The 56651-nt window shown below is 61.6% G+C and carries 50 protein-coding genes and 1 pseudogene (2 of these 51 cut by a window edge); 25 read left to right on the top strand and 26 right to left on the bottom strand.

Annotated elements, in window-relative coordinates; all coding sequences use genetic code 11:
* The 4 genes from ROSMUC_RS19915 to yihA all read left to right on the top strand — a co-directional run.
* Nucleotides 1-1493, top strand: partial view of a putative bifunctional diguanylate cyclase/phosphodiesterase gene (locus ROSMUC_RS19915; RefSeq protein ID WP_037276609.1) — the 3' portion only. The gene continues 25 nt to the left of window position 1, outside the view; 1493 of the gene's 1518 nt are visible here — the last part of the coding sequence; its start codon lies beyond the left edge, outside the window; the stop codon is at nucleotides 1491-1493.
* 113 nt (nucleotides 1494-1606) lie between these two features.
* Complete coding sequence (gene yidC / locus ROSMUC_RS19910; protein ID WP_037276608.1) at nucleotides 1607-3442, top strand: membrane protein insertase YidC; 1836 nt, start codon at nucleotides 1607-1609, stop codon at nucleotides 3440-3442.
* Nucleotides 3439-4182, top strand: coding sequence for an MOSC domain-containing protein (locus tag ROSMUC_RS19905; RefSeq protein ID WP_037276607.1), 744 nt, complete (start codon nucleotides 3439-3441; stop codon nucleotides 4180-4182). The genes yidC and ROSMUC_RS19905 overlap by 4 nt, the downstream gene beginning before the upstream one ends.
* The gene (gene yihA / locus ROSMUC_RS19900) at nucleotides 4182-4832 is read left to right on the top strand and encodes a ribosome biogenesis GTP-binding protein YihA/YsxC (protein ID WP_037276606.1); all 651 of its coding nucleotides are present in this window, start codon (nucleotides 4182-4184) and stop codon (nucleotides 4830-4832) included. The genes ROSMUC_RS19905 and yihA overlap by 1 nt, the downstream gene beginning before the upstream one ends.
* A 133-nt stretch (nucleotides 4833-4965) precedes the next feature.
* On the opposite strand, the gene ccrA is transcribed toward yihA, so the two are convergent.
* Nucleotides 4966-6252 carry a crotonyl-CoA carboxylase/reductase gene (gene ccrA, locus ROSMUC_RS19895; protein WP_037276605.1) on the bottom strand — a complete coding sequence of 429 codons (1287 nt, stop codon included), beginning with the start codon at nucleotides 6250-6252 and terminating at the stop codon, nucleotides 4966-4968.
* 135 nt (nucleotides 6253-6387) lie between these two features.
* The gene (locus ROSMUC_RS19890; RefSeq protein ID WP_037276603.1) at nucleotides 6388-7761 is read right to left on the bottom strand and encodes a 1-acyl-sn-glycerol-3-phosphate acyltransferase; all 1374 of its coding nucleotides are present in this window, start codon (nucleotides 7759-7761) and stop codon (nucleotides 6388-6390) included.
* A gap of 143 nt (nucleotides 7762-7904) precedes the next feature.
* Here ROSMUC_RS19890 and ROSMUC_RS19885 point away from each other — a divergent pair.
* The 3 genes and pseudogenes from ROSMUC_RS19885 to ROSMUC_RS19875 all read left to right on the top strand — a co-directional run bounded on the left by ROSMUC_RS19885 (nucleotide 7905) and on the right by ROSMUC_RS19875 (nucleotide 11795).
* Nucleotides 7905-9873, top strand: a pseudogene (locus ROSMUC_RS19885) (methylmalonyl-CoA mutase family protein).
* On the top strand, nucleotides 9870-10316 hold the full coding sequence (locus tag ROSMUC_RS19880; protein WP_037276602.1) for a GNAT family N-acetyltransferase: 447 nt from the start codon (nucleotides 9870-9872) through the stop codon (nucleotides 10314-10316). Before ROSMUC_RS19885 ends, ROSMUC_RS19880 begins: the two are co-directional and overlap by 4 nt.
* 216 nt (nucleotides 10317-10532) lie before the next feature.
* On the top strand, nucleotides 10533-11795 hold the full coding sequence (locus tag ROSMUC_RS19875) for a sensor histidine kinase (protein ID WP_052115458.1): 1263 nt from the start codon (nucleotides 10533-10535) through the stop codon (nucleotides 11793-11795).
* A 409-nt stretch (nucleotides 11796-12204) separates the two neighbouring features.
* Here ROSMUC_RS19875 and mepA read toward each other — a convergent pair whose 3' ends face one another.
* Genes mepA through ROSMUC_RS19860 form a run of 3 tightly spaced genes read right to left on the bottom strand, consistent with a single transcriptional unit; the run spans nucleotide 12205 to nucleotide 15094 of the window.
* Nucleotides 12205-13128: a penicillin-insensitive murein endopeptidase gene (gene mepA / locus ROSMUC_RS19870; RefSeq protein ID WP_037276600.1), complete on the bottom strand. Its 924-nt coding sequence runs from the start codon at nucleotides 13126-13128 to the stop codon at nucleotides 12205-12207.
* Nucleotides 13107-14492, bottom strand: a complete 1386-nt coding sequence (locus ROSMUC_RS19865) for an MFS transporter (RefSeq protein WP_037276598.1) — start codon at nucleotides 14490-14492, stop codon at nucleotides 13107-13109. The genes mepA and ROSMUC_RS19865 overlap by 22 nt, the downstream gene beginning before the upstream one ends.
* Before the next feature lie 56 nt (nucleotides 14493-14548).
* On the bottom strand, nucleotides 14549-15094 hold the full coding sequence (locus tag ROSMUC_RS19860; protein WP_037276595.1) for an acyl-CoA thioesterase: 546 nt from the start codon (nucleotides 15092-15094) through the stop codon (nucleotides 14549-14551).
* Between the two features lie 128 nt (nucleotides 15095-15222).
* Between ROSMUC_RS19860 and ROSMUC_RS19855 the strand changes: the two genes are divergently transcribed.
* From ROSMUC_RS19855 to yaaA, 3 genes are all read left to right on the top strand, one after another.
* Nucleotides 15223-15510 (top strand): YggT family protein, encoded by a 288-nt coding sequence (locus tag ROSMUC_RS19855; RefSeq protein ID WP_037276593.1) that lies wholly within the window; start codon nucleotides 15223-15225, stop codon nucleotides 15508-15510.
* 79 nt (nucleotides 15511-15589) lie between these two features.
* Entirely contained in the window at nucleotides 15590-17626 is a 2037-nt protein-coding gene (gene recQ, locus ROSMUC_RS19850; protein WP_037276591.1) for a DNA helicase RecQ, read from the top strand.
* A gap of 32 nt (nucleotides 17627-17658) precedes the next feature.
* The gene (yaaA, locus tag ROSMUC_RS19845; RefSeq protein WP_037276589.1) at nucleotides 17659-18423 is read left to right on the top strand and encodes a peroxide stress protein YaaA; all 765 of its coding nucleotides are present in this window, start codon (nucleotides 17659-17661) and stop codon (nucleotides 18421-18423) included.
* On the opposite strand, the gene ROSMUC_RS19840 is transcribed toward yaaA, so the two are convergent.
* The 6 genes from ROSMUC_RS19840 to ROSMUC_RS19815 all read right to left on the bottom strand — a co-directional run bounded on the left by ROSMUC_RS19840 (nucleotide 18408) and on the right by ROSMUC_RS19815 (nucleotide 26626).
* Nucleotides 18408-20570, bottom strand: a complete 2163-nt coding sequence (locus tag ROSMUC_RS19840; protein ID WP_037276586.1) for a response regulator — start codon at nucleotides 20568-20570, stop codon at nucleotides 18408-18410. The two genes, yaaA and ROSMUC_RS19840, sit on opposite strands and share 16 nt — an antisense overlap.
* 86 nt (nucleotides 20571-20656) lie before the next feature.
* Nucleotides 20657-21832 carry an acetyl-CoA C-acyltransferase family protein gene (locus ROSMUC_RS19835; protein ID WP_037276585.1) on the bottom strand — a complete coding sequence of 392 codons (1176 nt, stop codon included), beginning with the start codon at nucleotides 21830-21832 and terminating at the stop codon, nucleotides 20657-20659.
* A gap of 96 nt (nucleotides 21833-21928) precedes the next feature.
* Nucleotides 21929-22642 carry a metallophosphoesterase family protein gene (locus ROSMUC_RS19830; protein ID WP_037276584.1) on the bottom strand — a complete coding sequence of 238 codons (714 nt, stop codon included), beginning with the start codon at nucleotides 22640-22642 and terminating at the stop codon, nucleotides 21929-21931.
* Nucleotides 22643-22693: 51 nt separating this feature from the next.
* Nucleotides 22694-23575, bottom strand: a complete 882-nt coding sequence (locus tag ROSMUC_RS19825; protein ID WP_037276579.1) for a LysR family transcriptional regulator — start codon at nucleotides 23573-23575, stop codon at nucleotides 22694-22696.
* 214 nt (nucleotides 23576-23789) lie between these two features.
* Nucleotides 23790-25385 (bottom strand): phosphoglycerate dehydrogenase, encoded by a 1596-nt coding sequence (serA, locus tag ROSMUC_RS19820; protein ID WP_037276577.1) that lies wholly within the window; start codon nucleotides 25383-25385, stop codon nucleotides 23790-23792.
* A gap of 86 nt (nucleotides 25386-25471) precedes the next feature.
* Complete coding sequence (locus tag ROSMUC_RS19815) at nucleotides 25472-26626, bottom strand: phosphoserine transaminase (protein ID WP_037276575.1); 1155 nt, start codon at nucleotides 26624-26626, stop codon at nucleotides 25472-25474.
* 158 nt (nucleotides 26627-26784) lie between these two features.
* On the opposite strand from ROSMUC_RS19815, the gene serB reads away from it, so the two are divergent.
* Entirely contained in the window at nucleotides 26785-27654 is an 870-nt protein-coding gene (serB, locus tag ROSMUC_RS19810) for a phosphoserine phosphatase SerB (protein ID WP_037276574.1), read from the top strand.
* Between the two features lie 15 nt (nucleotides 27655-27669).
* Here serB and ROSMUC_RS19805 read toward each other — a convergent pair whose 3' ends face one another.
* The gene (locus ROSMUC_RS19805) at nucleotides 27670-28479 is read right to left on the bottom strand and encodes a division plane positioning ATPase MipZ (RefSeq protein ID WP_037276889.1); all 810 of its coding nucleotides are present in this window, start codon (nucleotides 28477-28479) and stop codon (nucleotides 27670-27672) included.
* Between the two features lie 155 nt (nucleotides 28480-28634).
* Here ROSMUC_RS19805 and ROSMUC_RS19800 point away from each other — a divergent pair, with 155 nt between their 5' ends.
* Both ROSMUC_RS19800 and ROSMUC_RS19795 read left to right on the top strand, forming a co-directional pair.
* Nucleotides 28635-30164, top strand: a complete 1530-nt coding sequence (locus ROSMUC_RS19800; RefSeq protein WP_037276572.1) for an AAA family ATPase — start codon at nucleotides 28635-28637, stop codon at nucleotides 30162-30164.
* Nucleotides 30161-30880, top strand: coding sequence for an SDR family oxidoreductase (locus tag ROSMUC_RS19795; RefSeq protein ID WP_037276570.1), 720 nt, complete (start codon nucleotides 30161-30163; stop codon nucleotides 30878-30880). Before ROSMUC_RS19800 ends, ROSMUC_RS19795 begins: the two co-directional genes overlap by 4 nt.
* Before the next feature lie 4 nt (nucleotides 30881-30884).
* Here ROSMUC_RS19795 and ROSMUC_RS19790 read toward each other — a convergent pair whose 3' ends face one another.
* The 9 genes from ROSMUC_RS19790 to greA all read right to left on the bottom strand — a co-directional run bounded on the left by ROSMUC_RS19790 (nucleotide 30885) and on the right by greA (nucleotide 37210).
* Complete coding sequence (locus ROSMUC_RS19790; RefSeq protein ID WP_037276569.1) at nucleotides 30885-31661, bottom strand: transglutaminase-like domain-containing protein; 777 nt, start codon at nucleotides 31659-31661, stop codon at nucleotides 30885-30887.
* A 63-nt stretch (nucleotides 31662-31724) separates the two neighbouring features.
* A complete protein-coding gene (locus tag ROSMUC_RS19785; RefSeq protein ID WP_206018491.1) occupies nucleotides 31725-32483 on the bottom strand; it encodes a TIGR02186 family protein in 759 nt (252 codons plus the stop codon).
* The gene (locus ROSMUC_RS19780; RefSeq protein ID WP_037276565.1) at nucleotides 32483-33397 is read right to left on the bottom strand and encodes a sulfite exporter TauE/SafE family protein; all 915 of its coding nucleotides are present in this window, start codon (nucleotides 33395-33397) and stop codon (nucleotides 32483-32485) included. The genes ROSMUC_RS19785 and ROSMUC_RS19780 overlap by 1 nt, the downstream gene beginning before the upstream one ends.
* A 108-nt stretch (nucleotides 33398-33505) precedes the next feature.
* On the bottom strand, nucleotides 33506-33922 hold the full coding sequence (locus tag ROSMUC_RS19775) for a GNAT family N-acetyltransferase (RefSeq protein WP_037276562.1): 417 nt from the start codon (nucleotides 33920-33922) through the stop codon (nucleotides 33506-33508).
* Nucleotides 33912-34490, bottom strand: a complete 579-nt coding sequence (gene tsaB, locus ROSMUC_RS19770) for a tRNA (adenosine(37)-N6)-threonylcarbamoyltransferase complex dimerization subunit type 1 TsaB (protein ID WP_037276561.1) — start codon at nucleotides 34488-34490, stop codon at nucleotides 33912-33914. Before tsaB ends, ROSMUC_RS19775 begins: the two co-directional genes overlap by 11 nt.
* Entirely contained in the window at nucleotides 34480-35043 is a 564-nt protein-coding gene (locus ROSMUC_RS19765) for a NifU family protein (protein ID WP_037276559.1), read from the bottom strand. The genes tsaB and ROSMUC_RS19765 overlap by 11 nt, the downstream gene beginning before the upstream one ends.
* 89 nt (nucleotides 35044-35132) lie before the next feature.
* Nucleotides 35133-35588, bottom strand: a complete 456-nt coding sequence (locus ROSMUC_RS19760) for a universal stress protein (protein ID WP_037276558.1) — start codon at nucleotides 35586-35588, stop codon at nucleotides 35133-35135.
* Between the two features lie 120 nt (nucleotides 35589-35708).
* Nucleotides 35709-36725, bottom strand: coding sequence for a hypothetical protein (locus tag ROSMUC_RS19755; protein ID WP_037276556.1), 1017 nt, complete (start codon nucleotides 36723-36725; stop codon nucleotides 35709-35711).
* A 14-nt stretch (nucleotides 36726-36739) separates the two neighbouring features.
* Complete coding sequence (gene greA / locus ROSMUC_RS19750) at nucleotides 36740-37210, bottom strand: transcription elongation factor GreA (RefSeq protein ID WP_008281312.1); 471 nt, start codon at nucleotides 37208-37210, stop codon at nucleotides 36740-36742.
* Between the two features lie 278 nt (nucleotides 37211-37488).
* Here greA and ROSMUC_RS19745 point away from each other — a divergent pair, with 278 nt between their 5' ends.
* The 3 genes from ROSMUC_RS19745 to ROSMUC_RS19735 are packed head-to-tail and all read left to right on the top strand — an operon-like array spanning nucleotide 37489 to nucleotide 41776.
* Complete coding sequence (locus ROSMUC_RS19745; RefSeq protein ID WP_037276555.1) at nucleotides 37489-39138, top strand: electron transfer flavoprotein-ubiquinone oxidoreductase; 1650 nt, start codon at nucleotides 37489-37491, stop codon at nucleotides 39136-39138.
* A 36-nt stretch (nucleotides 39139-39174) separates the two neighbouring features.
* Nucleotides 39175-40962 (top strand): tetratricopeptide repeat protein, encoded by a 1788-nt coding sequence (locus ROSMUC_RS19740; protein ID WP_037276886.1) that lies wholly within the window; start codon nucleotides 39175-39177, stop codon nucleotides 40960-40962.
* Nucleotides 40952-41776 (top strand): 4-(cytidine 5'-diphospho)-2-C-methyl-D-erythritol kinase, encoded by an 825-nt coding sequence (locus ROSMUC_RS19735; protein WP_037276553.1) that lies wholly within the window; start codon nucleotides 40952-40954, stop codon nucleotides 41774-41776. Before ROSMUC_RS19740 ends, ROSMUC_RS19735 begins: the two co-directional genes overlap by 11 nt.
* On the opposite strand, the gene ROSMUC_RS19730 is transcribed toward ROSMUC_RS19735, so the two are convergent.
* Nucleotides 41769-42770, bottom strand: a complete 1002-nt coding sequence (locus ROSMUC_RS19730; RefSeq protein WP_037276550.1) for a polyprenyl synthetase family protein — start codon at nucleotides 42768-42770, stop codon at nucleotides 41769-41771. The genes ROSMUC_RS19735 and ROSMUC_RS19730 overlap by 8 nt on opposite strands.
* A 56-nt stretch (nucleotides 42771-42826) precedes the next feature.
* Here ROSMUC_RS19730 and ROSMUC_RS19725 point away from each other — a divergent pair, with 56 nt between their 5' ends.
* The 3 genes from ROSMUC_RS19725 to ROSMUC_RS19715 all read left to right on the top strand — a co-directional run bounded on the left by ROSMUC_RS19725 (nucleotide 42827) and on the right by ROSMUC_RS19715 (nucleotide 44098).
* Complete coding sequence (locus ROSMUC_RS19725) at nucleotides 42827-43042, top strand: putative signal transducing protein (protein ID WP_037276548.1); 216 nt, start codon at nucleotides 42827-42829, stop codon at nucleotides 43040-43042.
* Nucleotides 43032-43805: a tRNA1(Val) (adenine(37)-N6)-methyltransferase gene (locus ROSMUC_RS19720; protein ID WP_037276885.1), complete on the top strand. Its 774-nt coding sequence runs from the start codon at nucleotides 43032-43034 to the stop codon at nucleotides 43803-43805. The genes ROSMUC_RS19725 and ROSMUC_RS19720 overlap by 11 nt, the downstream gene beginning before the upstream one ends.
* Nucleotides 43806-43927: 122 nt before the next feature.
* Nucleotides 43928-44098 carry a YdcH family protein gene (locus tag ROSMUC_RS19715; RefSeq protein ID WP_075571776.1) on the top strand — a complete coding sequence of 57 codons (171 nt, stop codon included), beginning with the start codon at nucleotides 43928-43930 and terminating at the stop codon, nucleotides 44096-44098.
* 78 nt (nucleotides 44099-44176) lie between these two features.
* Here ROSMUC_RS19715 and ROSMUC_RS19710 read toward each other — a convergent pair whose 3' ends face one another.
* Complete coding sequence (locus ROSMUC_RS19710) at nucleotides 44177-44785, bottom strand: alpha-ketoglutarate-dependent dioxygenase AlkB family protein (RefSeq protein WP_037276546.1); 609 nt, start codon at nucleotides 44783-44785, stop codon at nucleotides 44177-44179.
* Nucleotides 44786-44995: 210 nt separating this feature from the next.
* On the opposite strand from ROSMUC_RS19710, the gene dnaK reads away from it, so the two are divergent.
* From dnaK to radC, 3 genes are all read left to right on the top strand, one after another.
* Nucleotides 44996-46903: a molecular chaperone DnaK gene (dnaK, locus tag ROSMUC_RS19705; RefSeq protein WP_037276545.1), complete on the top strand. Its 1908-nt coding sequence runs from the start codon at nucleotides 44996-44998 to the stop codon at nucleotides 46901-46903.
* Nucleotides 46904-46981: 78 nt separating this feature from the next.
* Nucleotides 46982-48139 (top strand): molecular chaperone DnaJ, encoded by a 1158-nt coding sequence (gene dnaJ, locus ROSMUC_RS19700; protein ID WP_037276544.1) that lies wholly within the window; start codon nucleotides 46982-46984, stop codon nucleotides 48137-48139.
* Between the two features lie 87 nt (nucleotides 48140-48226).
* Entirely contained in the window at nucleotides 48227-48982 is a 756-nt protein-coding gene (gene radC, locus ROSMUC_RS19695; RefSeq protein WP_037276543.1) for a RadC family protein, read from the top strand.
* A 6-nt stretch (nucleotides 48983-48988) separates the two neighbouring features.
* Here the strand turns inward: radC and ROSMUC_RS19690 are convergent, their stop codons facing one another.
* The 3 genes from ROSMUC_RS19690 to secA all read right to left on the bottom strand — a co-directional run bounded on the left by ROSMUC_RS19690 (nucleotide 48989) and on the right by secA (nucleotide 54337).
* On the bottom strand, nucleotides 48989-50545 hold the full coding sequence (locus ROSMUC_RS19690; protein ID WP_037276542.1) for a substrate-binding domain-containing protein: 1557 nt from the start codon (nucleotides 50543-50545) through the stop codon (nucleotides 48989-48991).
* 25 nt (nucleotides 50546-50570) lie between these two features.
* Nucleotides 50571-51545: a hypothetical protein gene (locus tag ROSMUC_RS19685; RefSeq protein WP_037276539.1), complete on the bottom strand. Its 975-nt coding sequence runs from the start codon at nucleotides 51543-51545 to the stop codon at nucleotides 50571-50573.
* 95 nt (nucleotides 51546-51640) lie between these two features.
* Nucleotides 51641-54337, bottom strand: coding sequence for a preprotein translocase subunit SecA (gene secA, locus ROSMUC_RS19680; protein WP_037276538.1), 2697 nt, complete (start codon nucleotides 54335-54337; stop codon nucleotides 51641-51643).
* 192 nt (nucleotides 54338-54529) lie between these two features.
* Here secA and ROSMUC_RS19675 point away from each other — a divergent pair, with 192 nt between their 5' ends.
* The 3 genes in view from ROSMUC_RS19675 to mutT are tightly spaced (at most 3 nt apart) and all read left to right on the top strand, a layout consistent with a single transcriptional unit that may run on beyond the window.
* Nucleotides 54530-55381 (top strand): peptidylprolyl isomerase, encoded by an 852-nt coding sequence (locus tag ROSMUC_RS19675; RefSeq protein WP_037276535.1) that lies wholly within the window; start codon nucleotides 54530-54532, stop codon nucleotides 55379-55381.
* A gap of 3 nt (nucleotides 55382-55384) precedes the next feature.
* Nucleotides 55385-56614: a bifunctional glutamate N-acetyltransferase/amino-acid acetyltransferase ArgJ gene (gene argJ, locus ROSMUC_RS19670; protein WP_037276533.1), complete on the top strand. Its 1230-nt coding sequence runs from the start codon at nucleotides 55385-55387 to the stop codon at nucleotides 56612-56614.
* Nucleotides 56611-56651 carry the beginning of an 8-oxo-dGTP diphosphatase MutT gene (mutT, locus tag ROSMUC_RS19665; protein ID WP_037276532.1) on the top strand. 358 nt of this gene lie beyond the right edge of the window, so 41 of the gene's 399 nt are visible here — the first part of the coding sequence; its start codon is at nucleotides 56611-56613; the stop codon falls past the right edge of the window. Before argJ ends, mutT begins: the two co-directional genes overlap by 4 nt.

The raw sequence follows: 56651 nt of genomic DNA, 5'->3' as shown, positions 1-56651 counted from the left end.
TAGCAGGGATCGCGGCACGGCTGCGCGCGGGCCATTGGCCACAATCGCTGGCGCTGATCGGCGCGGCGGGGCTGGCGACCCATTGGTTCGGGCTTGCGGCGCTGATCCTGGCATTGCCGCTGGCTTTTCTGGCGCTTGCCCTCTCGGATCGGCGCCAAACCCCGCCCCTGACGGATGAGGCGGCGCGCAGCGCGCCCATGCAACAGGCCATCGCCGATACCCTCGGCGCTGCGCGACAGGGGGGCGCACGCACCGCCTGCCTTCTCCTCCAGATCGACGATTTCGACAGGCTGACGGATCGTCACGGCCTCGCCACCGCCGACCGCGTGATCCTTCAGAGCCTTGAACGCCTCGCGCGCACGCTGCGGCCCGCGGACCAGCTTTTCGATCTCGGCGCGGGGCGGCTTGGGGTGCTCCTGGCCCCGATGCCGGGCCTCACACTCGGCCCGCTTCTGGCCCTAGCTGAACGGCTGCGCGCGGCGCTGGCTGATCCGATCCCGCTTGATGCGGCCACGCTGCATATCTCTGCCTCGCTTGGCCTCTGCCTTGATGCACAGGCCCCCGCGCGCACCGCCCCGGCGCTCTATGACGCCTGCCTTGCCGCCCTGCACGACGCGCAGCACCATGGCCCCTCGGCAATCCGCGCCTATGGCCGGGGCATGACCGCGCCCGCGCCCCTGCCCCGCGCCCTCGCAGAGGAGGTGACGACCGCCCTGCAAGACGGGCGACTCATCACATGGTTTCAGCCGCAGATCTGCACCGACACCGGCCAGATCACCGGGTTCGAGGCGCTCGCGCGGTGGCAGCATCCCACCGCAGGCCTCATCGCTCCGGCGGAATTCCTGCCGCTCCTTGCCGCCTCGGGCCGGATGGAGGTGCTGGGCGATGCCATGCTCGCCAATGCGCTGCGCGCCCTGCAAACCTGGGATCACCTCGGCCTCGACATTCCGCGCGTCGGCCTCAACCTCTCGCCCGAGGAGTTGCGCAATCCCACCCTGCCCGAGAAATTCGCGTGGGAACTGGATCGCTGCGACCTGCCTGCGCACCGGCTGGTGATCGAGGTGCTCGAAACCGTGGTCGCCACCTCTGCCGATGACGTCATCACCCGCAATATCGCGGCGCTGGCGCGCATGGGCTGCCCCATCGACCTTGACGATTACGGCACCGGGCACGCCTCGATTGCCACCATCCGCCGCTTTGCCGTGCAACGGCTCAAGATCGACCGCTCCTACGTCACCGCGATTGACCGCGACCCGGATCAACAGCGCATGGTGGGGGCAATCCTGTCGATGGCGGACCGCCTTGGCCTTGCCACCCTCGCCGAAGGGGTCGAGACGGCAGGCGAACATGCCATGCTCGCGCAACTGGGCTGCGCCCATGTGCAGGGCTTTGGTATCGCCCGCCCCATGCCGCTCGAGGCGACGCCGGACTGGATCGCGGCGCATCGCGCCAAACTCGGCCCCGTGCCCCGGATCGCCCGCGCCAAGGGCTGACCCCTGCGATGAATCCCCGCGCCAACGGCCAAAATCCCCGGAATCCGCTTGACCTTTGCCGCCGCACTCTGTTGAACCGCCCCTGACACGCAACACAGGGATGGCCATCGACGATGGATGATCAGAACAAGAACCTCATCTTGGCAACAGCACTCAGTTTCGTCGTGATTCTGGTGTGGTTCGTGATGTTCCCGCCACCCGAGCCCGCCCCGGTCGACCCCAACGCCGCCGTGCCCACGGCGACCGAGAGCCTGCCCACCCCCACCGCCCAAGGCAGCACCGAGGCAACCACTTCCACAACCGCGGTCCCTGCGACCGAGCCGGACGCCCCGCGCCTCACCATCGACACACCCAGCCTGAAAGGCACGATTTCCCTGCAGGGCGGCCGGATCGACGATCTCTTTCTCAAGAATTACCGCGAGACGATCGACCCCACCTCAGAGATCGTGCGCCTGCTCTCCCCCGTGGGCAGCGATACGCCCTATTACGCGCTCTATGGCTGGGCTCCCGGCGCGGGCCTGACCCCCGAACAGGTGCCCGGCGCGAATACGCTCTGGCAGATCGAGAGCGGCGACACGCTGACCACCACCACTCCCGTCACCCTCTCCTGGGATAATGGCGCGGGCCTCATCTTCCGCCGCGAACTCAGCGTGGACGAAGATTTCATGTTCTCCGTCCGCCAGTCGGTCGAAAACACCGGTGCCAATGCCGTCAGCCTTGCGCCCTACGGTATCCTTGCCCGTCATGGCCGCCCCGCCGACCTCAAGAAATTCTTCATTCTCCACGAGGGTCTCATCAGCATGGCCGATGGGACGCTTTCGGAAATCAAATATGACGATGTCGAGGAATATCCCTTCAACGCCCGCGAAGGTGCGCCCGCCGAAGTCACCCAAGTGACCGAGAATGGCTGGATCGGCTATACCGATCATTACTGGATGACCACCCTCATCCCAGCCGCTGGCAGCCCGTTCAAGGCCGTGGCCAAGTTCGATCCGCAGCGTGGTATCTACCAGACCGAGGCTGTGCAACCGACCCAGACGGTCGAGCCGGGCCAGACCGCCAGCGCCGAAACCCGCCTCTTTGCCGGGGCCAAGGAATGGGCGACGATCCGTCACTACCAGAATGAGGAAGGCGTCGACCGCTTTCTCGACTCGATCGACTGGGGCTGGTTCTTCTTCCTGACCAAACCGATCTTCGCGGCGCTGCACTGGCTGCACGGGGTGATCGGCAATATGGGTTGGGCCATCATCGCCCTCACCCTGCTGATCAAGGCACTCGTGCTGCCTCTGGCCTACAAATCCTATGTCTCCATGGCCAAGATGAAGGAACTCCAGCCCCAGATGGAGAAGATCAAGGAGGTCGCCGGCGACGACCGCCAGAAGCTCCAGAAAGAGATGATGGAGCTTTACAAGCGGGAAAAGGTCAATCCGGCGGCGGGCTGTCTGCCCATCCTGCTGCAAATCCCGATCTTCTTCTCGCTCTACAAGGTGATCTTCGTTACGCTGGAACTGCGTCACGCGCCCTGGATCGGCTGGATCAAGGATCTCTCGGCCCCCGACACCTCGTCGCTCTACAACCTCTGGGGCATCCTGCCTTGGGCCGCGCCCGAACCGGGCTCGATCCTCGCGCTGATCTTCATCGGCATCCTGCCGCTCTGCTTGGGCATCTCGATGTGGCTGCAACAAAAGCTCAACCCGTCGCCCACCGACCCCACGCAAAAGATGATCTTTGCCTGGATGCCTTGGGTCTTCATGTTCATGCTGGGCAGCTTTGCCTCGGGTCTCGTGCTCTACTGGATTGCAAACAACACGATCACCTTCTCCCAGCAATATCTGATCATGCGCAGCCACGGCCATAAACCGGACGTGTTCGGCAATATCGCGTCCAGCTTCAAACGCAAGAAGCCTGCGCCGGAGCCCGCGCCAAAACCAACGACCAAGAAAAAATGACCGCGATTCGCGCCCTCTGGCGGCACCCCATCAAAGGCCACGGGCGCGAAGCGCTGACCGCCGTCACCCTCACCGCCGGGCAGGCCATGCCCGGCGACCGTCTTTGGGCCGTCGCCCTCGAAATCGCCCGGCTGACGACCGGTGAATGGGGGCCTTGCGTCAACTTCTCGCGCGGGTCCAAGACCGGGGCGATCATGGCGATCAACGCGCGGTTCGATGAGGCATCCGAGACCGTCACCCTCAGCCACCCCGACCGCCCCGACCTGACCTTTCGGCCCGATCACGACGGGCAGGCGTTTCTTGATTGGGTGCGCCCCCTGATGCCCCCCGATGGCACGCAACCGACCCGCCTCTACCGGCTCGACGGGCGCGGCTTTACCGATACCGAGTACCCGTCGGTCAGCCTGCTCAACCTCGCCTCCAACGCCGATCTCGCGGACAAGATGGGGGCCGATGTCTCGCCCCTGCGCTGGCGCTGCAACATCCATCTCGACGGGCTTGCCCCCTGGGCAGAGTTCGATCTCATCGGCAAGACGCTGCGCCTTGGCACCGCAGAGCTGCTCGTGCGCGAACCGATCCGCCGCTGCCTTGCCACCACCGCGGATCCGGCCACGGGTGTGCGCGACCTCGACACGCTGGCCGCGCTCAACAAGAACTGGGACCATCAGGATTTCGGCATCTACGCCGAGGTGATCACCGGCGGCACCCTCGCCCTTGGCGACCAACTCGAGGTGCTGTGATGGAACTGCGCTTTTCCCTTGCCCCCGACCCCGATCACGAGACCTCCGAACAGGGGCGCAAGCTTTTCGCGGGGCCTGTGGACTTTGTCAAAGGCGTTGTCGCGATGTCCGGCCTGCCGCCCGCCGACCGGCTCGAAGTGTGCTTTGCCGGGCGCTCCAATGTCGGCAAATCCAGCCTGATCAACGCCCTCACCGGGCGCAAGGCGCTGGCGCGTGCCTCCAACACGCCGGGCCGCACGCAGGAAATCAACTTCTTCGCCCTGGGCGAGAGCCACTATCTCGTGGACCTGCCCGGCTATGGCTATGCCAATGCGCCGCTCGCCGTGGTGCAAAAATGGCAGGCGCTTCTGAAGCAGTACCTCTCGGGTCGCCAGACCCTGCGCCGCGCCTTCGTGCTGGTCGATGCCCGCCACGGGATCAAATCCGTGGACGAAGAGATCATGTCGCTGCTCGACGCCTCCGCCGTGACCTTTCAATGCGTGCTGACCAAGACGGACAAGATCAACGCCACCGATCGTGCGCGTGTGCTGGATCAGGTGCGCGCCAAACTCGCGCCCCATCCGGCCGCCTTCCCCGAGCTGATCCTCACCTCCAGCGAGAAGTCAGAGGGTCTGGCCACCCTGCGCGCCACCATCGCCACGCTGGAATAGGGCGCGGCACGAGGGCTGCGCGCCCCGGGCCTGACCCGGGGCCTCTCCCACTCTGCGTGCCATATCTGCAAAATGAAACAGCCCGCGAACCCCTCCTGATCCGCGAGCCGCTCCTCCCTCTGCCAGACGCGCCTTACCGGCCCGCGTCCAGCACATCCTCGACCGTGCGCAGCCCGGTGCGCGGCGCTTGCACCAGCACGGCCATATTGCCCGGCTTATGCTCATTGCGCAGCATCTTGACATGCGCCTGCGGAATCTCGTCCCAGGGGAACACCTCGGACATGCAGGGATCTAGCCGCCGCTCGACCATCAGCTTGTTGGCCGCCGCCGCCTGCTTGAGATGGGCAAAGTGGCTGCCCTGCAAACGCTTCTGGTGCATCCACATATAGCGCACGTCAAAGGTGCAGTTGAACCCGGAGGTCCCGGCGCAGATCACCACCATGCCGCCCTTCTTGCACACCAGCGACGAGACCGGGAATGTCGCCTCGCCCGGATGCTCGAACACCATGTCCACGTTGACGCCCTTGCCGGTGATGTCCCAGATCGCCTTGCCGAACTTGCGCGCCTCCTTGAGCCACTCGTTATATTCGGGCGAATTCACCTTGGGCAACTGACCCCAGCACTTGAAATCCTTGCGGTTGATGACGCCCTTCGCCCCCTGATCCAGCACGAATTGCCGCTTGCTCTCGTCCGAGATCACGCCAATCGCATTGGCGCCCGCCGTATTCGCCAACTGGATCGCATAAGAGCCCAGACCGCCCGACGCGCCCCATACCAGCACGTTCTGACCGGGTTTGAGATCATGCGGCGCGTGGCCGAACAGCATCCGATAGGCGGTGGCCAGCGTCAGCGTGTAGCAGGCACTTTCCTCCCAGGTCAGATGCTTGGGTCGCGGCATCAATTGCTGCGCCTGAACGCGGGTGAACTGCGCGAATGATCCGTCCCCGGTCTCATAGCCCCAGATGCGCTGCGTGGGCGAGAACATCGGATCGCCACCGTTGCAATCCTCGTCGTCGCCGTCGTCCTGATTGCAGTGGATCACCACCTCATCGCCGACCTTCCAGCGCTTGACCTTGTCGCCCACCTTCCACACGATCCCCGAGGCATCCGACCCGGCAATGTGATAGTCCTGCCCATGCACGTCAAAGGGGCTGATCGGCTGGCCCAAACCGGCCCAGACGCCATTGTAATTGACACCCGCCGCCATCACGAGGACCAGAACCTCCTGGCTGTCGATCTCCCATGTATCGACGACTTCCTTCTGAAAGGACACGTCCGGCTCGCCATGCCGCTCGCGGCGAATGGCCCAGGCGTACATCTTCTTGGGCACATAGCCCAAGGGCGGCATTTCCCCAACCTCATAGAGGTCCTTTTCGGGGGCGTCGTAGGGCGCAATGCCCGTCTTGGTATCCAGGGCCATGGTCAACCTCCTGTCTCAGAATGCCGCGATGCAGAATCGTCCGTCTTGACCCGAGATACAAACGGCCTCGCAATAATGCAATAGCATTTGATCGTTTTTTGTAATTTTATAACCGAGCGGATGCAGAAAATCCGCTCATACCCCGCTGCACCCGCGAAATAGATGGTCGATCGAGGCGGCATAATAGGCCACCACGGGCCGCTCCGCCTCGGTAATCACAAAGGCACCGTGCCGTTCCTCGATCATCCCGCGCTTGCGCAGCACCTGTATCCCGAACCGCGCCGCATAGCCCAGATCCTTGCGCGGCAGATGCACATGCGCGCGCGGCGCCTCTGCCAGCATCTCCGCCAGCGCCGCATCCAGCCCCTCGCGCGTCAGCGGCCCCTCGGCCCGGATCAGCGCGCGCGCCACCAAAGGCACCGGCAGCACCGGCACCTCGGCCCCGATCCGCGCCATCAGCGCCCGCGCCAGCCCCTCGACCCCCGCCGCCGGATGATCGCGCTCGAACTCCGCCAGCGACATCGGCGCGCCAAAACTCACCGCCGCATAGCCATGCCGGTGATAGCGCCGCCTCAGCCGCAGCCACACCTGCCGCAGCACGAACCCCGCCACAACGCTGATCCGCGCCGGAAACCGCCGCCCGCCCGCCTGCTCTGCGGCCACCAACAGCCGATCCTCGAACACCCGGTCATAATTGATCGCCACGGGTACGAACACCACATCGCGCCCTCCTGGGCGGCGCTCCTCCACCAGATACTTCAACAAACCCAGCTTGGGCGGCTGCAACCCGCCTGACAGGCTCAGCCCGCCTTCGGGAAACATCGCCTGCGTCACGCCGCCATCCGTGGCCATACCCACATAGCGCGCCAGCACCCGCCGATAGAGATCGCCGCGCGATTTGCGCCTTATGAAATAGGCCCCCATCGCCTTGATCAACCGGCTCAGCGGCCAGACCCGCGCCCATTCTCCCACCGCATAGCTCAGCGCCGACCGCTCCGCCGCAAGCCACGTCACCAGCACATAATCCATGTTGCTGCGATGGTTCATCACAAAGACCACTGTCGCCTCGCGGTCCACCGCCTCCAGCGCCGCCTCGTCGAAATGCCCCAACCGCACGCGATAGAGCGACCGGCTCAGCCATTTCGCCAGCTTGATCGCAATGCCGAAATAGGCCGTGGCGGAGAAACTCGGCACGATCTCGCGCGCATAGCGCTTGGCCTGCTCAAAGGCCACGTTCTCGGGGATGCCCTCGGCCTGCGCATGGGCGGCAATCGCGAGGCTCACCTCGGGATCATAGATCAACCGTTGGATCATGTCATAGCGCCGCGCCAGCTTGAACGGCTCGATGGGGCGCTGCAACCGCGTGTTCAGCCGCGCCACCGCCCGTTCCAGCCTGCGCCGCAGGAACCACCGCACCGACGGAAAGAGAAAATGACTGGCAAAGGTGACGGCCGCAAACCCCACCAACAACACCAACGCCCAGAGCGGCATCTCCACGGTCTGTCCCATGACCGCACCAAATCAGGGTTTTGGGTTTTCGTAAATGCCCCAACCCATATGCCGCAATGCAGCGAATTGACAGCGCAACCTTCTTGCCTATACCCTGCGTCGAAACGAAACAAAATTACGCCCCCTGATTCACGAGGCCCCGTATGTCGCAGCCGCAGAAAGACAAGCCTTGGTTGATCCGCACCTATGCGGGCCATTCCACCGCCGCGAAATCCAACGCGCTCTACCGCGCCAATCTCGCCAAGGGGCAAACCGGCCTCAGCGTGGCCTTCGACCTGCCCACGCAGACCGGCTATGACAGCGACCATATCCTGAGCAAAGGCGAGGTGGGCAAGGTGGGCGTGCCCATCTGCCATCTGGGCGACATGCGGACGCTCTTCGACCAGATCCCGCTCGACCAGATGAACACCTCGATGACCATCAACGCCACCGCCCCCTGGCTCCTGGCGCTCTATATCGCCGTGGCCGAGGAACAGGGCGCCGATGTGACCGCCCTTCAAGGCACGGTGCAGAATGACCTCATCAAGGAATATCTCAGCCGGGGCACCTATATCTGCCCGCCCGCGCCCAGCCTCAAGATGATCGGCGACGTGGCCGAATACTGCTACACGAATGTCCCCAAATGGAACCCGATGAACGTCTGTTCCTACCATCTGCAAGAGGCGGGGGCCACGCCCGAGCAGGAACTGGCCTTTGCCCTTGCCACGGCCATCGCGGTGCTCGACGAATTGCGCCCGCGCGTGCCCGCCGCCGATTTCCCGGCGCTCGCGTCGCGGATTTCCTTCTTCGTCAACGCGGGCATCCGCTTTGTCACCGAAATGTGCAAGATGCGCGCCTTCGTCGATCTCTGGGATGAAATCCTCGAACAGCGCTACGGCATCCAGGACGCCAAGTACCGCCGCTTCCGCTACGGCGTGCAGGTCAATTCGCTGGGCCTCACCGAACAGCAGCCGGAAAACAACGTCTACCGCATCCTGATCGAGATGCTGGCCGTCACCCTCTCGAAACGCGCGCGCGCCCGCGCGGTGCAGCTTCCGGCCTGGAACGAGGCGTTGGGCCTGCCGCGCCCTTGGGATCAGCAATGGTCGATGCGGATGCAACAGATCCTCGCCTATGAAACCGACCTCCTTGAATTCGACGACCTCTTCGATGGCAACCCCGCCGTGGATGCCAAGGTCGAGGCGCTCAAGGACGGCGCGCGGCACGAGCTTGCCAATCTCGATTCCATGGGCGGCGCGGTGTCCGCCATCGCCTATATGAAGTCCCGCCTGGTCGAGTCGAACGCCGACCGCCTTGGCCGGATCGAGCGCAACGACACCATCGTCGTCGGCGTCAACCGCTGGCAAGAAGGAGAGCCCTCGCCGCTACAAACCGAGGATGGCGGCATCATGGTGGTTGATCCGGCGGTCGAGGCCGAACAGATCGCCCGCCTCAAGGACTGGCGCGCCGCCCGCGACGAGGCCGCCGTCAAATCCACCCTCGCCGCCCTGCGCGCCGCCGCCGCCGAGGGGCGCAACGTGATGGAGCCCTCTATCGCCTGCGCCCGCGCCGGTGTCACCACCGGCGAATGGGCCGCACAGATGCGCGCGGTCTTTGGCGAATATCGCGGGCCCACGGGCGTGTCTGCCAACCCCTCGAACCGGACCGAAGGTCTGGATCACATCCGCGATGCCGTCAACGCGGTCTCGGACCGGCTTGGACGCCGCCTCAAATTCCTTGTCGGCAAACCCGGCCTTGACGGCCATTCCAACGGGGCCGAACAGATCGCCTGTCGCGCCCGCGATTGCGGCATGGACATCGGATACGAGGGCATCCGCCTCACCCCGGAACAGATCGTCAATGCCGCGCTCGAAGATCGCGCCCATGTCGTCGGCCTCTCGATCCTCTCCGGCAGCCATATGCCGCTGGTCGAGGATCTGATGGACCGCATGCGCGCGGCGGGGGCTTGGCGACGTGCCGGTGATCGTCGGCGGCATCATCCCCGAGGATGACGCCCGCCGCCTGCGCGAAATGGGCGTGGCGCGGGTCTATACCCCCAAGGATTTCGAGCTCAACACCATCATGATGGATATCGTCACCCTCGTTGATCCTCAGGCGGTCGCGGCGGAATGACCGCCGCCTTGGAGATTCGCCCGATTGTGCCCGATGATCGCCCCGCCTGGGGCGATCTCTGGCGGGCGTATCTCGATTTCTACGAAACCACCCTGCCGGAAACGGTCTATGACACCACCTTTGGCCGGTTGCTCTCGCCCGATCACCCGGATCAGAACGGGCTGATCGCGCTCCTTGATGGCCGCGCCGTGGGTCTGGTGCATTACATCTATCACGCCCATAACTGGCGCGTGGAACAGGTCTGCTATCTTCAGGATCTCTACGCCGCCCCCGAGGCCCGCGGCATCGGCATTGGCCGCGCCCTGATCGAGGCGGTCTATGCCTGCGCCGATGCCGATGGGCGCCCGGCGGTCTATTGGATGACGCAAGAGTTCAACACAACCGCGCGCCAACTTTACGATCGCATCGCCACAGTGACCCCGTTCATCAAATACAGCCGTTAGAGCGGCTTGCGCCCCATCGAAGACACACCCGTCCCGGGCTTGGCCCGGGACCTCGCCAAGGCCCCGGCTCGGGGGCCGGGGCGATGTGACCCTGATCGGACGCAACGTGCTTTGATCGCAGACGCGCACCCGTCCCGTAACCTTTGGGTGGCGTCGCAAGGGGCTTCTCGCCTATGCTCCTATGACGTGCCTTTCGTTTCATCCCCATAGGCCGCCATGACAGACACGGCTAAATACCGCCGCCAGATCGAAATCCTCCGACACGCGGACGCCACCTCCGTGACCGAGATTCTCACGCGCCACGCCATCGTCGTCGGAGGCGCTGTCCTGCTCTGGATCGGCACGGGGCAGGCGCTCATGCTGGCATGGGGCTTTGGCTATAGTCTCCTCAACGGGATTTACATTCTCTTCCTGCGCTCCCCAAAACTGCCCAAAGGGCGCGCGACCTATTGCGCGCTCTTTCTCGCCAGCATGATCATCTCAAGCTGGTATGCAGCCATGACCGTTTATCTAACCACGCTCGATGCCCGGGTGTTCGAATTTATCGGTATCTGCGGGCTGATCGGCCTTGGCCTCTACAATCTCAGCCGGCACACCGATCTGACTTATCTGGCGATGTGGGACACGCTCCTGATCACATTCTGCGTCATCGGCATCGTGCTGGCCTTTGTCGCAAAGACCGAGACCCAGAGCCATCAGATCGCCATCGTCTTTGCCGGGTTCGGCATCAATGCCTATTATATGATGACCTATCTGTCGATGATGCGCACCCGCGCCACCCTGCGCAGCGCCCAAGAGGCCGAGGTGCAATCGCAAAAAATGCGTGCGGTCGGTCAACTGACCAGCGGCATCGCCCATGACTTCAACAACATCCTGACCGTGATCCGCGGCAATCTCGATCTGGCTTCGGAATTGCCCGATCCGGCCGAGCGGGAAACCATGCTGGATGAGGCCCGCACCGGATGCGACCGCGCTGCCCATCTGGTGCGGCAACTGCTGGCCTTTTCGCGCAAATCCCAGATGATCCGCAGCAACATCGCCCTTGGCCCCTTTCTCGAGGAATTTGCCCTCTCGCTGCGCCGCCTGCTGCCTGAATCCGTGCGCGTCGTTCTTTCGGGCAACTTGCCCGATCTCACCCTGCACGCAGACCGTCAATTGCTGGAAACAGCCCTGTTGAATTGTGCTATCAATGCCCGCGATGCGATGCACCCCGAGGGGGGCGTTTTGCGGCTTTCGGCTCAGGACAATCCCGACGCACGCGAGGTGGCTTTCCTGATCGAGGATACCGGCCCCGGTGTGCCCCCCGCCATGATCGACCGCATAACAGAGCCGTTCTTTACCACCAAGCAGGTGGGCGAGGGCTCGGGTCTTGGCCTCTCGATGGTCAAGGGCTTTGCCGAGCAGTCAGGCGGACGGCTCGAATTGCGCAACCGGCCGTCGGGCGGCCTGCAAGTGGCGCTGATCTTGCCGCTGATTTGAGGCAAGGCCATGCCCCCGCAGATCCCCGCCCCGGACCTGATCCGGGGCTCTCTGCGGATTTAATCGTCACGAGGCCCCCAAAATGCCCCACGACCTTACAAAATCCCCTTACAAAGCTTACAGAACTTACACAGGCAAACCGCCCAATCAAAAGGGCCGTCCCATCTGGGAACGGCCCTCTAGAAGTCGCGGAGGTGGGCCGGTTAGGCGCACCAATTCAGGTCGTTTTCACCCAAGGGCTGCCTCAGGCGATCCCCTCCCGAACTGTTCCGACACCTCGCTCCAATCCCTCTATAGACACTGGACCACCTCCTTTCGCTTGTTGAACTTATCCACAGGTTGCCACAGATTTTGTGCTTGTCAAAACAAAATCATGTGGTGCCCGCAAAAATTTTCGCATCATGCTGATTTATTCAGCCTGCAACACCGCAACGCACTGGCCCGGCAAATCAGCCATGGTCAATTCGCGCTTGGGCTTGGGCGCGGGCGCATTGGGATCGGGCGGTGGCGGGTTCAGGATATTGCGCACCCACTCTTGCGCCTCGGCACAGCCATCCCCCGGCGGCATCGGCTCTTGTGGCACGCAACCCGTTGCTCCGCTTGGACAATTCAGCCTGACATGGAAATGGTAATGATGCCCATACCACGGCCGAACCTTGCGCAACCACTCTCGATCACCGCCCTGTTCATCCTTGCACATCTGCACCTTGGCCCCCGGGAAAATGAAAATCCGGGCTGTGCGCGGGTCTTTGGCGGCGGCCTTTACGATCTCGTGATGGGCGCGGGTCCATTGGCTGTTGGTATAGGCGCCATTCGCCTTCTGCATTGAAATAGAAGAGATATTTTCTCTCTGCGTCGCACTCAGATTCAGATTGTCCGCCGGTCTCAGCCATATATCGGCATCCAATCCCATCTGATGACTGGCATGCCCTGTCAGCATCGGACCGCCCCGCGGCTGGCTGATATCCCCGACGTAGAGCCCGCTCCACCCCGGCTGCTGCGCCGCGACGCGCGACAATTTCTGAACCAGATCAATGGTTTCCGGGTGTCCCCAATTGCGATTGCGGCTCAGGCGCATGGCCTGCCAGGTGGGTCCACTCTCGGGCAGGGCGACGCCGCCCGCCAGACAACCCTTGGCATAGCTGCCATAAGCCGCCGGGCTATGCTCTGACGCACCGCGCTGCGCACCGAAAAGTTGTTTGGCATGAACACCTTGCATCGCGGCGGGGATGCTCTGACTGGACAAGACACCGCTTGCCTCAGGCTCCGGTTTGGATTGCATACAGCCCGCAAGCCCTAGCAACAGCGCACTTATGACGACGATCCGACCCATGTTTCCCTGTCCCCTTCCGCCTTGACCCAGCGTAACAGAACAAGGCCGATCACAAAAAGCAAAATCACCGGCGAAACCCCGATGCGCGCCGACCCGCTCAGCGTGGTCACAAGGCCGATGAGCGCCGGTGCCATAAATGCCGTCGCCCGCCCAGATAGCCCATAAAGTCCAAAGTTTTCAGTGGGTAAAGCCGGATCAGTATGCCGCACCATCAGCGACCGACTGGCCGATTGCAACACCCCACCAAAGCCACCGATCAGCACGCCACACCCGAAAAAGATCATATCCGGCAGCTTAGACCCCTCCGCCAGCGGCATCCCAAAAATCTGGCTCCGATCCATGCCTACCACGATCACGCAGACCCCCATCAGCGCCCAGATCGCCACTTTGATCACCGGCTTGGGGCCAAACCGCTTGTCCGCCTTGCCGCCAATCCAGCTAAACACCGCGCCGGCAATCGCCCCGATGATCCCGAAAATGCCCACAGAGGTGATCGACCAGTTCAACACCAGGATCGCATAGGTGCCGCCAAAACCGTAAAGCCCGTTGAGCGCATCGCGGTAGAACATCGACGAGCCGAGATAGGTGCTCAGGCTCAGCCTGTGGCGTAAGCTCTTGATTGTCTTTCGCAATGTCCCAAGCGCTGTGGCCACACCTCCACCCGGTCCCCGTGGCCCCGTATCCCGCACCCAGAGAAAATAGGGCACCATAAACACCACGAACCACAGCGCCGTGAACGGCCCTACAGCCCGCGTCCCCTCGCGCTGCGTGGCATCCAGCCCGAGGATCGGATCAAACCCGATCAGGGTCTTGCCACTTGACTGCTCGACCAAGAGCGCCAGCACGATCATCAGCGACAGGACCCCCCCCAGATAGCCAAAGGCAAACCCGGACCCCGAGATGTCGCCCACCTCCTCCGACTCGCCGAGCGAGGGCAGTTGCGAATTGATGAAGATCAGCGCGTATTCCGCCCCGATGAAACCAAACCCAAAGGCAAAAAGCCCCCACCAGAGGTTCGATCCATCCGGCAGCATGCCCCAGATCGCCGTGGCACCCAGAACGTAAATCATTGAAAACACGATGATCCATGGCAAGCGCCGCCCGGTGGTATCGGCAAAGGCCCCCATGATCGGTGCCCCCAACCCGATGATCAACCCCGTCACCGTCAGGCACCAAGACCACATCGCCTGCGCCTGCGCATCCGCCGCCTCTTCGATCAGCCCGCTGCCCATGAAATACTCGGACGCAACAGAGGCGAAATAGGGCCCAAAGACAAAGGTCACAAGCAGCGTGTGATAGGGCTGGCTAGCCCAGTCAAAGAAATACCAGCCCCAGATCCGCTTGCGCTGCGATATGCCTGCCATGCCCCAACCCCTTTGGTTTCAAGGGGATATGACAACCCTTGCAGGGTTTGCGCAAGCTATTCCTGTGTGTCCGGCATGGGCGGCCAAGGACGTGTGGCATCCGCCGCGATCCAGGCTGCGGCCCAGTCCGGCAGATCGGGCGCGCGCATGTCCTGCCCCATTTCGGCAACGGCACGGTCCGGCGCGATGATCCCCTCGCGCCCCGTGATGGCCGCGCGGAGCAGGATGTGGTTGGCGCATTCGCCCGATGCTTTCCACATGGACTGCTCGACATAGACGAATTTATCATCCCAGGACAGCAGGCGAGACCGCATTTCGATCCGCTCGAACATGGTGATCCGGCGGCGATAACGCACGCTCGCCCCGGCAATCGCCAAACCCCAGCGATTGCGCTTGAGCGCGCCAATCAGCCCCACACGCCCCGCCAGTGGTATCCGTCCCAGATCAAAGATCGTCAGCGTCCGCCCATTGTTCAACTCTCGCCACAGGTCGATGTCCCAAGGCATGCAAATGTGGTGCGACACATGCGTCCCCGTCAGCGGCAGGCGCGGGGAATTGCGGTGCAGGTAGAATTGCCACATCAGGCGCAGAACGGGATACATGCTCGGTCTCCTTCGCGGGCGGCTTGGCATCCGCGCCGGGGCGCGTCAACCGCGACCGCGCGTCAGGCTTGCGCTTTGGCGCGCGCTTGCATAGGTCATAGGCGGCCAGACCCAGAGGATATCCGCCCATGCAATCGCTTTTCCAGATCCTAATGCTCATTCTCGACATCCTGTGGTTCTTCATCATCGCGCATGTGATCATGTCCTGGCTGATCAATTTCCAGGTTCTGAACCTGCGGCAGCAATTTGTGGCGCAGGTCTGGTATGGCCTCAATCGCCTGCTAGAGCCGATTTATGGCCGTGTACGCCGCATACTTCCGCCCATGTCCGGGATTGATCTGGCCCCACTGGTGGTTCTGGTGGCGGTTTATGCCCTGCGAATCGTGCTGATCAACAACGCCGCGGCGTTTTACTGATTTCCGGGGCTTGTTCACCTAATCTTAGTATGAAAAACCTCTTGTAAGAGCAGATATAGTCAAACCTTACAGGGGTCTCATGCCAAGCGCCGCCACGCTATTGCGCGATGTGTTCGGATTCGATGCCTTTCGTCCCGGGCAGGAAGAGATCATTCACACCGTCGCCACCGGCTGCAACACGCTGGCTATCATGCCCACAGGGGGCGGCAAATCCCTGTGCTTTCAAATCCCTGCGCTAATGCGCGAGGGTGTGACCGTGGTCATATCCCCCCTCATTGCCTTGATGCGCGATCAAGTCCGAGCGCTCAGGGCGGCGGGGGTCGAGGCGGGCGCGCTTACCTCTGGCAATACCGACGAAGAGACGGCCGAGGTTTGGCAGGCACTGGAGGCGGGTCGTTTGCGCCTTCTTTATATCGCGCCCGAACGACTTGCGGCGGGCTCTGCCCTTGGCATGCTGCGCCGCATCGGTGTAGGCCTCATCGCCGTGGACGAGGCCCATTGTGTGAGCCAATGGGGCCATGATTTCCGCCCCGATTACCTGCGCATCGGAGAACTCAGGCGCGCGCTCAACGTGCCGCTTGCGGCCTTTACCGCCACCGCCGATGCCGAAACCCGCGACGAGATCGTCGACAAGCTCTTTGACGGGCAGCCGCCGCAGACCTTCTTGCAAGGTTTTGACCGGCCCAATATCCACATGGCCTTTGCCGCAAAGGACAATCCGCGCGCACAGATCATGGAGTTTGCCGCCGCCCGCAAGGGGCAGTCGGGCATCGTCTATTGCGGCACCCGCGCCAAGACCGAAACCCTTGCGCGCGCGCTCTCTGACGCCGGCCATTCCGCCTGCGCCTATCACGGCGGGATGGAGGCCGAGGCGCGGCGTATCGTCGAAGGGCGGTTCAGCAGCGAGGATGGGCTTATCGTGGTGGCCACCGTCGCCTTTGGCATGGGCGTGGACAAGCCCGATATCCGCTGGGTCGCGCATGCCGACCTGCCCAAATCCATCGAAGGCTATTATCAGGAGATCGGCCGCGCCGGGCGCGATGGTGCCCCTGCCGAAACGCTCACGCTCTTTGGCCCCGACGACATCCGCCTGCGCCGCACCCAGATCGACGAAGGGCTTGCCCCGCCTGACCGGCGCATGGCCGATCATGGGCGGCTCAACGCGCTTCTGGGTCTGGCCGAGGCATTGGAATGCCGACGCGCCACGCTTCTGCGCTATTTCGGCGAGAGCGCCGCGCCTTGTGGCAATTGCGACCTCTGCGATACCCCACCCGATACCTTTGACGGCACCGAGGCGGTGCGCAAGGCGCTATCGGCGATCCTGCGCACCGGCGAGAGTTTTGGTTCTGGCCATCTGATCGACATTCTGACAGGCACCGCGACCGACAAGGTGCGCCAACGCGGACATGAAACACTTCCGACCTTTGGCGTCGGGCGCGATATGGACAAACGCGGCTGGCAGGGCGTGTTTCGGCAGATGATGGGGCGTGACCTCATTCGTCCTGACCGCGAGCGGCATGGCGCGCTGGTGATGACGGAAACTGCCCGCCCGATCCTGCGTGGTGAAGAGAGCGTGACCCTGCGCCGCGATACGATCGACCATACCCCCCGCCCCGCCGTGCGTGCGCTCGTGTCTGACGAGGATGCGCCGCTTCTCTCGGCGCTCAAGGCCAAGCGCCGCGCGCTGGCAGAGGCGGCGGGCGTTCCGGCCTATATCGTCTTCAACGACCGGACCCTGATCGAAATGGCTGAAACCCGGCCTGAAACGCTGGACCAGATGGCCCGGATCAGCGGCGTCGGCGCCAAGAAGCTGGAGCGCTATGGCGCAGAGTTTCTCGAAGTGATCACCGGAGCAAGCGCGACCGTGCATCCGACCCGCCGCAAGCTGGCAGGCAGCACCGCAGGCGAAGTTTACGACCGGCTGATGCAGGTGCAGGCCGACCTGAGCCGGGGCGAGACAGGCATCGAGCGCCCGCTCAGTTGCTCTGCCGCACTTCTTGCCAAGGTGGCCAGCCAGAGACCCCGCACCGCGCAAGAGATGCAGCGCCTCTTGGGCGAGAAATACGCCGACCGTTTTGGCGCCGCCTTTCTGGACGTTCTGCACGCCGCGTCCTAGATCACAGACTGCGTTGTCAAAAGGATCAATACATGCTTGTCGTCGTCTCCCCAGCCAAGAAACTCGACATGAGCCCGGTCAAAGGGATCACGCCGACGCGCCCCACCTTTGCCCAGGAGGCCGAGGATCTGGCGCGGGTTGCGCAGGGATTGAACGTGGGCGAGTTGCAAAAGCTGATGCATATCAGCGAAAACCTCGCGCGCCTCAACGCCGACCGGTTTGCCGAGTTTGGCCAGATGGAGGAGAAGCCCGCCGCTCTTGCCTTTGCCGGTGACACGTATCAGGGGCTTGAGGCGGGATCACTGGACCCGGACGAACTGTCTTGGGCGCAGGATCATTTCCGCATTCTGTCCGGGCTTTACGGGCTTTTGCGCCCCCTTGATGCGATCCAGCCCTACCGTCTTGAAATGGGCAGCCGGCTGAAGACCGCGCGCGGCAAAACGCTCTATGACTATTGGGGCGCGCAGATCTCAGAGGCACTGAATGCGCAGGCGGAAACGCTCCGGACCGACACGCTGATCAATTGCGCCAGTCAGGAATATTTCGGCGCGGTTGACCGCAAGGCGCTGCGCCTTCGTGTGGTCACGCCGGTGTTCATGGAGGAAAAGGCGGGCACGCCAAAGATCGTCAGCTTTTACGCCAAGCGGGCGCGGGGCGCGATGGCACGCTTCATCATCCAGAACCGCCTGACGGATCCCGACGCCATTCTGGATTTTGACAGCGGCGGCTATCGCCATGAGGCCAGCCTGTCGAAACCCGATCAGCCGGCGTTCCTGCGCGATCATCCGACCGCCTGAACCGAGCGGGCCACGCCGTCGGGCGCACGTGCGCCACTGGGACAGGCCGCGCGGATATGGCCAAGGATCATCTCCTTGCGCAGCGGTTTGGTCAGATAATGATCAAGACCGGCCGCCATGATGTCCGTGTCATCCCCGGTCATCGCATGGGCCGTCATTGCCACGATGGGAACGTGGCCACCGCTTTGCGCCTCAAGCGCGCGAATGGCGCGCGTGGCCTCTTTGCCGTCCATCTTGGGCATCGAAATATCCATGAAAATCACGTCTGGTGCCAGAGAACGAAAGAGGTCAACCGCCTCGGAACCATTCTCGGCAAAGATCAGCTCGATGTCCAACCCCTTGACCATGTTGGAAAAGACCAGCCGATTGGTGCGGTTATCCTCAGCCGCCAGCACCCGCATCGCGCGGTCGGGCGCGGTGACAGGGGGCATCACGGCAGCCAGGGCAGCAAAGAGATCCTGCCGCGCCACAGGCTTTTGCAACACCGCCTGCACATGGGCGCGCGCCGGATCCTGTTCGGCATAGCCGGTGTTCGAACTAAGCAGCAGAAAGGGTATGTCGTGCCCCGCGTCGCGCAGCGCCTCGGCAAGCTCCAACCCATCCATCCCGGCCAAGTTGTGATCGCTGACCACCAGATCAAACCCCGCGCCCACCTGCGCCAAGGCCTCTGCCGCGCTCTGGCAAGAGACCGCCGTGATCCCCAACTGGTCCAATTGCCGCTCCAGAATGGCGCGGCTGGCTGTCTGCGGCTCGACGATCAGCGCCCTGCACGGGCCGTTGATCAGGTTGGGCACGTCGACCTCGACAATCTCTGCCAGTGGCAAAGAAACCGAAAACCCAAAGATCGACCCTTTGCCCTGCTCGGACTCGACCCAGATCTTGCCACCCATCATCCGGATCAGCTTTTGCGAGATGGCAAGGCCAAGACCCGTGCCCTCGAACTTGCGGTTGCGTTCGTCGTCGACCTGATTGAACTCACCAAATATGTGGTCAATCTTGTCCAGCGGAATCCCGATCCCGGTATCCTCGACTGTGACATGAATGCTCGCTCGCCCCTCGGCATCAGGATGCAGGCCCGTCACCCGCACCAGAACATGACCCGTTTCGGTGAATTTCACCGCATTGCCGAGAAGGTTGGTCATGATCTGCCGGATACGTCCTGGATCACCCACGAACCGCGTCGGCAGGAAGAGATCGTAATCCACCAGCAACTCCAGCCCCTTATCACGGGCATTGACCTGCATCAGCGTCACCAGCTCGTGAATACATCGTTCCAGGTCAAAGGGTTCGGCGTGCAGAACCAGCTTTTCAGCCTCGATCTTGGAGTAGTCCAGCACATCATTGATGATCACCAGGAGCGCCTCGCCAGAGTTCTTGATGGTCGAGGTAAAGAGCCGCTGTTCTTCGGTCAGCTCGGTTTCCATCAACAGTTCTGCCATGCCGACAACGCCGTTCATCGGCGTGCGGATTTCATGACTCATATTGGCGAGAAAGGATGATTTCGCCCGGTTCGCGGCCTCCGCACGACGGCGGGCATCCTTGAGCTCTTTTTCATAGCGAATCGTATCGGTGATGTTGAGGGCAAGACTTACGACATCGCCGCCATGTCCGCGCTGATCGATCAGCTTGATATACTGGCCATTCCAGAGGCGGATCACTTCTGGCTCAGGTTGCGTGCTTTGCCAGCGGTCCAGCATCTTCTCGCGCCATTCATGCGGTTTCAACCCGCCGATGTTGACGATTCCCTCTTCAGTGATGAATTGCAGGATCTCGATGTAGCTGACACCGGGCTTGACCGCCTCCAACCCGTCAAAAACCGCAAGATAGGCATTGTTGGCCGCGATCATACGGCTATCGGCGTCGAAAAAGGCAAAACCGTCCTGAATGGTCTCGATCGAATGCCAGAGGCGGCGCTCGGCAATCTCGACCTTTTGATAGGCGACGTTCAGATCGGATTTGACACGCTGGTTCTCGTCTCGGACGGTCTGAACCTCTGCCCGTGTCTCATGAATCTCGTGCGAGAGGGCCAATGCATGCTTGCCCAGCTTGCGATTGGCGGCCTGTAATTCGGCCTGTTTCTGTTCCAATAGCCGCTCTGCGGCCAGTCTGGCGCGCCGTTCTTCTGCCAGTTTGTTCGCAAGGCTCATGCCCGTTCTCCGACATGCCGGATCGTGATCGTGTCACCATCCGGCATCGTCGTGAACAAGTGGTTAAGGCCGCTGGAAATACCCGCTCAGAGACGCTCGATCGCGAGAGCAATCCCCTGACCACCACCAATGCACATGGTGATGATCGCACGCTTGCCCCCGGTCCGCTCCAGCTCATAGAGCGCTTTGACCGTCAGGATCGCTCCGGTTGCCCCAACCGGATGGCCAAGCGCGATCGCGCCGCCATTGGGATTGACACGGGCGGGATCAAGGCCAAGCCCCTTGTTGACCGCAAGTGCTTGGGCCGCAAAAGCTTCGTTGGATTCGATCACGTCAAAATCGGACGCCTCGTGTCCAATCCGCTTGAGCAGCATTTCCACCGCAGGCACCGGGCCAATGCCCATCACCTGAGGGCGCACACCGGCGTGGGCATAACCAAGGATACGCGCACGCGGCTTGAGACCTGCGGCCTCTGCGGCATCGGCACGCGCCAAAACAAGGGCGGCAGCGCCATCGTTGATGCCGCTCGCATTACCGGCGGTGACGGTGCCATCCTTCTGAAACACGGTCTTGAGACCAGCAAGCGCCTCGGCGGTGGTTGCTTTGGGATGCTCATCGGTGTCAAACGCCACCATATCGCGCTTTACGCGCACCTCGACAGGCACGATCTGAGATTTGAATCGCCCCTCGCTGATCGCCACACCGGCGCGTCGCTGACTCTCTAGCGCAAAGGCATCCTGATCCGCGCGACTGATCCCATGCTCCGCCGCGACATTCTCGGCGGTGACGCCCATATGCCCGGTGCCAAAAGGACAGTTGAGCGCGCCCAACATCATGTCGAGCGTTTTCACGTCACCCATCTTGGCACCCCACCGTTGGTCGGGGATGATAAAGGGCGAGCGGCTCATATTCTCGGACCCGCCTGCAAGACCGAAATCGGCATCGCCCAGCATAAGGGACTGCACCACCGAAACAATCGCCTGCGCACCAGAACCGCAGAGCCGGTTGACGTTCATCGCCGGTGCCGTGTCCGGGATGCCCGCCTCCATCGCCGCCACACGGCTGACATACATATCGCGCGGTTCGGTATTGATGACATGGCCAAACACCACGTGACCGATTTGCCCGCCCTCAACCCCAGCCCGGGCAAGCGCCTCACGCGCCACGATGGCCCCGAGAGCGGTGGGCGGCGTGCCCGCAAGCGCTCCACCGAAAGTGCCAATCGCTGTGCGGCATCCGTCCAGAATCACGATGTCAGTCATGGGTATCCTCCCCCCGGGTTGCTTTGGCACGAGCCTAGCGGCAGGGGCGCCCCCATGGCAACGGGGACGTGTCGTCAGAGGCTAGACATGCCCCAATCAGAGAGGGATTCGGCCCGTCTCCGTCAAGAGCCAGGCATCGCGCCCCTCGAACACCGCTGGCCAAAGCGGACGCCCATAGGCGGCCCCCCCGTCCAGATCAATACGGTTGCCGAAATGAGTGGGCATCTCGAGCGCGGTGTGACCATGAACCACGAGCCAGGGATGCGGGGCCTCGTAATCCAGAAATCCGTCCCTGATCCACATCAGGTCGGCAGGGTCTTGGGCGGGCAGGCTGAGGCCGGGGCGGATTCCGGCATGAACAAAGAGCAACTCCCCCGCCTCTTGCCAGAGCGGCAGAGCGGTCAGCCAGTCACGATGCGCCTGAGGCACGGCACGGCGGGCGGCCTCCCACTCGGTCGTGTATTCACTCACGTCGAGCCCGTATGAGGCGAGCGTCGCGGCCCCACCCAAGCGGTAATGCAACCACGACAGGCCAGAGCGGATATGCGGGGACTGGATCACGCCGCTATCCAGAAAATCGACGAACATCTGATCGTGATTGCCGCGCAGCACGGTCCATGGCCGCCCCTGTGCCTGACCCGTCATAAGACGGTCGATCACGGCCCGGCTATTCGGCCCCCGGTCCACCAGATCGCCAAGAAATATGATCCGCGCGTCTTTCCCACCATCGCGAGCAATCCGGTCAAGCGCATCTTCGAGCAGGGCATCCTGCCCGTGAATATCGGGAATGGCATAAATCACTTCAGTCATGGTGCCGTTGAACCCCTGTGCGCGGCGGATGTCCAGCGATTCCCACTAGGGTTACAGGATGCAGGCCAAACGCTCGCGCAGCCAGCGATGCGCCGGGTCGTTCTGCGACCGGACATGCCAGATCATCGCCACCTCGGTCGCAGGAGTTGGTTCAGGAAGGGCGTACACAGCCAGACCCTGACGCGCGGCCAGATGCTCGGCCAAGGGCCGGGGCAGTATCGACACCAGCGGGGTGCACCCCAAGAGGGTCGCAAGCGTGTGCAGATCAGGCAGGGTGATCACCGCCCGCCCGTGCCCATTGCCGGGGGCAGCGACACAATCCGCACGCGGCAATTCTGCCACCAGGTCTGGAGAGAGCGTGTCACCGGGGGCAATCCCTGCCGCGGCCAAACGCGGATGATCGGCCCGCGCCAGCACCATAGGACCCGCGCGATAGAGCGGCTGTGCCGCCGCCCAATCCGGCAGATCGCACATCGGGCAAAGCGCCATATCAGCGCGCTTGAGCAAAAGCGCTTCAGTGGGATCAGCGCCGGGCATTGTCGCACAAAAAAGAGTGACGCCTGGCGCCTCGGAAGCCAGATATGCCATCAGCTCGGGCAAGAGATGCGCACCCCAGAATTCCGCCCCCAAGATATGGAAATGCCGTTCGGACCGAGCAGAATCAAAGCTCGTTGGACGTGCCAGCAGCGCTTCGGCTTCGGCGAGAATGGCCCGTACGGGTTGGGCGAGGGATTGCGCATAATCTGTTGGTACCAGATGCCGTCCTTCACGCAGAAAAAGAGGATCATTCAACGCCTGTCGCAACCGCCCAAGGGCCGAAGACACGGCTGGCTGGGAAAGGCCCACCTGTTGCGCTGCAATGGTCGTGGAACGGGTGATAAGCAACGCGTCGAGTACGCGCAAAAGGTTCAAGTCAAACTTTGCAAAATCCATCGAGTTCAAGACAGCCTGTCTGGCAGATTTTCCTGATCTTAAGATTGCCCACACCAAGAAATTAGGCAGGCACCGAGTGGTTTTAGAGCGGCGAAAGGCGCTTTCAAGAAATTTTTACCCAAAACTTCAGCAAGACAGAAAGCCGCCGCCCTGCGCATGCAGGACGGCGGTCAATCGGTAGAAATAGGGCCCTAAGCCAAGTCTGGGTGGGGCGTCAGCTCACGTCGAATTTCAACTCGCGAATTTGCTGGAACTTTCCCGTGTCATGCAACGCCTTGATCGCCTCAGAGGGCACCGGGGCATCAACATAAAGAAGCGCAATCGCCTCACCGCCCGCATCGGCGCGCCCGAGGGTAAAGTTGGCGATATTGACGCCATGATCGCCCATCGTCTGACCAAGCGTACCAATAATGCCTGGCACATCCTCGTTGGTGGTATAGAGCATGTGACGACCGATTTCGGCGTCGATGTTGATCCCCTTGATCTGGATGAAACGCGGCTTGCCATCGGAGAACACCGTACCGCCAATCGAGCGCTCGCGCTTGTCTGTGACTACGGTAATCTTGACATAACCTTCAAAGGCACCTGATTTGTCCTGCTTGGTGGTGCTGATCTTGACACCACGCTCCTTGGCCACAACAGGGGCTGAGACCATGTTAACCTCAGGGTTCACCGATTTCATGATCCCCGCCACAGCCGCAGAGGTGAGCGCGCCCAGGTTCATCTCGGAAACGACACCGTCATAAAGGATGTTGATCGCCTTGATCGGCTCATCGGTCATCTGACCGATGAAGTTGCCCAAATGATCCGCCAGCTTGATCCACGGCCCCATCACCTTGGCCTCTTCTGCCGTGACCGACGGCATGTTGAGGGCATTGGTGACAGCCCCGGTCAGAAGGTAATCGGACATCTGTTCCGCCACCTGCAAGGCAACATTTTCCTGCGCCTCTGTCGTGGCAGCCCCAAGATGCGGCGTGCAGACCACATTAGGCAGGCCAAAGAGCGGGTTTTTCACCGCCGGTTCCTCGGTGAACACATCAAAGCCCGCGCCCGCAACATGGCCGGATTTCAGGAGGTCCGCGAGCGCCTGCTCATCCACCAGACCGCCACGCGCGCAGTTGATGATGCGCACGCCCTTCTTGGTTTTCTCCAGGTTTTCGCGGCTGAGGATATTACGGGTCTGATCGGTCAACGGCACATGCAGCGTGATGAAATCGGACCGCTTAAGCAATTCCTCAAGCTCGACCTTTTCCACGCCCATCTTGTCGGCCTTTTCCTGACCAAGGAAGGGATCGTAGGCGATCACCTTCATCTTGAGGCCGCGCGCCCGGTCACAGACGATGCCACCGATATTGCCTGCGCCAATCACCCCAAGGGTCTTGTTGAAAAGCTCAACGCCCATGAACGCGTTCTTTTCCCATTTGCCAGCATGGGTCGAGACAGAGGCCTCGGGCAGTTGGCGTGCGACGGCGAACATCATCGCAATCGCGTGCTCGGCGGTCGTGATCATGTTGCCAAAGGGCGTGTTCATCACGATCACGCCCTTCTTCGAGGCGGCTTCCTTGTCGATGTTGTCGGTGCCGATCCCGGCCCGCGCAATCACCTTGAGTTTATGGGCATTGGCAAGGATCTTCTCCGTGACCTTGGTCGCGGAGCGGATGGCGAGGCCATCATAGTCACCGATCACCTCGGCGAGTTTTTCCTTGTCCTTGCCCAGTTCCGGGCGAAAATCCACCTCGATGCCCCGATCACGAAAGATCTGGACGGCGGTTTCAGAGAGTTTGTCGGATACGAGAACCTTGGGGGCCATCTGTCTGGTCCTTTTATGAAAACTTTGGGGGAGGGGCCCGGAGTCTTTGAAAGACTCCGGGCCGCTTTTTTTTCAAGAAATCGGGATCAGGCTGATACGGACAGCGCTGCGATCTCGGTCTCGAACGCCCATTTGATCCACGGCATGAGGGCCGCGACATCAGCGGTCTCGATCGTGCCACCACACCAGATGCGCAGACCAGCGGGCGCATCTCGATAGGCACCGATGTCATAAGCCACACCCGCTGTTTCCAGCCGCTTGGCAACCGCCTTGGCGAACGCGGCGCCATCGGTGATCCGGGCATCCTCAAAGGTCAAACACACCGATGTATTCGAGCGGATCGCCGGATCAGCCGCGAGAAACGCCAGCCAATCATTCTGCGCCACGAATTCCTCGACCGCCGCCAGATTGGCATTGGCGCGCGCTTGCAGACCGGCCATGCCGCCCACAGAAGCCGCCCAATCGAGCGCAACAAGGTAATCCTCGACCGCCAGCATCGAAGGCGTGTTGATGGTCTCGCCGACAAAGATACCGTCGATCAGCTTGCCACCCTTGGTCAGGCGGAAGATCTTGGGCAGGGGCCATGCGGGGGTATAGCTTTCGAGCCGCTCCACCGCGCGCGGGCTAAGGATCAGCATACCATGCGCCGCCTCGCCCCCCAGCACCTTTTGCCAAGAGAACGTCGTCACATCGAGCTTGTCCCACGGCAGATCCTGCGCAAAGGCCGCGCTGGTTGCGTCACAGATCGTCAGACCCTTACGATCCGCCTTGATCCAGTCGCCATTCGGCACGCGCACGCCAGAGGTGGTGCCGTTCCAGGTAAAGACAACATCCTTGTCGGTATCGACCGAGGAAAGATCGACGATCTGCCCATATTCGGCGGTCTTGACCACCGCGTCGAGCTTGAGTTGCTTGACCACGTCCGAGACCCAGCCTGCGCCGAAACTCTCCCACGCCAGCATCTCGACCGGGCGCGCGCCCAGAAGGCTCCACATCGCCATTTCCACGGCGCCGGTGTCAGAGGCGGGCACGATGCCGATCTTGTACTCGGCAGGCACGCCCAGAATGGCGCGCGTGTTCTCGATTGCGGCCTTTAGCTTGGCCTTGCCCACAGCAGCACGGTGGCTGCGGCCCAGAGGGGCGTCAGATAGCATGTCGAGCGTGAATGTGGGGATCTTGGCACAGGGGCCAGAGGAAAAACGCGGATTTGCCGGCCGCGTCGCCGGTGCTTCAATAGCCATTTAGCTACCCTCTCAGATAAGCGCCCCTCGTTGGGGAGGGGTGTCCCACGGACCGGATTACGGGCAACCGGGGTCTTTCGCAAGCGCAGAAATGACGCTAGAACGCCGCTTGAGTGAGAAATTGCGACACCGCGCGCCTACGATCGGAAACTTGCCCCATGTTCACCACCACCTTGATCGCCGCACCCGGCGCGCTGCAACCCGCTCTGGCCGAGGCGTTGCGCAACGCCTGGGGCGGCGGCGCGGTGCAATGGCTGGCCCCTGATGAAGCAGCGGAATTTGACATGGCGCATGTGCCTGGCAACCGGTGGGAGGTCTGGGCCGAGTTGCAAAACCAAGGCGTTGATCTGGTGGTTCAGCCCACCGAGGGACGGCGCAAGAAGATGCTGCTCGCCGACATGGACAGCACCATGATCCAGCAGGAATGTATCGACGAGCTGGCCGAGGTTGCGGGTGTGGGCGCGCATGTCCGCGCCATCACCGCGCGGGCGATGAATGGCGAACTGGATTTTGAGGGCGCGCTGATCGAACGTGTGGCGCTGCTAAGGGATTTGCCCGAAACGGTGATCGGAGAGGTTCTGTCCAGCCGGATTACCTATATGCCGGGCGGCGATGCCTTGGTGGCCACGATGCGGGCCAACGGTGCCTATTGCGCGCTGGTCTCGGGCGGGTTCACCGCGTTCACAGCCTCTGTTGCAGCACATCTTGGATTTGACGAGAACCGCGCCAACACGCTTCTGGCCGAGAATGGGCGTCTTCTTGGCGACGTTGCCCGCCCCATTCTGGGGCGCGCGGCCAAGGTGCAAGCGCTGAAAGAGATCAGCGCACGGCTGGGGATCACAGAAACCGACGTTCTCGCGGTCGGGGATGGGGCCAATGATCTTGGCATGCTGGGCCGTGCGGGCGCGGGCGTGGCGCTTCATGCCAAGCCAAGCGTTGCCGCCCAATGCGACATCCGCATCAATCACGGAGATCTGACGGCGCTCCTATACATCCAAGGCTATGCGCGGGATCAGTTCGTGACCTGAGACCCATGTAGAGGGTTAAAAATTGGCGGTCACACCCGGCAGGTTCAGCGCCTTGATCAATTCGCGCAATTCCTGACGCGCGGCGATGTTCGAGATATTGAGACCCTTCACGCCAATATCCTTGAGGTCGAGCAGGGTCAGGCCGCGCGGGAACAATTCGCGAAAGATCACCCGCTCGTTGAACCCCGGTGCCACGCGAAAACCGATCCGCTTGGCAAGTTTATCGACGGCATCGCCCATCTTCTTCTTGTTGACCATCTGTTGCGCGCCAAGACGGTTGCGCACCACGACCCAGTCAATCGCGCGCAATCCGGCTTGCGCTCGCAGTTGTCGCGCGCTCCAGACCATTTCGGAATAGACCGAGGGACCAAGGATCTTTTTGCCGTCGCTGTCGATCCGGGCCAACAGGTCAAAGTCGATGAAGCTATCGTTGAGCGGTGTGACCAGCGTATCGGCGAGGCTATGGGCCACCTGGCTCAGTCGGGTGTGCGAACCTGGGCAGTCGATCACGATGAAATCGCTGTCCGCCTCCAGTTCCGCCACCGCCGCCGAAAGGCGCCGGTCATAGACATTCTCGCCCGGCTTGAGCTGATCCGCAGCCACTTCGGGCAATTCGTGATACCGTGGGCTGGGCAGATCGAGGCCCGACGTCGCCATGAACTTGGCGCGGTTTTCGGCGTAGCGACCAAAGGTACGCTGGCGCAAATCGAGATCAAGCGCGCTGGTCTTGTGGCCCATCCGGGCCAGAGCCGTCGCCACATGCATCGACACGGTCGATTTGCCCGCGCCGCCCTTTTCATTGCCGACGACGATGATATGCGCCATTGTCCATTTCCCCTTGGTCGCGAGGTGCGGATCATTGCCGCCCCCGGTCTTTTTGCCGGACATTACCCGGCTGCGCTGCAATAGGGAAGTGCGCCCCGGCTGGTCAAGCGCCTTTGGCTCTGGCACCTGCCGCACACCAAGGCTAGGGTCGCGCCATGACGCAAACTGCACTGACCTATTCGCCCGATCAGGCCGAGGCGCATGACCGTATCGCCGCGGCGCTGCGCGGTGTTGGCGTGGATATCGACACCGTTATGTTGACACCGCCACGCGAAGGCAAGCGTGTGGTTCTGGCTGTTACCGGCAAGGCGGGATCTGGCAAGACGCTGCTCTTGGCGGCCCTCTACCGCGCGCTGGAGGAGGCCGGCGTCGAGATTGTTTCGGGCGATTACGAAAGCCGCAAACGCCGGGACAAACGCACCCTGGCCATTCTTGCCCCCACCAACAAGGCGGCGAGCGTATTGCGCATGCGTGGCGTGCCGGCCACCACCATCCACCGCATCCTCTACACCCCAGTCTATCACCCGGAGTATGAGAAGATCGCCGAATGGCTGGCCGGTCAGGGTGAACGCCCCGAGATCGAGGGGTTGACAGATCTGGCGCTCGACCGAGCCTTTGCGTTTTATCAGAGCAACAAATCCATTCCCGGCGCGCTCGCGGCGGCTGGCCTGCGCGGGTCGGATTTCATCACCGGCTGGAAGCGCCGTGAAGAGCCGCTGGATATTGGCTTTGTCGATGAAGCAAGCATGCTTGACGCACAGCAGTTCGAAGACCTGCAAGAGATTTTCCCGACCCTTCTGCTCTTTGGCGATCCGGCACAATTGCCGCCTGTCAAATCTACGGGCGGGATGGTGTTTGAAACCTTGCCCGCCCCTGCGCGGCTGGAGCTAAGCCGTATTCATCGGCAGGACGCGGATAACCCGATCCTTGATCTGGCCCACGCCCTCGCCGATCCTGCGCTGGAATTTCACCATTTCGAGCGGATGATCGAGGACGCAGCGCGAAAGGATGAGCGGGTAAGATGGGCCGAGCGGGTTGAGGTCGATCTGATGGCGCGATCACCGGTTCTGGTCTGGCGCAATGCCACGCGCATCCGCCTGATCAATGCCTTTCGTGCCGTGCATGGCGCGCCCGAAACCGCGCTCTTGGCAGGCGAGCCGCTGATCTGCGACGGAATCGAACTGCCGCTCAAGCATCGAAAGAAGCGGCTTGATCTCGAGGCGCGCGGGCTGATCAAGGGGGCGCAGGTGGTTTACCTTGGGCCGGGGCGCAAACCAGGCTTTTCGCGTCTGCATGTGATCGGGGCCGAAGACCCGCAAATCTCGGCCGCTTCCATCGTCAAGATCGAAAAGCCAGATGAGGAAGAGCCGTTCATCCCCTTTGCCGCAAACATGGGGGCCACCTTTTTGCATGGCGCAGCAGTGACAATCCACAAGGCGCAAGGAAGCCAATGGTCCGATGTACAGGTGTTCGCCCCGGACATCTATGCCGCCGCGCAGATGGGCCGGTCAGAGGCGGGCCAACCCCTCTGGAAAAGGCTGGCCTATGTTGCGATCACCCGCGCCGAAGAGCGCCTGCACTGGATCGTGCGCAACCGACTGTCCAAACCGACGGCACCGCTCACGGTCGATGATTTGCGCGGAGGGCCTGCACCTCTGCAACTCGAACAGGAGGATGAGACATGAAAACCGTGCTGATCACCGGGGCAAGCGCCGGTATCGGGGCCGCCTGCGCGCGTGCCTTTCTGGAGGCTGGATGGCATGTGGGGCTGATGGCGCGACGCGCCGAGGCGCTCGAGGCGGTGGCCAACGGGTATGAAAACGCCGTGATCCTGCCGGGCGATGTCACGGACCCTGGCGATGTGGTGCGGGTGTTCGAGGATTTCATCGCCCGCGCCGGTCGGCTTGACGTGCTCTTCAACAACGCCGGCAGTTTTGGTCGCGCCGCGATGATCGACGAGTTGAGCTTTGAGGAGTGGCGCCGGGTCGTGGATGTGAATCTGAATGGCATGTTTCTCTGTGCCCGCGCGGCCTTTGCCCAAATGCGCAATCAATCCCCGATGGGGGGGCGGATCATCAACAATGGCTCGATTTCCGCACATGCGCCGCGCCCCGGTTCGGTGGCCTATACCACCACCAAACATGCAATCACCGGCTTGACCAAGACACTCAGCCTTGATGGCCGCCCCTATGACATCGCTTGCAGCCAGATCGACATCGGCAACGCCCGCACCGAATTGCTGGAAGGGATCATCGCCGCAAATCCTGATGCACCCCCTCCCACGATGGACGTCGCGCATGTGGGCGCATCGGTGCTGCACATGGCAGAGTTACCGCTCGAGGCGAATGTGCAGTTCATGACGCTGATGGCGACGAAGATGCCCTATATCGGGCGAGGTTAAAGGATCACATCCGCCGCACGTCGACCTTTTGCCAGAGTGGGCGCGCCCAATCTTCGGTTTCCATAAAGGCAACATCGCTTGCGTCCCGACCCGAGCCGATCACCACCATGTCGGCGGCGTGGCTCATGCCGGTGGCATCGACAAGGTGCCACGCCCCCTCAAGCCACACCTCGGCCACCGCGTGAAAATCCGGCGGGTCCACGTCAGCCCCATAGACCGAGGTGTAGCGCGCCGGAATATTGCCCGCGCGTGCCAGGCTGCAGACGAGGTGGGCGTAGTCACGGCACACGCCCCGGCGGGCGACGAAACTGTCCACCGCTGAAGTTGTGGCACTGGATGAGCCGGGCACATAGCTGATCTCGGACCGGGCCCAGTCCATAATCGCCGCAATACGCGCGCCACCGTCCAACCCGCGAAACTGCTGCGCCGCAAATTCGGTCAAGAGATCGGATTGGCAAAACCTAGAGGGACGCAGGTAGCTGACCACGTCGCCGGGCAGGTCGCGCATCGGCGTGCCTGCAAGCCGCTCTAACGCTGCCCCCGCGCGCGTCACCTCTACCAAGGCCCGATACCGCAGCTTCATCCGGTCGCTGGTCACATGCGCCCAAACCCGCCGCCCCGGCATACCCTCGACATCGATCCAACGCAGATCGGCACCCTCAACCTCGAGCTTGCTTTCGATCACGACTTGCCCATCGGTCTGGGCCGCCTCCAGCGTCAGGAGCACGGTGTCATGCCCTGTCAGTTGATAATCCATGGTCACGTCGATGTTCAGGCGCATAGGCTCTCTATCGTGGTCAAAGGGTTTGGGCATGGGCGGCAGGGCACGCGGCCCACGTCAGCATCAGCCGCGCCGCATCGCTTGAAACGCCGCCGACGCGCCCCAGCCTGCTGCGATGGCAATGGCCAGTGACATCAGGCCATAGACCAGCGGTTGCTGACGCGACAGGGTGTAGAGCCAGCGTTCCAACCCCACTTTCTGGACGTCGATCACTGTCTCAAGTTGTGACACCACGCGCCCCTCTCGGGTCAGGAATATCCGGGTCAGATACTCACCTTCGGTCAGATTGGCCGGGAGTTGGATCGCGCCGCGAAAGAGCGTTTCTTGATCCAGCACCACAGCGCCTTCGCGCATGGCATAGGCCCCTTGATCACGCCGGATGCGGATCAGGGCGTCCGTGAACCGCTCGGCATCCTCGGCCATGCTGGCCGCACCAACGGATCGGATCGCACGCGGGATCGACACGCGATGCCGCAAATCCTCGGTATCGGACATGACCTTGTCCAGCGGGCCCGTCGTTGCCACGGCATAAAAACTGGGCGCAGAATCAAGAACAACCACATCGGTATTGACCCAGATTCCAAAGCGACGGTCCTTGCGCCGCACGGTGACGGGCTCTGACGGCCCTGCGACGGCGATCACGACATCCAGCGGAACATCGGGAATCGGCTCTTCCCGCTTGACCGCGCCAAAGATCAGGATCTCGGAACCCTCAAAGGTAGCGGTGATGGCGACCTTGTCCTTGCTCAAGCCCAATACAACCTCTTCGGCGCGGAGTGGCAGGGCGGCAAAGCAAAGCAAGAGCACCAGACGCCAGAGCATCATGCGCCCTCGCCCGCACCAAGCGAGTAGAGTTCCGATGGCGTGATCAAGAGATCCAAGGCCAGCTTGCCACAGACCGCGAGAACCATGATCGCAAGGAGGATGCGCAATTGCTCGGCCTTCATCCGGGTACCGATCGACGTGCCAAACTGCGCGCCGATCACGCCCCCCACCAGCAAGAGCACAGCGAGTGCAATATCCACCGTGTAATTGGTCGTCGCATGCAGGAGCGTGGTAAAGGCCGTCACGAATATGATCTGAAAGAGCGAGGTGCCCACGACCACTTTGGTCGGCATTCCCAGGATATAGATCATCGCGGGCACCATGATGAACCCGCCACCGACACCCATGATCGCGGCCAGAACACCCACGCTGGTCCCCACCAGAAGCGGCGGGATCACCGAGATATAGAGGCCGCTGGTCCGAAACCGCATCTTGAACGGCAGGCGATGCACCCAGCCGTGCTTCTTGCGCTTGGGGGGCACACCGCGCCGGGTGTTGCGGATGGCGCGCAGGCTCTCGAAAAACATCATGCCGCCGATGACGCCCAGAAAGACCACATAGCACAGAGTGACCAGCAGATCGACCTGGCCCAATGACTTGAGATAGTTGAACACCATCACCCCGAGGGCGGCCCCGATAAGGCCGCCTATGAGCAGCACTGTTCCCATCTCGAGATCTACAGTCTTGCGCCTGAAATGTGCCAGCACAGCAGAAAAGGAGGCGGCCATGATCTGATTGGCCCCCGTGGCCACCGCAACAGCAGGCGGGATACCGACAAGAAACAGAAGTGGCGTGAGAATGAAACCTCCGCCCACCCCGAACATGCCCGAGAGAATCCCCACAAGACCGCCCAGCCCCAAAAGGAGAAAGGCGTTGACCGACACCTCGGCTATGGGGAGGTAAATCTGCATGGCAATTCCTAGCCCCATGTCCAGTCGCTTTGCAAGGGCGGGGGGCGTGCAGAGCCGTGCAGGTCTGATGATTTTCTTACAACTGGACCTATCGAAGGGCCATTCCCATCAGTCCAGCGTCTTGCTCAGGATCAGGGCAGCGACCTTGGGCCCTTGGTTGCGGGCATAATATCCGGCACGGCGCGCGGTTTCCCGATAGCCTGCGGCGCGATAGAGCGCCAATGCGGGAGCATTGTCCTCGGCCACCTCAAGTAAGGCCGTGATTGCGCCGCGTGCCCGCGCGCGTGCCTCGAAGGCGCTCAGACAGACCCGCGCCAGACCTTTGCGCCGATGATCGGGGTCTGTGGCGAGTGTCAGCACTTCGGCCTCATCCGCGATCACGCGGGCCAACAAAAAGGCCCGCGCGTCGCCCAAGACGAAAACGAAGGCACTGTCCAGAAGCGTCGCGAATTCCTCGGCGGACCAGGCGCGGCCCGAATTGGCAAAGGCGCGGGCGTGGCAGGTAGAGAGGGTCTCAGGCGTCATCAAGAACCACTGGCGGCAAATCGCGCGCGGGGGCGGCATCGGCGGGGCGCACATAAAGCGGCGCAGGCGGCGGGCTTTCCTGCGGTGCCTGAACGGCCAGACGCGCCATCAGTTCAGCCAGGTGGGCGGGATCGGGCGGCAGGACAGGATCGGCGACAGTGGCGATCTCCACCAGTTCCGGCGCATCCTTGCCGGTCTGAATATAGGCCATGTCACGAGGCGCTGGCACGCAGGGCGTCCCCGCACGCCCCTGCGCGCGGATTGCGTCAAGCGTGCTGATTCCGATTGTCGGAATCCCAAGGCTGAGGGCCAGTCCCCGTGCGGTCGCCACGGAAATTCGAATGCCAGTGAAATTTCCGGGGCCGACGCCCACACCAATGCGGTCAAGGTCGGACCATGTGATCCCGGCCTGTTCCAGAATCTCCTGCAACAGAGGCATGAGGCGTTCGGCCTGTCCGCGCCCCATCACTTCGGTACGCGCAACCAAGACCTGATTCCCCCGCAACAAAGCGGCCGCGCAATGCGCGGCCGATGTGTCAAACGCCAGTATCAGTGGTTCAGAGACCAACAGGACGCACCTCTGTCACCTCGGGGATGTAGTGGCGCAGCAGATTCTCGATCCCCATCTTGAGCGTGATGGTCGAAGACGGACAGCCCGCGCAAGCACCCTGCATGTGAAGATAGACGACGCCGCGGTCAAAGCCGTGAAAGGTAATGTCGCCCCCATCCTGCGCCACGGCCGGGCGCACGCGGGTGTCGAGCAATTCCTTGATCTGGTTCACGATCACAGAATCCTCGCCGGTGTGTTCGGCATGACCCGACGCACCGCCGCCCTCGCCCAGCATGACCGGCTGACCGGACTGGTAATGTTCCATGATCGCACCCAGAATAGCGGGTTTGATATGGTCCCATTCGATCGCTTCACCCTTGGTCACGGTCACGAAATCATTGCCGAAAAACACACCAGACACGCCCGGCACGCGGAAAATACGCTCAGCCAACGGGGAGCTACCGGATTTCTCGGCACTCGGGAAATCTGCGGTGCCAGCCTCGAGCACGGTCTGACCGGGCAGGAATTTCAGTGTCGCGGGATTGGGTGTGGATTCGGTCTGGATGAACATGGCGCGCCCTTTCGTGGTTGCCCAAGATATGCGCCCGACGCCCTGTACTGTCAAGGATTGGAACGATTCTAAACTGAGGCTCGCCGGCCTCAGGTTATGGCCTCGAGCCGTTCCTTGGTGAGATCGCCGGGCACGATAGTGATCGGAATCGGCAATGTGCCGGCGGTCTTGGTCAGCTGCGTGACCAGCGGGCCCGGCCCCTTCTTGCCAGCGGCAGCCCCCAGAACCAGCACGCCGATCGCCGGATCATCCTGGACCTGCGCGATGATCTCGACCGCCGGATCACCTTCGCGGATCACCAGCTCCGGGTTGATCCCCTGCTTGTCGCGCATCCATTTGGCAAAGACCTCGAAATGCGCCTCGATCCGCTCGCGCTGTTCCTCGCGCATAAGGTCACCCACCCCGATCCAGTGGTTGAATTCCTCGGGCGGGATCACCGCGAGGATTTCTACCCCGGCCCCGGTGTGGGCGGCGCGCATCGCGGCAAAGCGCATCGCATTGAGACATTCGCGGCTGTCATCCAGCACGACGAGAAACTTGCGCATCGGTCTATCTCCTCAGGCGCGCATCATGCCGTGGATTTTTCTTGGGGGCAATCGCAGAGTCGGGGGGCTCTGCACCTCGCCCGTCGGGGGTATTCGAGGTCATATGAAACCGAGGAAGGATCAGTCGAAAGTGCCCGCAACGCGCCCCAAAAGCATAAAGGCGCGGGCGGTGCGGGTTTCGGAAAGCTCCGAAATTTCGGCATCACTCGCGGTCTCGGCAAACTGGGTAAACATCTTGTCAAAGCGACGCAGGAAATGATGCGCCGCATCGCGAAAGATCATGTCCTGCTTCATTCGGGCTGCCGTCAACGCCAGAGACGAGCGGTCGCGGATACCGCCCAAGGCGGCGATGGTGCGACCACGCTCTCCCCCGGCAAAGCGGCGCCATACCTCGGGGCGGGCCATATCGGGGCGCAGATCGTCCATATAGATGCCATCATGTGACATCAACGTCAGGATATCCTGCGAGGCGCGGATCAATTGAGCGGTGGGCCGATCCTTGAGCGCGCGACGCAGAGCGGCAAAGCCGACCTTGTCCTCGGGGTTGTCGGGGAAATTCAGAGCGCGAATAAAATCAGCGCGCTCGAGCGGGGCCTGAATATCCTCGGCAGAGGTACCAAGCGGCAGCGACACCTGATCGCCGGGGTCGCTGGGCGAGGGGACCGGGGCCAGTATCGGGCGCGGTTCGGGCATGCCCGCGCGGATCGAGGAAAACGTCGCCAATGCCGTTTCGGTTTTGCGTTGAGCGGCGGCGATTTCGTCGAGCTTTTGGCTGACAGTCTTGTCCACGGCCTGACCAATCGTCTGGCTCTGAGCTAGATAGGCCGCGCGGATTGCGTCAATGGCCGCGCGCAGGCGGCGGCTCTCCTCGCGCATCACGCGGCTGGTGCGGGCGGCAGTCGCCCCAACCCAAATCATCGCCACAGGCATGAAGACCGCAATCAAAACGATGACGAATTGCAGCGCGCCGCCGCCAGTTTCCTCTCGTGGGGTAAGAACCAGAAAAAACACCGCTGAGCCCAAAAGCCACAGCGCAGAAAGAGCCACCGCAATCCATTCGATCGAGGTGACTCCTTCGGCTTCGGATTTTGAGTCAAACCCCTTGGCGGGGCTATTTTCGGTGCGGGCTGGGCGCATGATAGGGTGCCTGATCAGATATAGGCGACCTTTATCACCTCATAGCCGCGATCACCACCGGGCGTTCGCACTTCGACGCTATCGCCCTCTTCTTTGCCGATGAGCGCCCGGGCAATCGGCGATTTTATGTTCAAAAGCCCTTTTTCGATGCTGGCCTCATGCTCGCCCACGATCTGATAGGTGCGTTCTTCGCCTGAGTCCTCGTCCACCAGCGTCACGGTTGCGCCGAACTTGATCGGGCCCGACAGCTTGGCCGGGTCGATCACCTCGGCAAGGCTCAGGATACCCTCGAGTTCCTTGATCCGGCCTTCGATGAAGGACTGTTTCTCCTTGGCGGAATGATACTCGGCATTCTCGCTCAGGTCACCATGCTCGCGCGCCTCGGCAATCGCACGGATGATCGCCGGTCGCTCGACCGATTTCAGCTGCTTCAACTCGACCTCAAGCGCGGCATGGCCGCCAGCCGTCATCGGTATCTTTTCCATATCAACCGTCCATTGTCAGAAGCGGGGCCGCTGGATAGCAGGCCCCGTCACATCACATCTCGAATTTCGAAGCAGATTGCCCGAAGCGCGCGCCCGATTGCAAGAGCGGATCGCGGAGCGCGCGAGATTAGGCCGCTGTCGCGTGACAAATTGCCGTTTTCCAATTGGTTTTACGTCGTGTTTCAATTGACGCTTGACACATGCGCAGGCTAGTCACACTCGCAACTTTGTTGCGCGACAAGCCTTGATAGCCGCGCCCCGGGAAAAGGATGAGGACGATGACCGAGACAACACGCGAGACGATGGAATATGACGTTGTGATCGTGGGCGCGGGCCCGGCCGGTCTCTCGGCGGCGATCCGCCTCAAGCAGCTTGATCCCGATTGCGCCGTTGTGGTGCTTGAAAAGGGGTCAGAGGTGGGGGCGCATATCCTGTCCGGCGCGGTGCTGGATCCCTGCGGTCTTGATGCGCTGATCCCGGATTGGAAAGAGCGCGGCGCGCCGCTCAACACGCCGGTGACCGAGGACAACTTTTACATGCTGGGCGAGGCGGGCAAGATCCGGGTGCCGAATTTGCCGATGCCCCCCCTGATGAACAACCACGGCAATTACATCGTCTCGATGGGCAATGTCTGTCGCTGGATGGCCGAACAGGCCGAGGAACTGGGCGTCGAGATCTTCCCGGGCATGTCCTGTTCGGAGCTGGTTTATGGCGAGCACGGCGAGGTCAAGGGCGTCGTGGCTGGCGAGTTCGGCAAGAACGAAGACGGCACCCCCGGTCCGAATTACGAGCCGGGGATGGAATTGCACGGCAAATACGTGTTCCTGAGCGAGGGGGTGCGCGGTTCGCTCGCAAAAGAGGTCATCGCCAAATACGATCTCTCCAAGGGCAAGGAGCCGCAGAAATTCGGCCTCGGCATGAAGGAGATCTGGGAGATCGACCCCGCCAAGCATCGTCCCGGCACAGTCACGCATACGATGGGCTGGCCGCTTGGCAGCAACGCCGGTGGCGGATCGTTCATCTATCACCTTGAGAACAATCAGGTCTATGTGGGTTTCGTGGTGCATCTGAACTACAAAAACCCCTACCTTTTCCCCTATATGGAATTCCAGCGGTTCAAGCATCATCCGATGGTGGCCGATCTGCTCAAGGGCGGCAAGCGCGTGGCCTACGGCGCGCGCGCGATTTCCGAAGGCGGATATCAGTCGATGCCCAAGATGGTTGCTCCGGGCGTGGCGCTCTTGGGATGTTCGGTGGGCATGGTCAACGTGCCGCGGATCAAGGGCAACCACAACGCCATGCTCTCGGGCAAGGCCGCGGCAGAGGCGGCGCATGCGGCGCTGGCCGCAGGGCGCGCCAGCGATGAGTTGAGCGACTACGAGACCGAGGTGCGCAGCGGTGCGATCGGCAAGGACCTGAAAAAGGTGCGCAACGTCAAACCGCTCTGGTCGAAATATGGCCTTCTTGCCTCGCTCGGCCTTGGTGGGTTCGATATGTGGACCAACACCATCGGGTTCAGCCTGCTGGGCACGCTGAGCCATGGCAAGACCGATGCCGCCGCGACCGAACCGGCAGCGAAACACAAGCCCATCGACTATCCCAAACCCGATGGAAAGCTGAGCTTTGACCGGCTGACCAATGTCAGCTTCTCGATGACCAATCACGAGGAAAGTCAGCCCGCGCACCTGCACTTGAAAGATTCATCGGTGCCGATTGGCGTGAACCTGCCGAAATATGACGAACCCGCGCAGCGCTATTGCCCGGCGGGCGTTTATGAGGTGGTTCGCGAAGAGGGCAAGGACCCGCGTTTCGTCATCAACTTTCAGAACTGCGTGCATTGCAAGACCTGCGATATCAAGGACCCGAGCCAGAACATCAACTGGGTCACGCCGCAGGGTGGGGATGGGCCAAACTATCCCAATATGTAAGCAGAACGTGATGTTCGGGAATGCGGCGTGGCAATTGTGCCGCGCCGCATTGCCTTGGGGGGGCGGGCATATTACGTTTGCATCGAACCGGACCATAAAAGGCAGGACAGCGTGACCTATCGACCCCTTACGGCGCTTGCATTCACCGCCCTTTTGCAGGTCATGCCCCTGCCCCTCATGGCAGAGCCATCCGCCGGGGCCTATCTTGCAGCGCAACAGGCACGCGCGACGGGCGATTTTTCCGCCGCCGCCCAGTATTATGCGCAGGCACTCACCCGTGATCCATCCAATCCGGCGCTGCTTGAGAATGCGACTGTGGCCTATCTTGCCTTGGGCAAGCTGGAGCCCGCCGTTGCCGTCGCACGCAAAATCGAGGCGGACGGGCTGCGAAGCCAGGTAAGCCAGATGGCGCTTGTTGCCGACGAGACGCGAAAAGGGCAATGGGATGCGCTCTTGAAACGGATCGAAGAGAAGCGTGGCGTTGGCGATCTTGCGGATGGGATGATTTCGGCATGGGCCGATCTGGGCAAGGGCGACATGACATCGGCGCTGTCGCGATTCGATGCCGTGGCGCAAGAGCGCGGACTGCGCAGCTTTGCAATTTACCACAAAGCTTTGGCGCTGGCTTCGGTTGGGGATTTCGAAGGCGCGGACAAAGTGTTCAGCGGCGAGGATGACGGACCCATTCAGCGCACACGGCGCGGTGTTATCGGCTGGTCACAGGTTCTGAGCCAACTGGGAGAACACGGGCGCGCCGTCACCATTATCGACGATACATTTGGCACCGATCTCGATCCCGAGATTGAAACCCTCCGCGCACGGCTTGCGGCGGGAGAGAGCGTGCCATTCGATCTGGTCAACAGCGCGTCGGACGGGGTTGCCGAAGTATTTTTCTCGCTCGGTCGCGCGCTCATGCAAGAGGCCAATGACGAATATGTCCTGATCTATGCCCGTGTGGCAGAGATGATCAAGCCTGCCCATGTCGATGCGGTGTTGATGGCCGCTGGCCTATTAGAGGATCTGGAGCGGTTCGATCTGGCCATTGAAGCCTATAAAAAAGTGCCGCGCGATCATCCCTCGTATCATCTGGCGGAACTCGGGCGCAGCGACGTGTTGCGCCGCGCAGGCAAACCGGACGCGGCCATCGAAGTGCTGGAGCAATTGGCGCGAGACTATCCCAACCTAGCGGAGGTGCATGTTGCGGTTGGCGACCTCTACCGGTCACAAGAGAACTTTGCTGCTGCGGTGCCAGCCTATGACCAAGCGCTCGATCTCTATCAGGCGCGGGGCAACGATCAGTGGTTCGTGCGTTATGCCCGCGCCATCAGCCACGAGCGGCTGGACAACTGGCCCGAGGCCGAAGCCGATTTTCGTCGTGCATTGGAATTGAACCCGGATCATCCGCAGGTATTGAATTATCTCGGCTACACGATGGTGGAAAAGCAGATCAATCTAGATGAGGCGTTGAACATGATCGAGCGCGCCGTCGCGGCACAGCCCGACAGCGGCTATATCGTCGATAGTCTGGGATGGGTGCTCTATCGTCTTGGACGCTATGAAGAGGCCATCGTGCAGATGGAGCGCGCCGCCGAGTTGATGCCGACCGATCCGGTGGTCAATGACCATCTTGGAGATGTTCTCTGGGCTGTGGGCCGCAAGGTAGAGGCGCGGTTTCAGTGGAAACGCGCATTGTCCCTGAATGAAAGCGAACCCTCGCCCGACCTGGAGCCAGAGCGCGTGCGCCGCAAGCTGGAAGTCGGGCTGGATCAGGTGCTGAAGGACGAAGGCGCGGAGCCGCTGAAACTTGTCAAAGATGGCAACTGACGGATTCGCCCCCGCCAAGATAAACATATCATTGCATGTCACCGGGCGTCGGCCGGATGGCTACCACCTGCTTGATTCCCTGGTGGTCTTTGCCGATATGGGCGACCGCCTGCGCCTGCGACTTGCGCCCGAACCTCTGCTAAGCGTGACCGGTCCGATGGCCGAGGGTGTGCCGACGGGCGCTGACAACCTTGTGCTGCGGGCGGCTGCACTGATGGGGATCACCGCGGATATAACGCTCGAAAAGTATCTGCCAGCCGCGGCGGGCATTGGCGGCGGGTCCAGCGATGCGGCGGCCTGCCTGCGCGCGCTCTCGGAGATGTGCCGTCTGCCGGTGCCAAGCGATGTCTCGGCGCTTGGGGCCGATGTGCCGGTTTGCCTGATTGCACGCGCCGCGCGGATGCGTGGGATTGGCGAGGAGGTCGTGCCGTTGGACGGCTTGCCCACGCTTGATGCCGTGCTGGTCAATCCCGGTGTGCCGGTCTCGACGCCAGCGATCTTTCGCAGGCTTACACAGCGCGCCAATCCGGCGATGCCTGCGCAATTGCCCAAATGGCCTGACGCCACCGCTCTGATCAACTGGCTGGGCGCGCAACGCAACGACCTGCAAGATGCGGCTATTGCCGAAGCGCCGGTAGTGGCCAATGTCCTGCAAGAGATTGCATCGACGCGGCACTGTGCCCTTGCGCGGATGTCCGGATCAGGAGCCACCTGTTTCGGGCTCTATCCCGATACCGCGACCGCCACGCGCGCTGCACAATCGCTGAGTGCCGCACACCCCGGTTGGTGGGTGCAGGCCACGCGGCTTAGCTGATCCGCGCCACCACATAGCCAGCAAGCGCATCAAGCATGCGCCGCACCGGATGATCCGGCAACACGGAAATCGCGCTGCGCGCACGTGCGGCCCATTCCAGCGCTTCGGCGCGGGTTTGCTCCAGGGCCCCCTGTGATCGCATCAGCGTCAAGGCATGCTCCAGATCGCCCTCTTGTTGATCGCCCTTTTCGATGGTGCGTTTCCAGAAAGCGCGCTCTTCGGCATTGGCTGCTGCCACCGCCTTGATCACCGGCAGGGTCAGTTTGCGCTCACGGAAATCATCACCGACGTTCTTGCCGGTGGATTTGACGTCGCCCTGATAATCAAGCAGGTCATCGACGATCTGAAAGGCGATCCCGAGCGCATCGCCATACTCGAAGAGCGCCTTGACGTGATCCTCTGGCGCGCCCGCAATCACGCCCCCCACTTCGGTCGCGGCAGAAAAGAGCGCCGCTGTCTTGCCGCGCACCACTTGGAGGTAGATTTCCTCGGTCGTTGCTAGGTCCTGCGCCGCGCTCAGTTGCAGCACCTCGCCCTCGGCAATCGTAGCCGAAGCGTTGGAGAGAATGTCGAGAACCCGGAGTGATCCGGGCTCGACCATCAACTGAAAAGCACGGGCGAAAAGATAGTCGCCGACCAGAACGCTGGATTTATTGTCCCAAAGCAGGTTGGCGGTGGGGCGCCCGCGCCGCTGAGCGCTCTCATCCACCACGTCATCATGCAGAAGCGTGGCCGTGTGAATGAACTCAACCGTCGCCGCCAGATGCACGTCGAAAGGACCATCGTAACCGCACAGATCCGCTGCCGCGAGAACCAGCATGGGGCGCAGGCGCTTGCCCCCTGCCTCGACCAGATGCGCGGTCACTTGCGGGATGCGCGGTGCATGGCGGGACGCCATCCGCTCGCGGATCAAGAGATTGACCGCATCCATCCTGACCGCAAGATGCGCGGCCAATTGTTCGTGCGGTTTCGTGGCGATTTCATCCAATCCCATAAGTCCCCCGTCAACATGGCTCGACATAGTGCGCGCCCTGCTCTTATCTATGGCCCATGAAACAACTTTTGCGAACCAATGACATTGCGTCCATCGCCTTTGCTCAGGCTCTTCTTCAGGGCGAGGGTATAGACTGCTTTGAAATGGACGTAAACATGAGCATCCTTGAGGGTTCGATCGGGGTCTTTCCAAGGCGCCTGATGGTCGCCAACGAGGATTATGAGGACGCGCGGATCACGCTCATCGACAATGGGTTCTCGCTTGAGGACTGAGCCTTTTGCCGAGGAAGACCTGAGCCACGACGCCTTTTTGGGGGGGCGACTGCGGATTGCGCAACCAAAGACGGGCTATCGCGCCGGAATTGATCCGGTGCTGCTGGCAGCCAGCGTGCCAGCCCGGGCGGGTCAGAGCCTGCTTGATCTGGGGTGCGGATCGGGAATCGCCGCGCTTTGCGTTGCGGCGCGGGTGCCGGGCGTCGTGCTTGCGGGGCTGGAGATTCAGCCCGCCTATGTGGCCCTCGCACTCCGAAACTCTGCGGCCAACAGTCTGTCGCTCGAGGTAACAGAGGGCGACATTGCCGACATGCCCGCCGCCCTGCGCGCGAAGCAATTCGATCACGTGATCGCCAACCCTCCCTATTTCGACCGAAGCCACAGCACCGCCGCCGAGGATGCCGGCCGCGAGCGGGCGATGGGCGAGGCGCTACCGCTGGCGGACTGGGTGCGCGCCGCGGCCAGGCGCACGCGCGCAGGGGGCACCGTGACCTTCATTCAGAGGGCAGAGCGATTGCCGGATCTTCTGGCGGCGATGGCGGCACATCTGGGCAGCATCGAGATTCTGCCGCTGATACCGCGCCGGGGCCGTGCGGCGCGGCTGTTTCTGCTTCGGGGGCGCAAGAACGGACGCGCAGCACTACGACTGCACGATGGCTGGCTGCTGCACGCCGGCGAAAATCACGGGCAGGATGGAGAAGATTACACCTCCGCCACCTCGGATGTGCTCAGGAAGGCAGCAGCGCTGCCATTCCCTGCCTGATTTACTTAAAATGCCGCAGGCAAAGCGCCGCGCAGTTTGCAAGTGCAGCGTGACAGTATTGTAAAAATGTGGTGCACTTCCCATGTCGAATAGACACACCCACACCACAGAGGAGACTGCCCATGAGCTTGAGTTCGCATATCGAAGAACTGAAGAAGAAACATCTCGCGCTCTCGGAACAAGTGGAACGGGCGCAGCGCGCGCCGGGCAGCAGCACGCTAGAAATCGCGGAGCTGAAGAAGCAGAAACTCAAGATCAAGGAAGAAATCGAGCGCCTTTCTGTCAGCGCCTGACAGCGCCGGATATCTCATCACGGGTCTTGTCCGCTGGCTTGCGGACAAGGCCTTTTTCATGAGCTGCGGCATTGCGCGTCACATAACCACCCGGCAGGTAAGATTGATCCGCCCTCCCCCGCGCAAGAGGCTGGAACTGCCGGGTCTGATCCGGTCAATCCCGTGATAAACCAACCGCGCCGCACCCCCCATCACCACCACATCGCCAGACGCGAGCCAGAGAGAGTCGGTCTTGCCGCCACGTGTCAGATTTCCGATGCGAAAGAGCGCGTCATCCCCCAAAGAGACCGACAGCACCGGCCAACTGAAATCGACCTCGTCGCGATCCTGATGGAGACCCATGCGCGCCTCTGTCGTGTAATGATTGATCAAGCAACAATCGGGAAGGCGCGTTTCGCTAACCAAGGCACGCCAGATTGCTAGAACAGGCTCGGGAATCGGAGGCCAGGCCATACCGTCCGGATGGTGGCGAGCATAACGATACCTTTGCCCGTCACTGATCCAGCCATAGCGGCCCGCCGAGGTCATTCGCACACTCATCGCGCGGCCGGTGGGCGTCACGGGCTGAAAGAGCGGTGCTCGAGCCACGACATCGCGCAAAGCGGTAACAAGTGCCGCCTGTTCCCCAAGATCAAGCCACCCTTTGTAGATTGCGACATCCCGCAGAATCAGCGTGGGCTCTGACATCCTCTGTCTCCTTTTGTGCCGGACAGCACCAATTCGGACCAAATTCGAGGAATTGCCCCGCAGCCACCGCTTGCAGGGGCACAATCCCCTGCCTATATACGCCCGGAAACACTGGTCACGCTACGAGCAGACCTGTAATTCACCGGGGGCCGGATGCCGGAACGGGTCGGGCCTCTGTCACATCGCCTAAGTTAGAAGGGATCGAACAACATGGCCAAAGTTATTGGTATTGACCTCGGCACCACCAACAGCTGCGTCGCGATCATGGACGGCTCTCAGGCCCGCGTGATCGAAAACTCCGAAGGTGCGCGCACCACCCCCTCCATCGTCGCATTCACCGAGACAGAGCGTCTTGTGGGTCAGCCGGCCAAACGGCAGGCCGTGACCAATCCGGAAAACACGATCTTTGGTGTGAAGCGCCTTATCGGCCGTCGCGCTGACGACACCTATCTCGCCAAAGACAAGAAGAACATGCCGTTCACCGTGATTGACGGTGGTAACGGCGACGCTTGGGTTCAGGCACGCGGCGAGAAGTATAGCCCCTCGCAAATTTCCGCCTTCATCCTCGGCAAGATGAAAGAAACCGCCGAGAGCTATCTCGGCGAAGAGGTGACGCAGGCCGTCATCACCGTGCCCGCCTATTTCAACGACGCACAGCGTCAGGCCACCAAGGACGCCGGTAAAATCGCCGGTCTCGAAGTGCTGCGCATCATCAACGAACCGACGGCGGCTGCGTTGGCCTATGGTCTGGACAAGAAAGATACGCATACCATCGCCGTCTATGACCTTGGCGGCGGCACCTTTGACGTGACCATCCTCGAGATTGACGATGGTCTCTTTGAGGTGAAGTCCACCAATGGCGACACCTTCCTTGGCGGTGAAGACTTTGACATGCGGATCGTCAACTACCTCGCCGAGGAGTTCAAGAAAGAGCATGGCGTTGACCTGACCAAGGACAAGATGGCGCTTCAGCGCCTAAAGGAAGCGGCAGAAAAGGCCAAGATCGAGCTGTCCAGCTCTTCGCAGACGGAAATCAACCAGCCGTTCATATCGATGGGGTCGAACGGCCAGCCGCTGCACATGGTCGTCAAACTGACCCGCGCCAAGCTCGAAAGCCTGGTTGGGGATCTCATCACCGCCTCGCTCAAGCCCTGCAAGGCCGCGCTCAAGGATGCTGGCCTGACAGCGGCGGATATCGACGAGGTGGTCCTTGTTGGCGGTATGACCCGCATGCCGCGCGTGGTCGAGGAAGTGACCAAGTTCTTTGGCAAAGAGCCGCATAAGGGTGTGAACCCCGATGAGGTGGTTGCCATGGGTGCGGCCATTCAGGCCGGTGTGCTTCAGGGGGACGTCAAGGATGTGGTCCTGCTCGACGTGACGCCGCTGTCGCTCGGGATCGAGACCCTTGGCGGCGTGTTCACGCGCCTGATCGACCGCAACACGACCATTCCGACCAACAAGAGTCAGATCTTCTCGACAGCCGAGGACAACCAGTCGGCTGTGACGATCCGCGTGTTCCAGGGCGAGCGGGAAATGGCGGCGGACAACAAGATGCTGGGCCAGTTCAATCTGGAACACATCCCGCCCGCACCGCGCGGTATGCCCCAGATCGAGGTGACATTCGACATCGACGCCAACGGCATCGTGTCGGTGTCGGCCAAAGACAAGGGCACCAACAAGGAACAGAAGATCACGATTCAGGCGTCGGGCGGTCTGTCTGACGAAGACATCGAAAAGATGATCAAGGACGCCGAAGAGAATGCCGAGGCCGACAAGGCCCGTCGCGAGTTGGTCGAAGCCCGGAATCAGGCCGAAAGCCTTATCAACGCGACGGAAAAGTCGATCGAGGAGCATGGCGACAAGGTCGATCCGACCACGGTCGAGGCGATCGAACTGGCCATTGCCGCACTCAAGGACGAACTTGAGACCGACAATGTCGGCAAGATCAAATCTGGCATCCAGAACGTGGCCGAAGCGTCGATGAAGCTGGGAGAGGCGATCTACAAGTCAAGCCAGAGCGAGTCTGACGACGAGCCGCGTGCAGCCGATCGTGGCGGCGACGAGGATGATATCCTTGACGCCGATTTCGAGGATCTCGACGACAACAAGCGCGCCTGAGGCCCGTCTTGACCCACTGGGACCGATCCGGAATTGCACCGGACCGGTCCCGACAGGGTTATACCAAGGAGATCCCCGATGGCCAAACGTGACTATTACGAAGTGCTCGGGCTGTCCAAGGGCGCCTCGGCAGACGACATAAAGAAGGCCTATCGCAAGAAGGCCAAGGAACTGCATCCCGACCGCAACGCCGACAATCCCGACTCTGAACGCCAGTTCAAAGAGGCAGGAGAGGCGTATGACGTGCTCAAAGACCCCGACAAGAAAGCGGCTTATGATCGTTTCGGTCATGCGGCCTTTGAGGGCGGCATGGGCGGGGGTGGTGCGCGTCCGGGTGGCTTTGGCGGAGGCGCCGGCCAAGGTGATTTCGCCTCTGCTTTCTCGGATGTGTTCGATGACCTGTTCGGCGATTTCATGGGTGGCGGGCGTGGCGGCGGACGTCAACGCGCGGCCCGTGGTGCCGATCTACGCTATAACCTGCGTGTGACGCTGGAAGAGGCCTATGCCGGCCTGCAGAAGACGATCAAGGTACCCTCCGCCGTGCCCTGCGATGCCTGCGAGGGCTCCGGGGCCGAAGGTGGTGCACAGCCCAGCACTTGTCCCACCTGTTCGGGCATGGGCAAGGTGCGTGCGCAGCAGGGTTTCTTTACTGTTGAACGGACTTGTCCCACCTGTGGCGGTCTGGGACAGATCATCAAGAACCCTTGCAAAAGCTGTCAGGGTCAAGGCCGCGTGCAAAAGGATCGCGCGCTCTCGGTCAATATCCCGGCCGGGGTGGAAACCGGCACCCGTATCCGGCTTGCGGGTGAGGGCGAGGCAGGCATGCGCGGCGGTCCGTCAGGTGACCTTTATATCTTCATCGAAGTGGCCAAGCATGAGCTGTTCGAGCGCGAGGAAACCAACCTCTTTTGCCGCGTCCCTGTGTCGATGACCAAGGCGGCCCTAGGAGGCGATATCGAAGTGCCCACCATCGACGGGGGACGCAGCCGGGTCAAGATCCCGCCGGGATCGCAATCAGGTCGGCAGATGCGCCTGCGCGGCAAGGGGATGCCCGCGCTGCGTGGCGGGGCTCCTGGCGATATGTTCATCGAGATGGCGGTGGAAACGCCGGTCAACCTTACCGCGCGGCAAACCGAACTCTTGCGCGAGTTCGAGGCTCTGAGCGAGGATAACAGCCCCGAGAGCAAGAGCTTTTTCTCATCGGTCCGAAGTTTCTGGGACTCGATGAAGAGCTAAACCAAGCCCGGCCAGACATGGCCGGGTTTTTTCATCCACCGCGCATTCGTTAACCTTTTGCTAAGGCTCTTGCAACAATGTGGGCGCATGAGCAAACGCCGCGCCTTCTCCGACATGCCCCTTCCCCTCTTTGCCAATGACGTGGCAGAGGGACAACGGAGTGCGACGCAGCCTTCCTACATTCGCGATCACCGCACCCGTCTGCGCGCTCGCTTTCTTGACGGCGGTGCTGCGGCGATGCCGGATTACGAGTTACTGGAACTCGTGCTCTTTCGCGCCATTCCCCGACGCGATGTGAAACCGTTGGCGCATATGCTGCTGGCGCATTTCGGGGATTTCAACGGGGTCATCTCAGCCCCGATGGACCGGCTTATCGCGCTGCCCGGCGTGGGCGAGGCGGTGGCGACGGAACTCAAGATCGTCGAAGCAGCAGCGCATCGTCTGGCCCGCGCCCGTGTGCTCAAACGTCAGGTCATTTCCTCTTGGGACGCGTTGCTCGACTATTGCCACACCACCATGGCCCATGCCGAGATAGAACAGTTCCGCGTATTTTATCTGGACCGCAAGAATACTCTCATCGCGGATGAAGAACAGGCGCGCGGCACCGTGGATCATGTGCCGGTCTATCCGCGTGAGGTGGTCAAACGCGCGCTGCATCTCAATGCAAGCGCGCTCATTCTGGTGCACAATCATCCCTCGGGCGATCCCACGCCCTCTGCCGCTGATATCGACATGACACGACAGGTGCAAACCGCCGCCGAGGCGCTTGGCCTGACGCTGCATGACCATATTGTCATTGGTAAATCCTCTGAGGTCAGCTTTCGCTCTGCGGGCTATCTCTGAGCTGCGTTACCGCACCCAGACCTCAACGCGCCGGTTCACCTGCCGCCCCCAAGCGGTGTCGTCGCAGGCCATTGGCATCGCCTCGCCGAAGGCATCCAACTCCAGACCGATCCGCTCCAGATTTGCAGTCTCGGCGGCGCGCGTCACGGCACGCTGCACCGTCTCGGCCCGGCGCAGGGCAATGTCGCGATTGGTGCCCGCAGGACCATCCCCGTCGGAAAAACCAACAAAGACCAAGCGCCGCGCATCGTAATGGCCCAATTCCATCGCCCGGGCCAGTTGCTCGGCATTCGAGCGAGATTGCGCGTCAAGCCGGATCGAGCCCGCTTCAAAGCGGAAGGTGGTGGTCAACCGCTTGAGCGGCCCCAGCACCCGCACCATGCGCTGCAACTCCTCCAGCCCCACTTCTACGCCAGCCTGCGCAATTGCATTGGCAAACCGGTCGCCTTGCGCGTTGATCTCGATCTCTTCAGGGGTCTGATCAACGAAGCCTGCGCGCCGGATCACCAACTGCGCCGAGGGATCCCGCAGATAGGTCATGAATTCTCGCCCCAGTTTCGGCAGCCGCCGTGCGGGCAAATAGATGAAGAGGGGCGCCGTGAGCGGATAATCCTCTGTCTTGACCGCGCGGCGCGTGGCGCTGAGAGCAAAGCCACAGTCCCCCGTGAGCGCCAATTCCCAAGTGTCGCCCTGCTCCGAGCGCGTGGTCAGACCAATTGCGAAGGGATCGCGCGCGACCGCTTCGGCAAATGCGGAGCCGTCAGGATGACGCACTGCGTTGGCCACAACGTCCCGTCCATCGGGGCGCAGCACCTGATCGACGCTGGCCTGGCCTATGCCGGTGGCTGCGTCCCAGAGATGCACGTCTATCGGCGCATCTGGTCCCCCCAAAGCGACCCAATTGGTAATCTCGCCCGACAGCACCTGCGCCAATTCCCGAAGACTGATGTCCTGAACCGGATTGCTTGGTGCGACCACGGGAATGAGGGCATCAAGCGCCAGCACCCGCACCTGCCCTGGTGCCATCAGGTTGCCCAATCCCGCCTCGCGCGCGCGCGTGATTTCATCTTGGCGCGCCTCGCGCAGGGTCAGGGCAATGTCGGCCTCGTTCGCAAGAAGATCGGCAAATCCCTCATCGGTATTGGTCAAGCGAAAGACGAATTCACCGACCAGCGTACCGTCACCCTGATGCAGCGTAAAAACCAACTCTTGCGGGCTGATTTCATTGCGGGTCACATCATAACCGCCACGGATGCCAAACGCCTCAATCAACGCGGGCATCAACACCCGGCCAATCGTAGGTGCCCCGGAGAACACCAGCCGCGCCACGTAATGTTCCAGATCCGGACAGCCCGGCCCCTCGCAAGCCACGCCCGAACCATCGACCGTCAACTCGCCGTAAATCGTATCTACACGGTAAAATTCACCATCAAAGCCCAAAAGATTGCCGGAAATCTCGACCGCGCCATCGTGTGAGCGCAGTGTGACATCCTGTGCAAGGGCAACGCCCGGCTGGGCCAAAAACCAAAGTGCGGCGATTATCGCCGCACGCAGAATTGTCATAGCTTGCCCCCTGCAAGTCCGCGCTTCAGTTGGACGCGATCTTCAGGTCATTGAACAGGTTTTTCAACACAAGAAAGTCTCCGATCCCGTCGCAATCGGGCATTGCCAGCACGATATCCTGCACTTCGAGCCCATTTGCGCCGGTAGCGATGGATTGCGCCTCGAAATCGCGGCTGCAATTGGCGTCTGTCACCTCTGCCTCGACCTGCAAGAGAACGGTGCCATCCCGAGATGCTGCCCCGGTGGGAAACGTATAGACCTCGGCACGCAGCGCCTGATCCATTTCCGGCTCGCCTAGGGATGTGAGGAAACCGCCCTCGCCCTTGAGTGCGCGCGTCATGTCCCGACCCGCACCGGCCCAGACATGCCCGGACCCGCCAAAATCAGCGCCATATTCGAGCGCATGCACATGCAGCGCGGTACCACCCCGCCATTGCACGACATAGCGGTCATAGAGCGCGAGCGTGTCCACGGTCGCGGTGGCAATGGCCCCCTGTCCATCCTCAAAGGCTGCGATGAACACCGCCGATTCGGTCAGAGCGGGCACGCTCAACGTGCTCTCGCCATTATTATCGGTGACGGCTGTGAACATCATGCCGTTGTGATGCAGCGTAAATCCGGTGTTGGGCTGGCAGGGCGCGCTGAGTGTTACCTCGACCATGGCAGCGGCCTGTGCACGGGCCTGCATGACATAATCACAGGCGAAACTTGGCGCGACCTCTTCCTTGGGTAACGTGTTGGTCCGCTGGGCCTCTTCTGCCACAGCAAGCGTCACAGGGGCTGCTGGCAGAGCCACAGGCTCTGGCGCGGTTATCGGGGGCACCGCCTCCGCCGAGGTCAGCTCGATCTGTGTGATCTCGACTGGCGCCTCAACAGTCTGGGCGGGGACCAGTTCGGCGCTCTGCGCGGGGCTCTGTGCCCCTGCCTGCATGAAATAGCCTATACCCAATGCACAGGCGAGCGTGCCGCCTGCGGTGATGTAACGTCTGGCCTTGGACATACCACTCTCCCTGACACATCAATTGTCACGGGGAAGCTACATTTCAAAAATGGCCCCCATATGGCGGGGAATGGGTGTCAATCGGGCAGTCGGCGCTAGGCCAGCCGCCCGTGGCAATGCTTGAACTTCTTGCCAGATCCACACGGACACGGATCGTTGCGGCCCGGATTGCCCCATGTTGCGGGATCATTCTCATCAAAGCCGGGGGACGCGCTCTCATTGACTTCAGCCGGTTCACCGGTGTCCGCCGCCGCCATCATCGCTGCGCGCTGTGCCGCCATTTCTTGAATGAGCTGCTGTTGTTCGGCCTCGCTCATGGGACGGATCTGCGCCAGCTTCTGCGTGACATCCATACGCAGGCTGTCGAGCATATTCTCGAAGAGCTGGAACGCCTCGTTCTTGTATTCGTTCAGCGGGTCGCGCTGTGCATAGCCACGAAAGCCCACGACGCTGCGCAGATGCTCGAGCGTCAGCAGATGTTCGCGCCATTTGCCGTCAATCGTCTGCAACAGAACCTGCTTCTCGATCATCCGCATCGTGTCGGGACCGAATTGCGCCGCCTTGGCCGCCATCATCTCGTCGGCGGCCTTGTCCAGCCGGGCGACGATATCTTCGTCGTCCACGCCTTCTTCTGCGGCCCAGTCGATCACTGGCAGGTCCATATTTAGTTTTTCGATCACGGCCGCATAGAGCCCTTGGGTATCCCATTGATCGGCATAAGTCTTGGGCGGCATGTATTGATCGACGAGATCGTCGATCACTTCGCCGCGCATGTCCTTGACGATCTCGCTGAGATCCTCGGCGCGCATGATGTCGAGTCGCTGTTTGAAGATCACCTTGCGCTGCTCGTTCATAACGTCGTCGAATTTCAGCAATTGCTTGCGGATGTCAAAATTGCGCCCTTCGACCTTGGCCTGTGCGCGTTCCAGCGACTTGTTGACCCAAGGGTGAATGATCGCCTCGCCCTCTTTCATCCCGAGTGTCGCCAGCACCTTTTCCAGCCGCTCAGAGCCAAAGATGCGCATCAGATCGTCTTCAAGGCTGAGGAAGAAGGCCGATTTGCCCGGATCGCCCTGACGGCCAGAGCGGCCCCGTAGCTGATTGTCGATCCGGCGGCTTTCGTGCCGCTCGGTGGCAAGGACAAAGAGGCCACCCGCGGCTTTGACCGCCTCTTCGTCGGCGGCATGTTCGGATTCGATCCGCTTGCGGATGTCTTCCGGGTCAGCGTCGGGGGCGGCGGCGATGGCCTCCATGATCTTGAATTCGACGTTGCCACCCAGCTTGATGTCGGTGCCGCGTCCGGCCATGTTTGTGGCAATCGTGACCGCCCCCAGCTTGCCCGCATCGGCAACGATCTGGGCCTCTTTCTCGTGCTGGCGCGCATTGAGCACGTTGTGCGCGATCCCGGCATCGGTCAGCAACTTGCTGAGCATCTCGGATTTCTCGATGGACGTGGTACCCACCAGCGTCGGTTGGCCCTTTTCATTGGCGCTGCGAATGGCAGCGACGATAGCATCGAACTTCTCGCGGGCGGTGCGATAAACGGCGTCATCTTTGTCGATCCGTGCGATGGGCCGGTTGGTCGGAACTTCGACCACGCCCAGACCGTAGATTTCGCCAAATTCCTCAGCTTCGGTCAAGGCGGTACCTGTCATGCCCGACAGCCTGTCATATAGGCGGAAGTAATTCTGAAAGGTGACAGAGGCGAGGGTCACGTTCTCAGGTTGGATGGTGCAGCCTTCCTTGGCCTCGATTGCCTGATGCAGCCCGTCCGACAGGCGACGCCCGGCCATCATCCGGCCCGTGAACTCGTCGATCAGCACCACGTCGCCGCCGCGGACAATGTAATCCTTGTCCTTGGTAAACAGCTTGTGCGCGCGCAGACCCTGATTGACGTGATGCACGATGGTCGTGCTTTCGGGATCATAGAGCGATTGTCCTTCGGGCAGAATTCCCCGCGCAACGAGCAGGTTCTCGAGATACTCGTTCCCCTCTTCCGTGAAGGTAACGTTGCGGGTCTTTTCATCCAGCTTGTAGTGCTCATCCTGCAACTCCGGGATGAGCGCATTGATCGTTTGATACAGTTCGCTGCGGTCCTGGCTTGGACCTGAAATAATCAAGGGCGTGCGCGCCTCGTCGATCAGGATACTGTCCACCTCGTCGACCACGGCAAAGTTATGCCCGCGCTGGTTCATATCCTCGAGTGAAGATTTCATGTTGTCGCGCAGGTAGTCAAAGCCGAGTTCGTTATTGGTGGCATAGGTCACGTCGGCGGCATAAGCCGCCTTTTTCTCGGACTCGGGTTGTTGGGGATAGACCACGCCTGTGGTCATGCCAAGCGCGCCAAACACCTTGCCCATCCATTCGGCATCACGCTTGGCGAGGTAGTCGTTGACGGTGACGATATGAACGCCTTTGCCCGAGAGGGCATTGAGGTAGGCGGGGAAGGTTGCGACCAGCGTCTTGCCTTCGCCGGTCTTCATCTCGGCAATATTGCCCTGATGCAGGAAAATTCCACCTATGAGCTGCACGTCAAAGGCTCGGAGGCCCAAGGCCCGACGGGCCCCCTCACGGCAATTGGCAAAGGCTTCGGGCAGGAGGGTATCGAGACTCTCGCCTCCGGCGATCCGAGCTCTGAACTCATTGGTCTTGTCTATCAGCGCTTGATCGCTCAGGCCTTGATATTCGGGTTCCAGCGCGTTGATCTTTGCGATCAGCGGGCGTGTCGCCTTGATCTTGCGGTCATTCGGGGTGCCGAAGATCTTTTTGGCGACCGTTCCAATACCCAACATGTTTTATCCGTTCCGGTGTTTTGCCTATCCGTGGCAGGCAACCGCTTGCCCCTCTTGTCGCGTCCCCCTAAAACGGGACGCAAGACGGCGGTTCTGCCTTGGTCTCAAGGCGATGTAAGGGCCAGCCGGTTGAGTGTCAACGCTGCGCACCCGCGCACCCCCGCTCTGCGGGCTCCACCAAAGGATGATTTCATGTTTCGCCCCCTGCTTTCGACCGCAGCCTTCGTGACCGGGCTTGCCCTTGGCACGCAAGCCTTCGCGCAGGACACCCCGAGTGCAGATACGGTGATGGCCACCGTAGGCGGCACCGACATCACTCTTGGGCATATGCTGGCGGTGCGCGCAGCATTGCCCGCGCAATATGATCAGGTGCCCCCCGAGGTGCTCTTCAAGGGCGTTCTCGATCAACTGATCCAACAGGAATTGCTGAGCCAGGCGCATGAGGGCGAGATGTCGCGCGCCGCCGCGCTGCAACTCGAGAACGAGCGTCGCGCCGTTCTGGCCGCTGACGTGGCCGAGGACGTGGTCAACGCCGACATGACAGAAGAGCGTCTGCAGGCGGCCTATGAGGCACAATATGCCGGAGCCGAGGAGGAAACCGAATACAAGGCCGCTCATATTCTGGTCGAGACCGAGGAAGCGGCGCAAGAGTTGGTTTCCGAGTTGGAAGGAGGGGCGAATTTTGCTGAGCTTGCAAAAGAGCGTTCCATCGGCCCCTCTGGCCCGTCGGGCGGCGATCTGGGATGGTTTGGGGACGGTGTGATGGTGCCCGAGTTTTTTGCTGCTGTTGCAGCGCTTGAGGTGGGCGCTGTTTCGGCCCCGGTGCAAACGCAGTTTGGCTGGCATGTGATCAAGCTCAACGAGACCCGTGTCAAGGAGCGTCCCACCCTTGATGCCGTGCGCGATGAGTTGACCAACACCCTGCGCCAAGAGGCCTTTGACGCCTATATCGCCGAGCGCGAGGCCGCTACCGACGTGACCCGCACCGATACGAGCACGATGGACCCCGCTGTCATCAACCAAACCAACCTCTTGGAGAACTGAGCCATGGGTGCCAAGCCGCCGCTCTCCCCGCTTGCACCGGCGGGTTTCCCAGAACTGCCTGTGATCGGTGGCGTTAGCTTTGCCACGGCAGAGGCTGGTGTACGCTACAAGAACCGCACCGATTTGCTCTTGGTCAGCCTGGCGCCTGGAACTGCGATTGCCGGGGCCTTCACCCGCTCTGCCACGCGTTCCGCGGCGGTGCTGGATTGTCAGGACAAGATCGGCTGCGATTCGGCCTCTGGTGCCGCGATCGTGGTCAACTCGGGCAATGCCAATGCCTTTACCGGCCGACGCGGGGCCGAGTCGGTGCAGGCCATCACCGAGGCGGCGGCCAAGACGCTGGACATCCCCGCGAGCCGCGTCTTTTCCTCTTCGACGGGCGTGATCGGCGAGCCGCTGCCGCATGAGCGTATCATCGACAAGCTCGATGATCTGGTCGCAGCTCTGTCGCCCCACGCGATAGAGACCGCAGCCCGCGCCATCATGACCACCGACACCTTTCCCAAAGGCGCCTCCGAGGTGGTGACGATCGACGGGCAGGCCGTGCATATCGCGGGGATCGCCAAAGGCTCTGGCATGATCGCGCCTGATATGGCGACAATGCTGGTCTACATCTTTACCGATGCCGCGATAGATCAAGAGATCCTTCAGGACATGGTCAGCGCGCTTAATCGCACGACCTTTAATTGCATCACCGTGGATAGCGACACCTCGACCTCTGACACGCTGCTCGTTGCGGCGACGGGTGCCTCTGGCATTCGCGTGACCGAAAACAGCATGGGGTTCATGGAAGGGCTACGCCGCGTCATGCTGGATCTGACGCATCAGGTGGTACGCGATGGAGAGGGGGCGACGAAGTTCGTTGAAATCTCCGTCACCGGTGCCGCCTCGGACGCAGAGGCGCATATTCACGCCAAGGCCATCGCCAACTCACCTCTGATCAAGACCGCCATTGCGGGCGAAGATCCCAACTGGGGCCGCGTTGTCATGGCGATCGGCAAATCCGGTGCGCGGGCGGACCGCGATCTTCTCGCGATCTGGTTTGGCGACATGCAGGTGGCCAAGGACGGTTTTGTCAGCCCAAGCTATGACGAGGCCACCGCCGCCGCCTACATGAAGCGCCAGGAGATTGTCATTCATGTCGATCTCGGTCTTGGCGGTGGCACCGCTCGCGTCTGGACCTGCGATCTGACGCATGGCTATATCGACATCAACGCGGATTACCGGTCGTGAAAACCGTTCTGGTTTCGGCGGTCGCCCTGATTGATGT

Source organism: Roseovarius mucosus DSM 17069 (assembly GCF_000768555.3).
Classification (GTDB): Bacteria; Pseudomonadota; Alphaproteobacteria; order Rhodobacterales; family Rhodobacteraceae; genus Roseovarius; species Roseovarius mucosus.
The sequence above is the reverse complement of the archived record's forward strand: the minus strand, read 5'-3'. Positions and strand labels throughout refer to the sequence as shown.

What these genes read in the sequence shown, in the direction of transcription:
- yihA (WP_037276606.1), top strand. Translation starts at nt 4,182, where the DNA reads ATGGAACTGCGCTTTTCCCTTGCCCCCGACCCCGATCACGAGACCTCC.
- ROSMUC_RS19780 (WP_037276565.1), bottom strand. Translation starts at nt 33,397, where the DNA reads ATGCAGATTTACCTCCCCATAGCCGAGGTGTCGGTCAACGCCTTTCTC.
- ROSMUC_RS19725 (WP_037276548.1), top strand. Translation starts at nt 42,827, where the DNA reads ATGAAACAACTTTTGCGAACCAATGACATTGCGTCCATCGCCTTTGCT.
- ROSMUC_RS19825 (WP_037276579.1), bottom strand. Translation starts at nt 23,575, where the DNA reads ATGGATTTTGCAAAGTTTGACTTGAACCTTTTGCGCGTACTCGACGCG.
- ROSMUC_RS19755 (WP_037276556.1), bottom strand. Translation starts at nt 36,725, where the DNA reads ATGCGCCCAGCCCGCACCGAAAATAGCCCCGCCAAGGGGTTTGACTCA.
- ROSMUC_RS19790 (WP_037276569.1), bottom strand. Translation starts at nt 31,661, where the DNA reads ATGCGCCTGAACATCGACGTGACCATGGATTATCAACTGACAGGGCAT.
- ROSMUC_RS19805 (WP_037276889.1), bottom strand. Translation starts at nt 28,479, where the DNA reads ATGGCGCATATCATCGTCGTCGGCAATGAAAAGGGCGGCGCGGGCAAA.
- ROSMUC_RS19840 (WP_037276586.1), bottom strand. Translation starts at nt 20,570, where the DNA reads ATGAGCCTTGCGAACAAACTGGCAGAAGAACGGCGCGCCAGACTGGCC.
- ROSMUC_RS19775 (WP_037276562.1), bottom strand. Translation starts at nt 33,922, where the DNA reads ATGACGCCTGAGACCCTCTCTACCTGCCACGCCCGCGCCTTTGCCAAT.
- ROSMUC_RS19880 (WP_037276602.1), top strand. Translation starts at nt 9,870, where the DNA reads ATGACCGCCGCCTTGGAGATTCGCCCGATTGTGCCCGATGATCGCCCC.
- radC (WP_037276543.1), top strand. Translation starts at nt 48,227, where the DNA reads ATGAGCAAACGCCGCGCCTTCTCCGACATGCCCCTTCCCCTCTTTGCC.
- ROSMUC_RS19830 (WP_037276584.1), bottom strand. Translation starts at nt 22,642, where the DNA reads ATGACTGAAGTGATTTATGCCATTCCCGATATTCACGGGCAGGATGCC.
- yidC (WP_037276608.1), top strand. Translation starts at nt 1,607, where the DNA reads ATGGATGATCAGAACAAGAACCTCATCTTGGCAACAGCACTCAGTTTC.
- ROSMUC_RS19855 (WP_037276593.1), top strand. Translation starts at nt 15,223, where the DNA reads ATGCAATCGCTTTTCCAGATCCTAATGCTCATTCTCGACATCCTGTGG.
- ROSMUC_RS19860 (WP_037276595.1), bottom strand. Translation starts at nt 15,094, where the DNA reads ATGTATCCCGTTCTGCGCCTGATGTGGCAATTCTACCTGCACCGCAAT.
- ROSMUC_RS19760 (WP_037276558.1), bottom strand. Translation starts at nt 35,588, where the DNA reads ATGCGCAAGTTTCTCGTCGTGCTGGATGACAGCCGCGAATGTCTCAAT.
- argJ (WP_037276533.1), top strand. Translation starts at nt 55,385, where the DNA reads ATGGGTGCCAAGCCGCCGCTCTCCCCGCTTGCACCGGCGGGTTTCCCA.
- ccrA (WP_037276605.1), bottom strand. Translation starts at nt 6,252, where the DNA reads ATGGCCCTGGATACCAAGACGGGCATTGCGCCCTACGACGCCCCCGAA.
- yaaA (WP_037276589.1), top strand. Translation starts at nt 17,659, where the DNA reads ATGCTTGTCGTCGTCTCCCCAGCCAAGAAACTCGACATGAGCCCGGTC.
- greA (WP_008281312.1), bottom strand. Translation starts at nt 37,210, where the DNA reads ATGGAAAAGATACCGATGACGGCTGGCGGCCATGCCGCGCTTGAGGTC.
- ROSMUC_RS19685 (WP_037276539.1), bottom strand. Translation starts at nt 51,545, where the DNA reads ATGTCCAAGGCCAGACGTTACATCACCGCAGGCGGCACGCTCGCCTGT.
- ROSMUC_RS19730 (WP_037276550.1), bottom strand. Translation starts at nt 42,770, where the DNA reads ATGGGATTGGATGAAATCGCCACGAAACCGCACGAACAATTGGCCGCG.
- ROSMUC_RS19875 (WP_052115458.1), top strand. Translation starts at nt 10,533, where the DNA reads ATGACAGACACGGCTAAATACCGCCGCCAGATCGAAATCCTCCGACAC.
- ROSMUC_RS19735 (WP_037276553.1), top strand. Translation starts at nt 40,952, where the DNA reads ATGGCAACTGACGGATTCGCCCCCGCCAAGATAAACATATCATTGCAT.
- ROSMUC_RS19815 (WP_037276575.1), bottom strand. Translation starts at nt 26,626, where the DNA reads ATGGCTATTGAAGCACCGGCGACGCGGCCGGCAAATCCGCGTTTTTCC.
- mepA (WP_037276600.1), bottom strand. Translation starts at nt 13,128, where the DNA reads ATGGGTCGGATCGTCGTCATAAGTGCGCTGTTGCTAGGGCTTGCGGGC.
- ROSMUC_RS19795 (WP_037276570.1), top strand. Translation starts at nt 30,161, where the DNA reads ATGAAAACCGTGCTGATCACCGGGGCAAGCGCCGGTATCGGGGCCGCC.
- ROSMUC_RS19785 (WP_206018491.1), bottom strand. Translation starts at nt 32,483, where the DNA reads ATGCTCTGGCGTCTGGTGCTCTTGCTTTGCTTTGCCGCCCTGCCACTC.
- dnaK (WP_037276545.1), top strand. Translation starts at nt 44,996, where the DNA reads ATGGCCAAAGTTATTGGTATTGACCTCGGCACCACCAACAGCTGCGTC.
- ROSMUC_RS19835 (WP_037276585.1), bottom strand. Translation starts at nt 21,832, where the DNA reads ATGACTGACATCGTGATTCTGGACGGATGCCGCACAGCGATTGGCACT.
- ROSMUC_RS19765 (WP_037276559.1), bottom strand. Translation starts at nt 35,043, where the DNA reads ATGTTCATCCAGACCGAATCCACACCCAATCCCGCGACACTGAAATTC.
- serA (WP_037276577.1), bottom strand. Translation starts at nt 25,385, where the DNA reads ATGGCCCCCAAGGTTCTCGTATCCGACAAACTCTCTGAAACCGCCGTC.
- ROSMUC_RS19800 (WP_037276572.1), top strand. Translation starts at nt 28,635, where the DNA reads ATGACGCAAACTGCACTGACCTATTCGCCCGATCAGGCCGAGGCGCAT.
- recQ (WP_037276591.1), top strand. Translation starts at nt 15,590, where the DNA reads ATGCCAAGCGCCGCCACGCTATTGCGCGATGTGTTCGGATTCGATGCC.
- serB (WP_037276574.1), top strand. Translation starts at nt 26,785, where the DNA reads ATGTTCACCACCACCTTGATCGCCGCACCCGGCGCGCTGCAACCCGCT.
- ROSMUC_RS19710 (WP_037276546.1), bottom strand. Translation starts at nt 44,785, where the DNA reads ATGTCAGAGCCCACGCTGATTCTGCGGGATGTCGCAATCTACAAAGGG.
- ROSMUC_RS19905 (WP_037276607.1), top strand. Translation starts at nt 3,439, where the DNA reads ATGACCGCGATTCGCGCCCTCTGGCGGCACCCCATCAAAGGCCACGGG.
- ROSMUC_RS19890 (WP_037276603.1), bottom strand. Translation starts at nt 7,761, where the DNA reads ATGGGACAGACCGTGGAGATGCCGCTCTGGGCGTTGGTGTTGTTGGTG.
- ROSMUC_RS19865 (WP_037276598.1), bottom strand. Translation starts at nt 14,492, where the DNA reads ATGGCAGGCATATCGCAGCGCAAGCGGATCTGGGGCTGGTATTTCTTT.
- ROSMUC_RS19690 (WP_037276542.1), bottom strand. Translation starts at nt 50,545, where the DNA reads ATGACAATTCTGCGTGCGGCGATAATCGCCGCACTTTGGTTTTTGGCC.
- secA (WP_037276538.1), bottom strand. Translation starts at nt 54,337, where the DNA reads ATGTTGGGTATTGGAACGGTCGCCAAAAAGATCTTCGGCACCCCGAAT.
- ROSMUC_RS19745 (WP_037276555.1), top strand. Translation starts at nt 37,489, where the DNA reads ATGACCGAGACAACACGCGAGACGATGGAATATGACGTTGTGATCGTG.
- ROSMUC_RS19675 (WP_037276535.1), top strand. Translation starts at nt 54,530, where the DNA reads ATGTTTCGCCCCCTGCTTTCGACCGCAGCCTTCGTGACCGGGCTTGCC.
- dnaJ (WP_037276544.1), top strand. Translation starts at nt 46,982, where the DNA reads ATGGCCAAACGTGACTATTACGAAGTGCTCGGGCTGTCCAAGGGCGCC.
- ROSMUC_RS19715 (WP_075571776.1), top strand. Translation starts at nt 43,928, where the DNA reads ATGAGCTTGAGTTCGCATATCGAAGAACTGAAGAAGAAACATCTCGCG.